The sequence below is a fragment of the Billgrantia endophytica genome (assembly GCF_002879615.1).
Lineage (GTDB): Bacteria > Pseudomonadota > Gammaproteobacteria > Pseudomonadales > Halomonadaceae > Halomonas > Halomonas endophytica.
Map to the genome: position 1 here is coordinate 271,175 of NZ_PNRF01000028.1, position 43,854 is coordinate 315,028.

Here is a 43,854-nt window from a genome sequence, read left to right on the forward strand (position 1 = left end):
CGAGGACGATATCGAGCGCAACGGCGATGCGACAATGAGCGAAGAGCAAACCAACCAGGACACAGACGACACCCAGGCGGCTGACGACGATGGCGATCAGGAAGACCTGGACATCGATGACGATGATCTGGACGCCGAAGGCGATGATGCCGACGATTATGAGGAGATGGACCCCGAAGACATGGACGTCGAGGAGACGGACACGGAGCAGACCGGCGAGGCGCCTCAAACCGACGCCGATGACGCTTTCGACGAGATGGGTGCCGCCGAGGCCACCCTGGACGAGTCACTGGGCGCCATGCAGGTCAGCGAACTCGAAGGCATGACCGTCATCAATATGGAAGACGAGGAGATTGGCGACATCCAGAGTGTCGTCAAGCATAACGATACCGGCGATCTCCATGCGGTCGTTACCGTTGGGGGGTTCTGGGGCATGGGTGGAACGGACATCACCCTGCCGCTGGCGGAGATGCAACTGGAGGACGAGCAGCTCGTGTTCCAGCAGACTTACGGTGAAGATGAGCTCGAAAGCTCGAACGAGTATGACGAGGACCGCTACAGCGACGTGGATGACGACATGACCCTCTCGGACGCCTGGGGGCTGTAAGGCAACGTCCAGATCCGAAAAACCGTCGAAAGAAGGCAAGGCCATGCGCCTTGCCTTTCTTTTACTAGGCCTTCGATGTGTCATGTGGGTCTGGCCTGCTCCAGTAACCGTCCAACAGGGTGGAAAAAACAGGTTGCGGGAGGTAGTGTCGACCTGCCCCAGAGCCGGGTGCCATGGGGCGAGACGGTTTTCACAAAGGCATCTATAAGGGAGCAAGCAATGGCGACAAGGAGCGGTAAGCGTACTTTCATGGCGGCCCTGGTCGCACTGTTCGGACTGGTCAGCCAGCCGCTATGGGCGCACGCCCATGTGACCGATACGCACCCCGACGATGGCGCGGTGCTGGAGCAGGCCCCAGCGCGGCTGGAGCTCCAGTTCGATGCACCGATTCGTATCACCCGGTTCGACGTCAGCGGCCCGCAGGGGGCGGTCGAGACGAGCGAAGACCCGGTCGGCCCGCCGTCGGAACGGCATGCCGCCGTGCCCGCCGATACCCTGGAAGCGGGCGAATACCAGGTCGTCTGGCGCGGTATCGCCGAGGATGGCCATACCATGTCGGGTGACTACCGCTTCACGATCCAAGAGTAAGCCATGAACGGGATCGCCCTGGCTGGCCTGGACCCGTGGACGGCCGGTCGTGTTCTCTCCCTGGCAGGGTTCTACGGGGCCGCGCTGCTGGCGGTGGGTGGCGTGCTGTTTCGCTTTGCCTTTCCTTCGTTGCCGCAGCGCGAGACGACCGTGCTCAAGCGCAGTATCCTGCTCGCGGTCTGGGCAGGCATCGGGATGCTACTGCTGCTTTGGCTGCTGCAGGCCGCCTATCTGGGGGGTGGCAACTGGGCAGCGGCCCGCAACCCGCTGTTACTGGGGATCGCGGGAGACGGCGCCCAGGGAGATCGGTTGCGCTTGGCGGTGGTCGGGCTGCTGCTGCTGCAAGCCAACCTGATGGAAGGCCGGTTCAGGCCGTTGCGTCACGGGCTGAGCATGATGGGTATCGGGCTGGTACTGCTGGCCTTCGCCCAGGTCGGCCATACCCGTGGTGATCCTCGCCTGGGTGGCCTGCTGGTCGTTCACCTGACCATGGCCGCGTTCTGGGCGGCGGCGCTGATGCCGCTATACCGGCTGGCTGGCCGACGCCCGGGCGATGACTCGTCGTCCCGGCTACTGGCCCAGTTCGGGCGCTTCGGCTTGGCCCTGGTGCCTTTACTGCTCATCGCCGGGGGCTGCCTGGCCGCGTGGTTACTGGGTGGCCGGCTGTCCGCGCTGCTGTACACGCCCTACGGGCAGCTTCTGTCAATAAAGTTGACCCTGGTCGCGCTGCTGCTGCTCCTGGGTGCCACCAACCGATGGTGGCTGGTGCCCGCTGCGGTACGGGGCGCACCGAACGCCAGCCGCCGGCTGCGCGGCAGCATTGCCGCCGAGGGACTATTGATGGCGCTCATCATACTGGTCGCGGCAGGACTACTGACCACCACCTCCCCGGTCGGATAGCGGAGATCACCGTTCACTTCGATCCAGTCGGGTCCGTACGATGCCAGCCGGCCAACCGCGCCTGGTAAGTTCCAAGGGTGGTGCGCCAGGCCCAGCGCGGCTTGCCCATTGCCGCGGTGCCTCTACCCATCATTGGCACAACGGGGCGTTGCGTCGCTGTGATCATGGTCACAACAAACGGAGACGTCATTGCGCGCAGCAGCGCCGAGTAATTGAGCCCGAAGCGGATCTCCGTGCCGGGCGCCAGGCGGTGCTGCGTTTCCAGCACCAGGTGATCGCTGCTGGCGGCGAGCACGCTGATGTCGCCCGGGGGCGTCAGGCCATCCGGGTCCACATCTTGCCGACCGATCGCGGCGATCGTCTGAATGATGGTGCCACGTTCGAGCATCTGCATCGGCACGCCGAATGCTGCCTCGCCTGTTGCGCCTCGTGGCGCTGTCGGTTTGGCCAGCGACTCGATGACGGGCACCACCAGTGTGAAGGCGTCGGTGTGCAGGCCGTTCAGGGGCTTTCGCGTGAGGGGGTCGCATCCCAGCAGGATCGACTCGCCGAGCCGCAGGTCATTGACTCGGCCGGCTGGCGCTTCGATGGCCCAGGCGAGATTTGCCGAATTGCCGCCGGAAACGATCGGCAGGTGTAGGCCCAGCTCACCTTCGAGCAGGGTCGCAAGCGAAGATAGCTCATCCATATTGCCAGCGCTTGGCACGACGCCGGCACGGCATGCCAGGTTGGTGCCGAGGCCGACGAGCGTGACGTGAGGAGTGCGCGATATGCGCCGGGCAAGGTCGAGCACCTCGCCTGGCAGCACGCCTTCGCGTAGATCCCCCAGCTCCACCATCAGCACCAGGCCGTGAATGACGCCGCGTTTGCCCGCCGCCGCTGACAATGCATTCACCACCTCGGGCTCACTCACCTGGCTGATGCTTGCGCATGCCACTGTCCGGCCGGCCTGATCGGGCGTGGGAGAACGCAGCAGCGTCAGCGGCGTGCGGATGCCTGCGTCGCGAAGTGCCTCGAGATTTTCGATCCGTGAATCGCCAAGACGCGCCACACCCCCCGCGATCATGGCGTTCGCCACTTCGGGCAAGCCCAGGGTCGCCTTGGTGACCCCGGTGACGTCGATACCGCGACCGGCCAACAGGGCGACAAGTTCTCGAGCGTTGTCCTCGATCTTGGCCAGATCGATTTCGATGCGGGGGCAGATCACGCCATTTCCAGTTGCCGATGCGCCTGCAGTGCGGGAAAGGCGGCGGTGACCATCGCCACCAGTGCCGAGGGGTCGTGCCACAGCGCATCGGTGGCGGGGATGCCGAGTTCGACATCGTAGCGGGCGATGGCCGCCGTGACCTCTGCCTCGGTCATGTCCTCGTGATTGATGGCCAGCCCGATGACCTTGGTCTTGCCGAACAGCTCGATGAGCTTGATCTCCGAGAGGGGAGACGGCATCCGCACCTCCGGATAGTCACTGAGCATTGTGCGGGCCGGGGCATGCTGCATGATCACGGCTTGTGGTCGGCTGGCGCGCAATACGACCGTCGAGCTCAAGTACGCGGGGTGGCTGAGGGCGCCCTGACCCTCGATCACGATAACGTCGGGGCGCTCGCCTTCATAAGCGGCAAGCACCGCCCCCTCCAGCTCGCCGACGCCGAACTGGGCGGGAATCGCATCCAGTGCGACGCCGTAGGCCGCACCCTGCATGAGACCGGTCTGCCCCGTTCCCACCATGACGGTGCGAATTCCGGCATCGTTGAGTGCCTGGGTGAGAAGCGTCGAGGTGGTGCGCTTGCCGATCGCGCCATCCGTGCCCAGCACCGCGATGCGCACGCAGTCGACGCTGTTGATCGCCCCATCGAACATGCGCAGATGCTTGGTTGGGCGTGGTCGGCGTATATCGTGAAGCGTCACTCCGGTGGCGAGTGCCGCCGCCGAGAACTCCGGGTCGTCCGCGAGGAACTCGTGCAGGCCGGATACCACGTCGATTCCCGCCGCCACGGCGGCAAGCACCACCGCGCGATCTGACTCGGACATCAATCCCGACAGCGGCGCAAGGCCGAAGATGAGCACGTCGGGAAGATCGTCAGCCGCTGCGAGCGCCGCCGTCAGGTCCGCCACGATGGGAATGCCCGCTGCCGCATCGCCCAGGGCGATACCCGCATCTTCGCCGGTCATGGTGCTGTCGATGACGGAGAGGATGCGATACCTCTCGCTGCTGCGCACCAGGCCGTTGGCCGTCTTGCCATCGATGCGCGTGAAATTGCCCTCGCAATACACGACGGCCGATTGACGGGCGTCACCGCGGTGAGTGGCTGAGTTGAGAATGGCATGAAGGGAAGTAGGAAGCATGAATCGCAAACCTCAGGTCTGGACTCAGAGGAGGCGACGGGATGGCCCGGCCGATACGGCCGACAGTCAACGAGAGGACCCCACCAAGACAAGTGGATGTACGTCAGCATACACAGATTGGGGGCAGCCGTATGCTTCTGTCTCCACACAGGCATCAGGTTGAACGGCCATGTGAACAGCATCCATCTCCGATGTTACAGGTCCTTGACCAGCCGCAGGGCATCGTAGATAGCCGCATGGGTGTTCCGGGACTCGACGGCATCACCGATCCGGAACAGCTGGAACCCATCGCCCGAATTGCGAATGACGGCCTGGGGTCTGCCGACGATCAGGTCCTCGTAGTTCACTTCGCCACCATTGCTGGAATGCGGCTTCAGCTCGAAATAGATGTCGGCCATCGGCGTGATGCCGTAATTGACCACCACCTGGTCGATGCGCCGCTCGTGGTCCAGGTCAAGGTAGTCGCTGGTGATCCTGGCGAGCAGTTCGCTGCCATCCCGCTGCACGGACTTCAGCCGGTAGGTGGGTGTGAAGGTGACGTTGGGGCGCTGCAGGGAGCGCATGTAGGGCACCAGGTTCATGGCCATGATTTCCGCCGAGAAGGTGCGGTCCGGGGTCATGATCTCGAGCTCGGCCTCCGTGGCGGCAATGACCTCCGCCGCCTGCATGGCGGCATGATCGCCGGCATCATCGAACAGCAATACCCTTTTACCCGGTGGCACGTGCCCGGAAAGGATGTCCCAGGTGTTGACCACCAGGTCGCTGCCGACCGTGGGCTGGTCCTCCATGGGGTAGCCGCCAGTGGCCACGATTACCACATCCGGGTTTTCCTGCAGCACATCCTCGACTTCCGCCCAGACGTTGTAGCGGATCTCGACGCCGAGGGCCTCGCAGCGTTCCAGGCGCCAGTCGATGATGCCCATCATCTCGCGGCGGCGCTCGCTCTGCGCCGTGAGACGCACCTGGCCGCCCGCATCGCTGGCGGCTTCCAGTACCACCACTTCGTGGCCTCGCTCACCGGCAACCCGGGCGGCTTCCAGCCCCGCTGGGCCGGCACCGATGACCACTATCCGGCGCTTCTGGGCTGCCTTGGAGATGGTGTGGGGCATGGTGGTTTCGCGCCCGGTGGCGGCGTTGTGGATGCAGTAGGCGGCGCCACCCTGATAGATGCGGTCGAGGCAGTAGTTGGCCCCGACGCAGGGGCGGATCTCCTCTTCGCGCCCTTCGACGATCTTGCGCACGATATGCGGATCGGCCATGTGGGCACGGGTCATGCCGATCATGTCGACCTTGCCCGAGGCGATGGCGTGGCGAGCGGTGGCGACATCCTGGATCTTGGCCCCATGGAAGGTGGGAAAATCCACCTGACGACGGATCTCTCCGGCGAAGTCCAGGTGCGGGGCACTGGGCATGCCCTGAATGGGGATCACGTCGGTGAGCCCCGGGTCGGTGTCGATATGACCGCGCACCACGTTGAGGAAATCGACCAGGCCGCTGTCCTTCAGGCGCTGCGAGATCGCCATCCCGTCGCTGGCCGTCAGCCCGCCCGGCAGCATTTCGTCGCCGGTATAGCGCACGCCGACGATGAATTCCTCACCGACCCGCTGGCGAATGGCACGCAGCACGTCGAAGGTGAAACGCAGCCGGTTGTCGAGATCGCCTCCGTAAGGTTCCTCGAGGGTATTGGTCAGCGGCGACCAGAACTGGTCCATCAGGTGGCCATAGGCCTGCAGCTCGATACCATCGAGGCCGGCGGCATGCATGCGTTCGGCGGCATCGGCGTAGTCGCGGATCAAACGCTCGATGTCCCAATCCTCGACCTGCTTGGGAAAGGCGCGGTGGGAGGCTTCGCGACGGTGCGACGCCGACACCGCCGGCAGCCAGTCGCCCTTGTCCCAGCGGGTGCGTCGGCCCAGGTGGGTCAACTGGATCATCACGGCGGTGCCGTGCTCGTGGCAGGCATCGGTCAGCTCGCTTATCCAGGGCACCACCTCGTCCTTGTAGGCCAGGATGTTGTTGAATACCGGCGGGCTATCCTTGGCCACCGCCGCGGAGCCGGCGGTCATGGTCAGGCCAAGGCCGGCCCTGGCCCGTTCGACGTGGTAGGCGCGATAGAGCGCCTTGGGCAACCCGTCCTCGGGGTAGGCGGGCTCGTGGGACGTCAGCATGAGCCGGTTCTTCAGGGTCAGGTGCTTGAGTCGGTAGGGGTGCAGCAGGGGGTCGTTAGCCATTTCCGGTGTCCTTGTCAGGGGCCTTGTTATTGTGTATTCGACAAAGCTAGCGAGAAATGTACATATGTGTCAATTTAAATGATAGTGGTGTACATGGACGGGCGAAGGGCTCCATCGGGGCAGGTCATGAGAGCCGCGGAAACGAGGTAATGAATGAACACCAAAGTCGGGAAAGGGCGGGCGGAAGACTGGCTGGATGCCGCCTATGAGCAACTGATCTCATCGGGCGTGGAGTCGGTCAGGATTCTGCCCTTGGCAAAAGCATTGAAGACCTCCCGAACGAGTTTCTACTGGTTTTTCAAGGATCGCGACGCTCTGCTGGATGGTCTGATCGAACGCTGGAAAGCGAAAAACACGCATGGCCTGATCAGCCAGACCGAGCGCTACGCCGAGTCGGTCGTCGAGGCCATGCTGAATGTCTTCGACTGCTGGCTGGATGAGACGCTGTTCGATGCCGAGTTCGAGTTCGCCGTGCGCTACTGGGCCATGCAGGCTCCCGAGGTCGCACGTGAGGTCGCCTCCGCTGATCGCAAGCGCATCGATGCCCTGACGCGGATGCTGATTCGCTTCGGCGATGAACCGCATTCCGCCAATGTCCGGGCGCGCACGACCTACCTGACCCAGATCGGCTATATCTCGATGCGTACCCAGGAAACCAAGGACGAGCGCATCGGTCGGGTGGCCGAATACGTTCAGATATTCACGGGACAGCCATGTCAGCGGCAGGACCTGGAGCGCTTCGCCTCGCGGCACACCTCACCGCTTGCCGACTGGATGAAGGCATACGACAAGGGGAGGGAGAGCAAATGTCTTCAGGCGCCGTAGGGCCCGTCAATCCGACTGGAATGGTTGGCATCGTCGGCGGTCATGGGTGGATGGGGCGCTCGCTGGGAAGGGCTCTGCTGGAAAAGGGTATCGTGCCCGCCGATCAACTGGTGGTCTCATCGCGTTCCGGGGCTGGCGAAACGTACCGTGGCTGGCCGGAGGTCCGCTGTGTTACCGATAACCGGGAGCTGGCCGACATGGTGGATGTCATCGTGCTCTCCGTGCGACCCGAGCATCTTTCCAGTATTGAGATCGAGGCACACGGCAAGTTGGTCATTTCTCTGCTGGCCATGGTTTCGCTGGAAGACGTTGCCAGCCGGGTGGGAAGCCGGCGGGTGGTGCGTGCCATGCCGAATGCGGCGGCGGAAATCCGACAAGCCTACTTTCCATGGTATGCCGCCGAGCAGGTCGGCGAGGCCGATAAGCGACTCGTCCAGGAATTGTTGCAGAGCTGTGGCAAGGCACGTGAGCTATCCGAAGAGCGCGAGCTCGACTACATGACGGCCCTGACCGGCGCGGGGCCGGCCTTTCCCGCCTTGATGGCGCACTCGATGCTGGAGCACGCCAGAGACATGGGGATACCCGACGATATTGCCCGGGAAGCCGTCATGCAGACGCTGGTTGGCGGATGCCTGGTGCTGGACAGCCTGGACGCCGCCCCCGGCGATATGGTCGAGCGGCTGGTCGCTTATGACGGCACCACGGCAAAGGGGCTGCAAGCATTGATCGATGGGGGCTTTCAACAGTTGCTGCACCGGGGCCTTGACGAGGCTCATCGGGCGGCAAGAGAGCCATGTGGGGTGAGGAAGGCGTAGCTCTACCAGCGCTCCGCCCGGCGGCACTGCTTGTGAATATGCTGGCGTTGCTGCTGCAAACGCACCCAGCCATTATCCTTGAGACCGGCGTGCTGCAGGGCCTGCTGCAAGGAGGGGGCATCGGCAAGGTCGGCGAGCGTGGCAGCCATGTCCTGGATCTGGCGTTTGACGAAGGGGGTAGCTGAAACGGCATTCCCGGGCGAAGGCTTGCCAGTCTCGCGGCAACAGCTGCATCGAGTTGAACCGCTCGCCCACCGAGAAGGCCAGCTCGGGGTTGTGGCCGAGCACGATGTTACCGACCAGATCGTACGCCGGAGCGATCTGCCATCGGCCAACGACAGGCGAGGGCGCCTGGCCGGGTCATCGGCATAGCGCTCGCGGAAGGCAGCCCATTGGCCAAGACGGTCGAGTTCGAGGGCTCGATAGTCGCCTTGGCCCTGCGATGACTGCTCCCGTGACGGTGGGGTCTGCCCACGGGGCAGGATCGTCAGGGCGCCGGCGCAGCCGCCGCCAATGGCGGCCAGCAGCGAGAAATCGTCATCGGGAATGCCCAGCCGTTTGATCAGGGCCGCGCGTGCCTGTTCTTCCGGCGGCAGGTTGCCAAACCAGCGATGGGCGCATTGCTCTTCCGGCCGCCAGATCCTCTGGCTCAATGGCAGGCTATGCGAAATGGCATGCCCCGTCGTTTGCCAGGCGTCGTCGTACTCGAACCCCATCAGCCGCCCATCGTCACCGCGCCACAGGGTGCCCACGTGCTGCTCATTGCGCCACACATGCAGCACGTCTTGTTGGCGTGTCACGGCACTGTCTCCTCGGGCGGGCAGGCGACCAGGTCGATACCGAGTGTATCCAGCACCATCATGATGCGCCCGAAGCCGCAGGAGTCGCGGCCATTCTCCAGTTCGCTCAGGAAGCGGATGCTCAACCCACACAGGCCAGCCAGGGTTGCCAGGTTCAGCCCCTGCTGCTTGCGTGTGCGACGAATCAATTGCCCGAGAGTCTGGGCGTCGTGGACCGTCACGGTGTTGGACTGTGGCATGGGATATGTCCCCGACCGGCTTGATGGCGTAAGAGCGTACGGAGAATGACTTTTCCCGATAGGGATAATTATATAAAAGGAAGCCGTTAATGCATGTGAAATTTCCCAATAGGGAAAATCTGGCAAAATTCATTCGAGTAAGCAATGCTTTTTCCCTATCGGGAAATAAAGGGGGCTGGGAGAAGCTTCAAACCGCAGTCAGGGCAAACCATGAACCGCTGCCCCTTCAAGGGCGATGCCTTGCTATTATGCCACTGAGCTTGAGAGCGAGACGCTCCCTGACGCCGCCTGGAGCTACATTCGGGCTCGACCGGGTAGGAGAAACTGATGATGGCGGGATGTTCGATATCCTCTCTCTCGTGGCAGGGGCGTTTGCTGGCGCTGGTGTGCCTGGCCGTGCTCGCTGGCTGTGTCGGAGTTCCTGCCACTGATGCCGTAGTCAACGCGTCGACGCCCCTCGAGATCACCGAGCAGGAGATCCATGCTGCCGACGGTCGCCGCCTGCTGCATATCGATGAGGTGCCGGGCGGCATCCGCGTGGACGCCGAGCACGAATTCGGCGCTTCGGGACGCTTCACCGATGCCGCATTATCGCCCGATGGCGGATGGCTGGCGGTGACCACGGATGGAGCCGCCCACGGTGGCGGCTGGTTGCTGGTGCTGGCGTCGCGCGAGCTCATTCCCGCCGCCTTCCAATATGGTGGCATCGTGACTCTCGGCCCATGGCGTGACGATGGACGATACGTCGTCTTCGTCCAGGAGGGACCGGTGCCGAATCGCATTCTGGTGGTCGTCGACCGTGAAGGGCACGGTGATACAGTGAGTGACAACTCCCGCTGGGTGCGTCTCCCTGTACATGACGAGGGGGTGCCCCCGGAGACCGAGTATCATGCCCTCGAATGGCATGCTGAGACCCTGCTGTTCGAGGTCGACGGGGCGCGCTATCGTTACGACCCCGGCAGCGCCGAGATCACTACCGCCGACTGATGGAGGCGACCGACAGAGACGGCTGAACCCAGGGAGACCCATGCCCACTCACCCCCAAGACGCCAATCTTGCCACCCAGGTACGTCAGATCCTCGAGAGCCTGCCTCGGGAACGTCTGCCGATCACCTACCAGCAACTCGCCGACGCCCTGGGGCTTCAGCCGCCGCGCACCATCCAGCGCGTCGCCCTGGCCCTGGAGGCCTCTATGCGTGAGGACATCGAGATGGATCGCCCCTTCATCGCTGCCCTGGTGGTCAGTCGTCGGGCCGATCTGCCTGCTCAGGGCTTCTTCGAGCTCGCCGTGGCACTCGGCCGCTTTCCCGCCGACCCCGCATGCCACGCCGAAGCCTATCGGGAAGAGTTTCGACGAGCGCTCGAGGGGTGAGAGGGAAGACCATTTCGTATCCGCATGACGACGTTCGGTGGAGTCTGCGAGATAGCTCCTGAGGCCTGGAGGGGATGACCCTTGCATGGCTTGCGTTACGCCTCGTAAGATAGAAATGATTATCATTGGTCTTTTCTCGGGCGACGCATGAAGAACGCCGTGTTGACAGATACTCCTGCGCAGCAGGTTCAGGCCCTGTACGTCGACCACCACGGTTGGCTGTGCGGCTGGTTGCACCGCAAGCTCGGTAACACGTGTGACGCGGCGGACATCGCACAGGACACCTTCATGCGCGTGCTCACCCGCCGGCAACCCCTGCGTCTGAACGAGCCGCGTGCCTATCTCTCCACCATTGCCAACGGCCTGGTCGTGGACTTCTGGCGCCGGCGTGCACTGGAGCGCGCCTGGCTCTGGCCTGCGCCGGCTCATCATCCTGCGGCGGGGCGGGCAGCGCACTCGTGTCAGCGTGCAGGAAGGGGCGGTGGAGCTGTACCCGGCGGAGGGTGGCGAGTCCGCCGTCGTGCATGTTGGAGAGAGTCGCTGGCTGACGGAAACGGGCAGCGTGCCGGCTGAAGCGCAAGGCTTCGAGGCTGGCGGCTGGGCCGAAGGCGTCATTGTCGGGCAGAACATTCGCCTGCAGGATCTGCTGTCCGAACTGTCGCGCTATCGACCAGGGCGCATCGTCTGCGACCCGAGCGTGGCTGAGCTGCGCGTGTCCGGCCACTTCCTGGTGGGGGATACCGACCGCACGCTGCAATTCCTTGCCCAGACCCAGCCGATCAGCGTCACCTACCGCACGCGATATTGGGTCGCGGTGGGGGCGTCGGATTGATTCGCTCATTTTTCCTCAAGACAGGTCGCGCAGCGCTTCGGGATGCTGTGTGGCGCGCGCAGCAGAGTGCGGGCCGCGCCAGTGGGCACTCGGCGGCCCTGCTCCCATTCCTGGAGCGTGCGCACACTGACGCCGATCAACTTGGCGAACTCGGACTGCGAGACGTCGACACGGTGGCGGGCCTGTTCAGGCCAGCACCAACGGGTGCGTGACGTCTGGTTCGAGCGGCTCGTGCCTGGAGCCGATATATAGCGGAGTACCCTCAAGCGGATAACTAGCGGTCACCATCTTAAGCCGCTATTCTGCACCTTATTAGTTGCTTTTAATCGTGAATCGCAACGAATAAGGTGCATTATGACACTTGGTGAGCAATTCAAGCAGCGGCGCGAAGCTTTACAGTTTACCCAGCAGGATCTAGCCAAGAGGACCGGCATGGTGCGTCAGCAGTACCAGCGCCTGGAGGCGGGCGGGAATCCCCGGCTATCGACTCTGGCTCTGGCAGCGGATGGACTCAACGCCAAGCTGATGCTGATCCCACTCGAAAAGTGGCATGCCGTGCAGGCGCTGTTGAAGGGCGAGACTGGCGAAGCACGGGGCCTCGATGCCGATCCCTGGCAGGGCCTGCTAGGTGATGAGGACGAACGCAATGGTGGATGAAGCGGTCGAGATGCTGAGTCTCGAGTTGCATGGCCAGCGCGTGGGCTATTTGGCCGGCTACCAGAGTGGGCGTAACGTACTGGTATTCGCTGACGCTTGGCGGCTCGATACTGCGCGTCCCACGCTTTCACTGTCCTTGCATCCCGATTTCCCCCGTGCTGGCGAACTGATGCAAATGCCCTGGATCCGTCAGCAGCGCCTCCATCCCTGGTTCTCGAACCTGTTGCCGGAAGGGGCGCTTCGCGAATGGCTGGCTCAGCGGCTCAAGGTGCATCCCGACAATGAATTTCCGTTGTTGGTGAGCCTGGGGAACGACCTTCCCGGTGCATTGAGGGTATCGCCAGTGAGCCCCGACGCGATGCCTGACTGGGTTCTCGACCACCGGCGTCGTGTCACCCCGGTGCGTCGTACCGCCGAGGTGGGAAGCGGCTTCTCGCTGGCCGGCGTGCAGATGAAGTTCTCCATGCGTGAGCGCAACGGACGCTTTCACTTTGGCCATGCCGATGAATTCGGCGACTGGATCGTCAAGACACCCTCGACTCGTCATCGTCAGTTACCCGAGAATGAGGCCACCGCGATGTGGCTGGCCCAGAGCGCAGGTGTCGACATTCCCGAGATTCGACTGATTCCGCTGAGTGCCCTGAAGGGCCTGCCCGCGATCAACCTTCCGGATGAGCAAGTCGCCTATGCCATCCGCCGTTTCGATCGCGAGGGTGAACGACGGATTCACGCCGAGGACATGGCGCAGGTGCTGTTTCGCTACCCCCACGAAAAGTATGACGGCCCCAACTACGAGCGAATAGGACGTCTAATGCGTGAATTCACGGTGGATGGCCTGGCCAGCGTGCAGGCCTTCGCGCGCCGTCTACTGGTCGACATTCTGCTGGCCAACGGCGACGCGCACCTCAAGAACTGGAGTCTTATCTACCCAGATCAGCGCACTCCTGGCCTGGCCCCTGCCTACGATATCGTCACTACGCTGGCCTATCTCGAGGGTGATCACCACTTGGCGCTCAACCTGAACGGGAAAAAGGATTGGTACCGGCTAGGCGAGGACGATTTTCGGCGCTGGGCTTCGAGCGTCGGTATCTCTTGGCCCGCCATTCGCACGGTGCTTAACGATACCGTGACACGTGCTCGCGATCGATGGCCCAACCAGCTAGAGGAAATGCCAATGGCTGAGGCCCACAAGACCATCCTCAAGCAACACTGGCGTAGCCTGGCGCCGGAATGGAGGATAGACGCGCCCCAGGCGTGACGCCGTCGCAATTCCACTCCGAGGGTTTTCGCGTTCACAACCTTTCCTTAATCCTGCCTTACTCTCTGCGACAAATGACGATGTGATGTGGGGCATCGATGCGACGGGCGCAATCGATGCAGGAGGGCTGGGGGATGTCGGGTGTGGAGTCGAGAAGAGGGCGGCGCGGCTGGCGGCGGTTCGCTTGGGGCGTGCTGCCGCTGGTGACGCTGATGCTGTGGTGGGGGTGGCAGCAGCGGGCGCCGCAGGCCGCCGTGCTGGCGACCGTGGAGGCCAGCCGGGGCGATATCGAGCAACTGGTCACGGCACTGGGCAAGCTGCAGCCCCGTGACTACGTGGACGTGGGAGCCCAGGTGTCCGGACAGCTGGTCAGGCTGCACGTGGCGGTGGGCGATCGCGTGGCCGAGGGCGATCTTCTGGCGGAGATAGAGGCCGACGTGCAGCAGAACCGAGTCGAGGCCGGGCGCGCCCAGCTGGTGGCCCAGGAGGCGCAGCTGGCCGAGCGCCAGGCCCAACTGGAGCTGGCGCGGCAGCAGTTCCAGCGCCAGCAGCGGCTGATGAACAACGACGCCACCAGCGAGGATTCCTACCAGGTGGCCAGGGCCACGGTGCTGACCACCGAAGCGCAGATCCGGGCCCTGGAAGCACAGATCGAGCAGAGCCGCTCCTCGCTGCGTGCCGAGGAAGCCGCTTTGGGCCATACCCGTATCTATGCACCCATGCACGGCACCGTGGTCTCCATGGAGGCGCGCCAGGGGCAGATGCTCAACGCCAACCAGGTGGTGCCGATCCTGATGCGTATCGCCGATCTCTCCAGCATGACGGTGTGGACCGAGGTCTCCGAGGCCGACGTGAGCCGGCTGAGGGTTGGCATGCCTGCCTACTTCTTCCCCCTGGGGCTGCCCGAGGCGCGTTGGGAGGGCGAACTGCGTCAGGTACTCCCGACCCCGGAAACGCTCAATAACGTGGTGCTCTACACGGCGCTGTTCGACGTGGACAACGCCGACGGCCGGCTGATGACCGAGATGACCGCCCAGGTGTTCTTCGTGCTGGCGGAGGCGCGCGACGTAGTTAGGGTGCCGGTCGCGGCCCTGGAGCGTCGCGGTGCGCCCCGCGACCGGGTCACGGTGGTCGGCGCCAATGGCGAACGAGAGCACCGCGAGGTGGAGGTGGGGGTCAGCGACCGCGTCCTGGCGGAGATCGCCGGCGGCCTGGAAGAGGGCGAAATACTGGAACTGCCTCCGCCGGAAAGCCGGGAGACCAGCACCGGAGGCGGGCCGCGCATGCCCAGAGGGCTGCTATGAACGCACCGCTGATCGAGCTGCGCGGGGTGCGCAAGCGCTACGTCAACGGTGAGATGGCGGTGGAGGTGCTGCGTGGCATCACCCTGGATATCCAGGCCGGCGAGTTCGTGGCCATCATGGGGGCCTCGGGCTCCGGCAAGTCGACCCTGATGCACATCCTCGGCTGCCTCGACCGGCCGAGCGATGGCGAATACCGCTTCAATGGCCGGGACGTGGCCGAGCTCGACGAGGAGTCGCTGGCCTGGCTGCGTCGCGAGGCCTTCGGCTTCGTCTTCCAGGGTTACCACTTGCTGGCTTCCGGCAGCGCCACCGAAAACGTGGAAGTGCCGGCGGTCTATGCCGGCCTGGCGCGGGGTGAGCGCCGTGAGCGGGCGCGGGAACTGCTGACCCGACTGGGGCTCGGCGAGCGTCTCGACCATCGCCCCAACCAGCTCTCCGGTGGCCAGCAGCAGCGCGTCTCCATTGCCCGGGCACTGATGAACGGCGGTCACGTGATCCTCGCCGACGAACCCACCGGCGCCCTGGACAGCCGCAGCGGCGCCGAGGTGATGGCGTTGCTTGGCGAGCTGGCCCGGGAGGGCCACACGGTGATCCTGATCACCCACGACCGTGAGGTGGCGGCCCATGCCGATCGGGTGATCGAGATTGCCGATGGCGAGGTGGTGAGCGACGACGGCGCGCAGGGGTGCGAAGCCGCCGCCGTCGAGCCGCCCTCCCTGGAGAATGCCTACTGCTCGCGGCGCAAGGCGGTGCCACTGGCCGAGGCGTTCGAGGCGTGCCGCATGGCGCTGAAGGCGCTGCACGCCAACCTGTTCCGCACCCTGCTGACGCTGCTCGGCGTAGTGATCGGCGTGGGCTCGGTGGTGGCCATGCTGGCCATTGGCGAGGGAGCCCGGGCCCAGGTGATGGAGCGCATCAGCGCCATGGGCACCAACCTGCTGGTGGTGCGCCCCGGCTACGAAGGCTTCGGCTGGCGTGGTCCCGAGGGCAACCCGACGACCCTGGTACCCCAGGACGCCGTGGCGGTGGCAGCGCTGCCCAACGTGCTGGCGGCGGTGCCGGAGAACGCCTCCAGCGCCACGGCCCGTGCCGCCGGGCGGGATACCACCACCCAGGTCACCGCCACCACGGCGGACTACCCGCTGTTGCGCAACTGGCATCCGCAGCGGGGCGTCTTCCTGAGCGACGAGGACCAGCGCCGCTACGCGGCGGTGGCGGTGATCGGCCAGACCGTGGCGCGCACCCTGTTCGGCCAGGCCGACCCGCTGGGGGAGTTCCTGCTGCTCGACAACGTACCCTTCCAGGTCATCGGGGTGATGGGCGAGCAGGGCGCCACCGCCTGGGGCGACGACGCCGACGACGTGGTGTTCGTGCCGCTCTCCACCGGTAGCCTGCGGCTCTCCGGCCAGCGCCACCTGCGCAGCGTCACCGTGGCGGTAGAGGACATGGCGCGCATGGACGAGACCGAAGCGGCGGTGGCGGCGCTGCTGCGCGAGCGCCACGGGGTAGAGGATTTCCGTATCCGCAACACGGCGGCACTCGTCGAGACCGCCACGGCGACCCAGAACACCCTGACCCTGCTGCTCGGCTCCATCGCCGCCATCTCGCTGCTGGTGGGCGGCATCGGGGTGATGAACATCATGCTGGTGAGCGTCACCGAGCGTACCCGGGAGATCGGCATTCGCATGGCGACCGGAGCCCGTACCCGCAACATCCTGCAGCAGTTCCTGGTGGAGGCGGTGGTGGTCTCGGCCATGGGAGGCGTGGTGGGCGTGCTGGCCGGGATCGGCGCGGGACTGCTGATCGGCGCGCTGGCCATGCCGGTGCAGTTCTCGATACCCATCATGGCGCTGGCGTTCGCCTGCGCCGCCGGCACCGGCTTGATCTTCGGCTTCGCCCCCGCCCTCAAGGCGGCGCGGCTGGATCCGGTGGCAGCCCTGAATGCGGAGTGAACGATGACGTCGCTGAGAATTCCCCTGCTGTCCCTGGGCCTGTCCCTGATGCTTGCCGCCTGCTCCGGCCTGCCCGCCGTTCCCGAGCCGCCCGTCGGCGCCACGGCGCCCGAGACCTGGGAACATGCCGGTGAACAGGCGAGCGCCGCCTGGCCCGAACCCGGCTGGTGGCGCGCCTTCGGTAGCGGTGAGCTCGAGGCGTTGATCCGGCGTGCCGAGGATAACAGCCCCGACCTGGCCGCGGCGGCGGCCCGGCTGCGGCAGGCCGAGGCCCAGGCGCGTATCGCCGGGGTGGCGCTGCTGCCTGGCGTCGACGCCGGCCTGGAGGCCGGGCGCAGCGGCGTGGTGGGCCAGGGCGGCGGCTCGGAGAACTACGGACTGAGCCTGGGAGCCAGCTACGAGACGGACTTCTGGGGTGGCAACCGCGCCCGGCGCGATGCCGCCGAGGCAAGCCTGCTGGCCAGCGCCTACGACCGCGAGACCGTGGCCCTGACCCTGACCGCCGGGGTGGCCAACGCCTACCTGCAACTGCTGTCGCTGCGCGAGCGGCTGGAGATAGCGGAGCTCAACCTGGCACTGGCCGAGGAGGTGCTGCGGGTGGTGGAGGCGAGAGTGGACAGCGGCGCTGCCGCACCGCTGGATCTGGCTCGCCAGCGCGGGCAGGTGGCGCGCCAGCGCGGCGCCATGCAGCCACTGCGCCAGCAGGAGCGCGAAGCCGTTGCCGCCCTGGCGCTGCTGCTGGGTGAACCGGCGCAGCAGGTGCGGGTGTCGACCCAACTGGTGGATCTCGAGGTGCCGGCGGTGATCGCCGGGTTGCCCTCGGAACTGCTGGTGCGGCGTCCCGACATCCGGCGGGAAGAGGCGCGGCTGGCGGCGGCGGTGGCCGACATCGCCGCCGCCCGGGCCGACTTCTTCCCCAGCCTGCGTCTGACGGGCTCGCTGGGCACCCGCAGCGAGCAGTTCGTCGAGCTGCTCAGCGGCGATACGCTCTATGGCCTGGCGGCATCGCTGACCCGCCCGGTATTCGATGGCGGCCGCCTGCGTGCCCAGGGCGAACTGAGCGAGGCGCGCTATGAGGAGCTGCTGGCTCAATATCGCGGCACCACCCTGCAGGCCTTCTCCGAGGTGGACCTGGCGCTCGCCGGGATCGAGAGCCTGGCTCTCCAGGCCGAGCAGCAGGAGCGGGAGCTGGACGAGACCCTGCGTGCCTTCGTCATGGCGGAAACGCGCTACCGGGAGGGTGCCGACGACCTGCTGTCGCTGCTGGAGGCCCAGCAGTCCCTCTACCAGGCCCAGGAGAATACCGGGCTGCTGCGCCTGGCGCGGCTGCAGGCGCTGGTCGGCCTCTACCGAGCCCTGGGGGGCGGCTGGAACGAGACGGCGTGACGGGCAGGTTCACGAAAATCATGGGCGGTTTGCAGGGCCGAGCCGAATAGGTGGCTTATTTTTGCATGGCCAGCGCGTGGGCTATCTGGAGGTTTGCTCCCGCCACCCTGGGCGGACATGCAATGTTTCGCCGAATGAAAGACAATAAGCCGGTTAACAATCGACAGGCATTCCGCGAGGCGACATGAATCCCACCATCGAACTGCTGAAATCCCACCGCTCGATTCGCAAATTCACCGACCGGAAGATCGCTCCCGAGCTGCTGCGGGAATTGATTCGCGCCGGCCAGGCTGCCGCGACGTCCAGTCACGTCCAGGCCTACACCGTCATTCATGTGAAGGACCCGGCCAATCGGGAGATGATCGCCGAGCTGGCGGGCGGCCAGGCCTACGTCGCGACCGCCTCCGATTTCCTGGTGTTCTGCGCCGATATGAAGCGTCCCACCGAAGCCTCCGAACGTACCGGCGCCAACGTCGTGCGCGGCATGACCGAGCAACTGCTGGTGGCCAGCGTGGATACCGCCCTGATGGCCCAGAACGTTGCCATCGCCGCCGAATCCGAGGGGCTCGGCATCTGCTATATCGGCGGCATTCGCAACAACCCCCAGGCCATCAGCGACCTGCTGCGGCTGCCGGAGCACGTCTACCCGGTGTTCGGCATGTGCCTCGGCTACCCGGCCCACGAGCCCGACGTCAAACCGCGCCTGCCGGTGGAAGCGATCCTCAAGGAGGACCACTACATCGACGACAGCGAACAGGTAGCCGCCTTCGACGAGGCCATGCAGGCCTACTACGGTGAGCGCAAGGGCGGCAACAAGGACTCCAACTGGTCCAGGAACCTGACCCCGCTGTTCGACAGCAAGCTACGCGCCCATATGCGTGACTTCCTGACCAAGCGTGGCTTCGAGATGAAATAGCGGTTGGCGCCGACGCCCGGCTGGGGATCGTCGCTACCCCACATCGGCCGAGAAGGCCACGTCGCGCTGTGCCTCGAGGGCGTACAGCCGCTCTTCAAGGGCTTGTTTGATGCCCGTATACGCCGAGCTGCCGAGTGCCAGCCGCAAGGACGGCGTCGCCTCGTCGGCGGCGGCGATCATGGCATCTACCGTTCTGGCGGCATCGCCCTTTATCTCGAAACTGCCGTCTGCCAAGGCACGTTTGATATCGCCTGCCGGCGTTGCGTCATAGACATCCATCGGTGTGCCTTGCACGAGCCCGGAGGCGAAATCGGTCGCGGTGGGGCCCGGTTCGACGAGGATGAAGTCGATCCCGAACGGGGCCACTTCCTGTGCCGTCGACTCGACGAAGCCCTCGATGCCCCACTTGGTCGCGTGGTAGAGCGAAAAGTTGGGATAGGCCTTCTGCCCGCCTTCCGAGGAGACCTGCACAATACGCCCGCCGCCCTGGGCGCGCAGGTGGGGTAGCACCGCGCGGATCAACTGGATCGAACCGGTGAGATTGGTGGCGATCTGGTGGTCGATCTGTGCGTCGCCGAGCTCTTCGGCGGCGCCGAAGAGGCCATACCCGGCGTTGGATACCACCACGTCGATTCTTCCCATCTGGGCGAAGGCCTGGCGGGTGACCTCGCGGATCCCCGGCACGTCGGTAAGGTCGAGTGTCAGCACCAGGAGGCGTTCGCCATGTACCTCTCGCAGTTCATCGAGCACGCCCTCACGCCGTAGCGTGGCGACCACGCGGTCGCCGCGCGCCAGCAGGCGCTCCGTCATCAGCCGGCCGAGGCCCGTGGAAGCTCCGGTAATCAACCATGTCTTGCTCATCGTTCTGTTCCTTCCTTCGGGTGAATTGACGAATCCATGGTGGCGCTTCCGATTGGAAAGAAGAAGTCGTCTAATATGGCATGAATAAGTGAGAGGAATTCACCAATGATCAAGCCGACTCTGGCCGACCTGGACGCCTTCGCGGTAGTGGCCGCCGAGCGCAGCTTCCGGCGCGCGGCCGATCTGATTGGCGTCTCGCGCTCGGCACTGAGCCACCGAATGCGGAACCTGGAAGAACAGCTCGGCGTACGGCTGTTGCACCGCACCACCCGCAGCGTTTCCCTCACCGATGCCGGTAACCGATTCCTGGTGCGGATAACGCCTACCCTGAGGGAGTTGAACGCCTCGCTGGACACCCTGGCCGACGACCGCGGCGAACCCAGCGGTGTGCTGCGTATCAATGCCAGCAAGGGGGCGGCCCGGCTGCTGCTTGCACATGTCGTCCCCGCTTACCTGCGCCAATATCCGGCGGTGGAACTCGATCTCGTCTGCGAAGGGCGGCTCGTCGATATCGTCGAGCAAGGGTTCGATGCCGGGGTGCGGCTGGGCGAGGCGGTGCCCCAGGACATGATCGCGGTGAAACTGGGTGGCGCCATGCGCTTCCTGGCGGTGGCCTCGCCGGACTACCTGCGCCGCTTTGGTACGCCCGGCGTTCCCGACGATCTTCACAAGCACCACTGCGTCCGCCAGCGGCTGCCCAGCGGAAAACGCTACCGCTGGGAATTCGAACGGCGAGGGCAGGAGATCGTCATCGACGTGCCCGGTACGCTGACGCTCGACGACAACGACCTCATGGCCGAGGCGGCGGCCGACGGCCTCGGTATCGCCTTCGTGCCCGACGTCGTGGCGCGTGACCGGCTCGCATCGGGCCAGCTCGTTGCCGTGCTGGAAGACTGGAGCCCGCCGTACCCCGGCCTGATGCTCTACTATCCCGGACACCGCCACGTGCCCACGGCGCTGCGTGCCTTCATCGAGCTGCTGAAGGTGCCAGATGTTCAGGCTGGTATGTGCATGGCTCAGGCCGCCGATAGCCGATAGCCGTTAGCCATTTCCGCAATAATGTCCAAGCTACCGCCTTGGGCTGGGCCTAAGCTATGCCATAGTGGCGCTCAGGGAGGTGTGGCATGGCCAAGCAATCCAGCCGGTTCGACTACTACAAGAGCCGGCAGATACCCAAACTCACGGTGCTCCAGGCGTCGCTGAGCGACTTCAGCTACGACCGCCACGCCCACGAGGAGTACGCTTTCGGCGTGACCCTCGCCGGGCGTCAGGACTTCTTCAGCGGCGGTGAGTTTCACCGCAGCCCGCCAGGCAACGTCATCCAGTTCAACCCCGAGCAGGTGCACGACGGCCACCCGGGCGACGACACCACGCTGGGCTACGTGATGATCTATGTGCCCTCCGCCCAGCTCGAGGCCTCGTTCGCCGATGCGGTGGGGTGCGAGCGTGCCGCTCGGTTCCACGGCAGCGAAACCCTGCTGGCCGACCCCGAGCTGCGCCACGCCATCCTCGATCTGGCGCAATGGATGATCCACCGGCAGGGCACGCGCATCGACCAGGAGCACGCACTGCATCGCATGGCGACCCGCCTGGTGCAACGCGCCGGCAAGTTCCAGCCCAGCGGCAGGGTGAGCCGCCCCGATAGGCTGCTGCTGCGTGCCAAGGAGTACATCCTCGCGCACCTGGAGGCGGATCTCTCGCTGGCCGAGATCAGCCAGGCCGCTCACCTCTCCAAGTACCACTTCCTGCGCTTGTTCCGGCAGCAGTTCGGTATCACGCCGCACCAGTACGTGCTGAGCTGCCGGGTCAATGCCGCGCGCGGCGCCCTGGAGGCCGGTGTGGCGCCCATCGAAGTAGCCTTCCGCTACGGCTTTACCGATCTCAGCCACTTCAATCGCCGCTTCAAGCGCATCTACGGCAAGACGCCCTACCAATACCAGCGCAGCGTGACGTAGCGACCCGAAATCCCGGCCGTTCGGCTACCCACAACGCACCATCTATCGGAGAGACTCCCATGGAGATCGTCGCCTATGCCCTGGGCGTCATGTACACGCCTGGGCCCGTGAACCTGCTCGGCCTGAACGCCGGCCTCAACGGCCAGGCAAAGACAGCGCTTGGCTTCTTCATCGGTGTGGGGCTGGCCATGCTCACGCTATTCCTGCTGTTCGGCTGGGCTGGGGCGGCCTGGGTGCGCGGCGACATGCTCGCCGTGGTGGGGGCGGTGGGGTGCGGGTACATCCTCTACCTGGCGATCAAGGTCGCCCGCTCCACCATCGACCTCGGTGCGGTTCGGCACACGCCGCGCGTGCTGAGCTTCCGCGATGGCCTGATCATGCAGCTCTGCAACCCCAAGGCCATGATCGCGACCCTGCCGATCGCCACCATCCAATTCCCCGCCGCCGGCATCCACGGCATAAGCCTGCTGCTCTGGTCGCTCGGGCTGGCCGCGCTGGCCTTCGGTGCCCCCGGCAGTTACGCGCTGATGGGCGCCCTGGTTGGCCAGCGCCTCGCGAATCCCTGGCTGCTGAAGGGCTTCAGCCTCGCCATGGCGGCGCTGCTGGTGTGGGTCGCGATCACCATCGGCTACGAGCACGTGTGGCTGCCGCTGGCATCAACCGCAACTACACCTGCCACAAGCTGCGGGCTGTGCGTGTAATGGATAGCTAGGCTTCGCCGAGAAAATCCTGTCTTTATACTGAAGGTTTGGATCAGGAGAGCTTCACCTCCCATAGCCTTACCTACGACGCTACGCTGCGTAATCTTGAGCTCATCGGTGAAGCGGCAACTCGCATTCCCGATGAGGTTCGTCAGCAGTATCCGGAAATACCCTGGCGGTTGATCGTTGCCACCAGGAATCGCCTGATACATGCCTATCTGGGGATTGATGACGATACCGTTTGGAGCATCATTCAGGATAATATTCCCGAGTTGTTGGAACAGTTACTTGTGATCAAAACCCAAAAGTTGGGCGAGCAATAAACACATCACCCCGTGCTATGGGGCCATTGCTTCATGGTAAGTCGCGCTAGAAGTCATCATCCAGAGGGCTCTTCCTGCTTACGGCTGGCACGCTTGGGCAGCAATGTCAGCCACTCCAACTGATGCCAACCTACGAAAGCTTTGCCCAGGCTGCCGCCGAGCTGGAGCCGCACATCTGCTTCGCCAAGCTCGACATCGAGGCGGAGCCGTACCTGGCGGTCTAGGCCTTTTCTGATACCGCAGCGGTCAGCGCGTCAACTGGCCCTTGGTAATCGCCGCGCCGAGACGATATTGGCGCCGGTCGAAAGCGTTGCCTCACCAATGCCGGGAATGCGCAGTGGCAGAGGAACTGTCGCCGGCAGGTCGAGGGCGGCAAGGACAGCCGTGAGTTCGACGGCCGCCTCGACGGGGCCAACGCCGGTCATGAAAGGGTCGAAACGCTGCTTGCCTTGCCATGGGATACGTCGTTTCAGTGTACTGACTTAATGGGGTGTCCACTGCTTCTGGGCAAGGCCGATTCGGGTTTTTCCGCGAAAGGGTAGAGGATGACCGTAGCGGGCGATAACCTGCTGGTTGCACACGGCGTTGCCACCAAAAGCGGCAGCGCCTCGCAATACCGGAGGTCATCAAGATTAGAGGAGGCGCAGCATGGACCGATTCACGGGCGGTTGCCTTTGCGGTGACGTCCGGATTGTGGCGACGGGGCGCCCCTACCGGGTTGGCCTTTGTCACTGTCTCGACTGCCGCAAGCATCATGGGGCTCTTTTTTACGCTTCCGCGGTATTCCCCCTGGAGGCGGTGACGATCGATGGCGAAACACGCGACTACGCCGGGCGGTTTTTCTGTCCCCGCTGCGGTTCGTCCGTTTTCGCACTCACCGCAGGCGAAATCGAAGTGCATCTGGGAGCCTTGGATGCCCCTGACCAACTGGTGCCAACCTATGAAAGCTGGATCGTCCGTCGCGAGTCCTGGTTACCGCCGTTTCCGTTCACGAGACGATACGAGCGTGATCGTGACGCTACGGGTCGCGTTGAGGAAAAATGCCCGCACCGGCGCGCACCTCCCGCTCATTGAAGCCCTGTCGGGAGGTGCTATCAGTGACAAAGTTACATAGCGGGAGATACCTTGGCCGAGGTTTCTCCCTCAAGCTCCTGGAGCAGGTCCCAGTCGTCAGGTGCCGCAACACGCTCGTATAAGTCGATAGGTGGGAAACGCGAAGGAACGGTCCGGTTGTCGGCGGCAGACGATACTGCCGCAAAATCGACGTTAATTTTTAACGTTCTGTCTGAATCAGGTTGACAGGTTCCGATACTGACAAGGGTGCGGTGGCCAGCATTCGCAAGTGGTTGGAAGAGAACGGAGAGACATCGTGATCTTTCTATGTAAATAAAAGGGATGATTTCTTTCTTTTGGGGTGGCCATCGACAGACTAGTCGACACGATCTATAGTAGTTATAGGTAATACCTTTTGCTACGGAGGTCAGCATGGCAAAACCAACATCCATCAAACTCGACGACGATCTGAAAGGGCGGGTGCAGCATCTGGCCGACGCCCGTCAGCGCTCGGCACACTGGCTCATGCGTGAGGCCATTGAGCAGTATGTGGAGCGAGAGGAAAGACGAGAGGCGTTCAGGCAGGACACGCTCAACGCTTGGGAGGATTACCAAGCGACTGGCTTGCATGCGACCGCTGACGAAGTGGAGCAGTGGCTGGTCAGTTGGGGGAAGGATAATGAGGTGTCGGCCCCAACATGCCACAAGTGATCTTTTCCCCGGCAGCAGTCCGGGATCTGGAGCGACTGCGTGAGTTCCTACGGACGAAGAATCCAGCAGCAGCCGAGAGAGCCGCTAAGGCGATCATTCAGGGCATCCAAGAGCTTGGAAAATTCCCACATATCGGCCGCCCGATTGATGACCTACCCGAGGAATACCGGGATTGGCTGATTGATTTTGGTGATAGCGGTTACATCGCACGGTACCGTCTCGATGGGGACGCTGTGGTGGTACTGGCCATCCGTCACCAGAGAGAAGCCGGCTTCTGACGGGCAAGCAATCGATAGCGTGCCTACTCACCGCCACAGTCTCGCGTGGCTCCCAAACGGTCTTCAGGAAGCGCCTCAGCGAGGTCCACCTCGATACCCGCCGTCAGGCGCTCGGCCTCGGCAAAGGTCTTGGTCGGGGGCGTGAAGAGACATGTCTCTATCCTTTGCTTGCCATACCTATGTGGCAGGGTATCCAGTCTTGGCATGGCTGCCAACATGAGATCATCATGTAAAGAAAACCAAGGTTTTCTGTCGTTGGCACCATCCGCAAGCCAAGCTTTGATCAAGGATTGATAGGGCATGTCGCGCTTGTTGGCCTCGATCTTGATCCGGTCGAGTAGCGCTTCAGGCAGATGGGCCTCGCTTGACCCATGAGCCGAATCGGCTGACAGTTCGGCTCATAAGGTGCAAGCGCCAGGACTACTACCGGGTGCTCGAAACCAGCCAGCGTGGCACGACGGATCTCAGCGACTGGCTGGCCTGGTTTCTCGATATCCCGCTGCAGACTTTGGAGGATGCTCTCGCCGACATCGAACGTACCCTGGCCAAGGGCTGCCTGGAGAAACCACCGGGGGGCGTGCGCTGTACCGCGCTCATCCTTCGACCCCCTCCCGTCCCATGGCCTCAGGCATTGCTCGCGTTGCCGACCGTCTGGATGACCTCGAACCCTTCGAAGTTCGGCGGGCCGAGGTAGAGCCCCTCGCGCTTGCTCTGGCCGGCATTGGCGTGCGCCTTGCGGAATGCTTCGGAGTGCGTCCAGGCCTCGAAGTCCTCGCGCGAACGCCAGATGGTGTGGGAAGCGTAGAGCACGTGGTCTTCCTTCTCGGGGCCGCGCAGCATGTGGAACTCGACGAAACCGGGCAGGTCCTGCAGATGGGTCTCCCGCTCCAGCCAGATCTGTTCGAACTCGTCCGTTCTCTCGGGGTTGACCCGAAAACGGTTCATGGCGATGAACACGGTGCTTGCTCCTTGTGGTCAGGCGGATAAATGGTATCCAGATGACGATGACACCTTCACTGGCGGTGGGCAAGGCGGGGTGTGTCGGGACGCTCGCTGCTCGTATAGGCGCGTTGGCTAGAAGTCATCGTCGATGGGCCCTTGCTGCTGACGGCGGGCGCGCTTGGGCAGCAACGTCAGCCGTTCCAACTGGGTGGAATGCTCGCGCCGCAGGGTGTCGATGCTGTCGGTGAAAAGTGAGACGCCGACCAGCGCCGCCGCTTCGAAGTAGGTGCCGATGGCCACTTTGGGTGAGCCCTTGGCAACCTGGCGGATCGTGACCACGCCGACGCCAACCCGCTCGGCGAGCTCGTCTCGGGTCCAACCCTTGCGTAGCCGTCCCTCCTCGATCAACCCGGCGAACAGGCGCAGCGAGAGGGAGGCTTGGGGACTGAGGGTGACGTGTCTGGTTTTCATTCCGACAGTATAGTATCGGTTTGTGGCGTTATCGATACTATAATGCGGCTTCACTCGCCCGGCATCAGGTGTGCCGTTTTCGCCATGCAGCCCCGCCAATTCCACCAGCAGTCAGCGCTCCAACAGGCCTTCGGCGAGCGCCTCGCCGAGGCGGTCGACGGCGGAGGCCAGCTTCTCATCGATGACATGGAGAGTCTCCGTCCAGTCATCGATGTGGTGCAGTTCCGCCTTGCCGTCCGAAATGCCGCGCAGCACGATCAGCGGTACCTCGAAGCGCAGGCAGGCGCGCAGGCAGGCATAGCTTTCCATGTCCACCATGTCGGCGGCGATGGCGTCGTAGGCCGAGCCCGAGACGATATTGGCGCCGGTCGACAGCGTGGCCTCACCAATGCCGGGAATGCGCAGCGGCAGAGGAACTGTCGCCGGCAGGTCGAGAAAAGGTGTGGCACCCTTTTCGAAACCCAGCGGGGTGGCGTCCATGTCGCGGTAGGAAACGGAGGTCGCCTGATAGATTTCGGTCTGTTCGAGAACCCGGCTGCCGGCCGACCCCAGCGAAACCACCAGATCAGGCAGGCGTTCGCGCTGGGCGAGGGCGGCAAGGGCAGCCGTGAGTTCGACGGCCGCCTCGACGGGGCCAACGCCGGTCATGAAAGGGTCGAAACGCTGCTTGAGATGCGGGCCGTATTCGGCGTCGGCCGCCATCACGAAGAGGATGTCGCGGCCGCCCAGCCCCGTCAGCTTGGCTTCGCCGAATGCATCGGCCCGGGAGTGAGGAGTAGTGGAGTGATTCATCGACGCTGCTTGCCTTGCCATGGGGTGCTTCGTCCCAGTGTACTGCCTTAATGGTGTCTGCCTATCAGTCGATTGGCTCGACGAGTTCGTCCCGAGTCCAGCCCCCCAGCCCGATTGACACCGTGGCGCTTTCCAGAGAGGCTAAGGATTGCGCCGCACAGGCGTCCCCGTCCGCGGAAAGGGCTGCGCCCATCGCTTCACCCCGACTGATACCATACGACTTCCCGGCCTGCCCGGCGGACACAGGCGCATGGAGGGAATCGTATGACCACGCTCTCCCGGCGTGACGCCATGACACACGGCCGCTTCAACCTCGAACAGCAGCGCAAGCGTGCCAAGGAACTGCTCAAGGCCGCGCGCGCCGACACACCGGACGCCCTGGCACGTATGCTTTGCCACATACCACCCCGCGAGGCGCCCCTGCGACTCGCCGATGCCCAGTTCGTGATTGCCCGCGAATGCGGCTTCTCCAGCTGGACCAGGCTCAAGGCGCACATCGAATCGCTCGACGCCTCGCGACGCCTGGTGATCGATCATGGCGACCGCGACATGGTCACACTGCACATTCGCTGTGGCTCGGATATCGAGCACACCCTGCGTACCGCCGGTTTCCAGGGTGACTTCCTGGAGTTCTCCGACCCCTACTGCGTCGGACCGTTGTGCGACCTCCCGTCCGAAGAACTGATGCGGCTGCGGGCGCGTTTCCTGGCGGACGTCTCAGGCATGGCCGAACGAGATGCCCTGGCGCGGCTGCGCAAAGGCTACGCGGCATTGAACGACCTGGAGCGCTACGAGCGGGTGGTGCTGTGGTTCGAGCATGACAGCTACGACCAACTGATCCTTGCCTATCTGCTGCATCGTCTGCGGGCGAACCCGCCTCGGGCCAGGATAGAGCTGGTGGCGGTGGAGTCGATTCCTGGCGTGGAGCGCTTCATCGGCATCGGCCAACTCTCCCCGGACCTGTTGGCCTGGCTATGGCGGCAGCGCCGCCCAGTGGAAACACCGCTGCTTGAACTTGGCACACGCGCTTGGGAGGCCCTAACGGCAGACCATTCCCCGCCACTGGAAACCCTGATCGCCACCGGCACCCCGGCCCTGCCCATGATGGGGCGGGCGCTAGCCCGTCACTTGCAGGAACTGCCCGCGCCGGACACCGGCCTGGGGCTGACGGAAAGGCTCACCCTCGACATCGTACGCGACCATGGCCCGCTGCCGGTGGGTAAGGCGTTTTCCTATCTGATGCGCGAGTACGAGCCGCTGCCTTACCTGGGCGACCTGATGTTCTGGTGGCTGCTTCAGCCGCTGATCAGCGCACCGCAACCGGCTCTCGAAATCAGTGACACCCAGCGGGAATGGCCTCATCGCCGACTCGCCATTACGGAGTTGGGTCGGGCCATCCTGAAAGGGCAGCGCTCATGGCTAGATATCACCACCAATGAGCGTTGGGTTGGCGGTATTCGGGTTTTTCCGCGAAAGGGTAGAGGATAGCCGCAGCGGGCGATAACCTGCTCGTTGCACAAGGCGCTGCCGCCATAAGCGGCAGCGCCTCGTAATACCGGAGGTCTCCAAGTTTAGAGAAGATGCAGCATGCGGCACAGCTCGGTACGACCAGCAGCCACCAGCTGCTTAGATTCTGGCCGCTATGGGTGACTGGCTTTCCACTGCCGCGGCGATTGCCCGGATTGCGCCTTGAACGCACGAGAGAGCGCGGCTTCACTGCCGTAGCCCACTTCGGTTGCGATCGCTTTCAGAGGTCGTCCGCGCCGCAAGGCCTTCTGTGCCAGCCGCACGCGCCAACCTTGTAAATACTGCCCTGGGGTAACACCTACCGTCTCGCGGAACGTCGTGGCGAATACGCTGCGCGACATGCCGGCAACATTCGCTAGTTCGTCTAGTGTCCACTCCTGCGCTGGCATCTCGTGCATAGCCACCAGTGCGTTGCGTAGACGCGGATGTGATAACCCGGACAACAGCCCTCCCTGCACTTCACCGCTTTCCATCAATTGGCGCAACACCTGGATCATCACCACCTCGAACAGGCGCTCAATCAGTGCGATGCGTCCGCATCGCTGCTCGAAAGCCTCCTCGAACAGGAGCGACAGCACCGGCTCGGCGCCGACAATATCTGCCAGCGGCAAGCAGACAACGTCAGGTAGCGCCGATGCGATCGGATTGCCTGCACCGCCCTCGAACGACAGGTTCGCGCAGACCATGTCGGCACCACGTTCAGGGTCGGTGATGAAGCGACGCGTCAGCGGCCGTGGAAACAGCAGCAGGCTCGGTCGTTCGACGCGCAACAACGTTCTGTCGTACTGCACCTCGACGGCACCTGTGCGCACCAAGTGCAACTGTCCGTTCGTGCCATCACTTTCCAGTGTGTTGAAACCGCACAGCGCACCAGCATTGAACACCTGCGCGTTCACTGGGAAATGCACCATCAGTGCCGCGAGCCGGTCGGCCATATCCGTACTCCAGATCAAGTTTTTAGGACTTTACATCACCAATAGTATCTAGCGTGCGCGCAAACTACATCTCACCGGGCAATACCCACCCGGCCACCCGACGTAAGAGGAACTACCGCCATGAACACCACTATCCGCACCCTCACTGCCAGCATGCTCGCGATCACCCTGCAGGCCGGCGTTGCCGCCCATGCCGCCCATGCCGCGCAACCAGTCACGCCCGCGCAAATCGCAGCCGGCGCCACCGTAGAAGGCAACACCATCGTTACTGCCGACGGCGTGCGCCTATACTACAAAGACTGGGGCCCGAAAGACGGCCCAGTCGTCACCTTCAGTCACGGCTGGCCGCTTAGCGCGGACAGCTGGGAATCACAGATGCTATTCCTGGCCGACAAGGGCTACAGGGTGATCGCCCACGACCGCCGCGGGCATGGCCGCTCCAGCCAGCCCTGGGATGGCAACGACATGGACCACTACGCCGATGACCTGGCCGCTGTGATCAATGCCCTCGACCTGGAGGAGATCACTGCAGTCGGATTCTCCACAGGCGGCGGCGAAGTGGCACGCTACATCGGTCGCCACGGTACCGAGAGGGTCAAGAAGGCCGTACTGGTCAGTGCCGTGCCGCCGATGATGTTGCAGACTGCCGACAATCCGGACGGTCTGCCGATCGAAGTCTTCGACGGTATCCGCAAGGCTTCGCTGGAGAACCGCTCGCAGCTGTACCTCGACCTCGCATCCGGTCCGTTCTACGGCTTCAACCGTCCGGATGCCAAGGTCTCGCAAGGGCTGATTGACAGCTGGTGGGCACAAGGCATGCAGGCTGGCCACAAGAACACCTACGACTCCATCGCGGCGTTCTCGGCCACCGATTTCCGAGAGGACCTGAAAAAAATCGACGTGCCCACGTTGGTAATCCACGGCGACGACGACCAGATCGTGCCGCTCGATATCTCTGGAAAGGCGTCCGCCGCGCAGATTGAAGGGGCGAAGCTGATCGTCTATCCCGGCGCCCCGCATGGCCTGACCGATACACACAAAGAACGCTTTAATCAGGACCTGCTGGACTTCCTCAAAGATTGAATGGACTGATTCATCGCGCCGACCGTGGGCTGCCCCACGGTCGGCTTTTGCCGTTTCCTCGTGCTGCTCAGATCGCTGTTCTCTATCGAGATGCAACGCTCCATGGCGCGCGGCAGGAGGCGATGAGGCTGCCGGCAAGCAGTATGTCTGGCATTAGGTTTGTGAAGGGCGCTGACCGGTTCAAGGATGAGGAGCCGTGAAACATGAGAAAACTCAAGATTCGAGTGGGCAAAACTGAGCAATCTTTAGTAGGCTGAGTGTTACTGGATGTATCCATTCGGATGTAGGCGTCGCCACCGGGCGACTCTAGCAGCCCATCGCCAAGCAGGCGGCGCCACGTGGTACTGCTAGGCGGTAGCGTGCTCGCCGATTGGAAAATCTATACCGGACGGGGTTCCTGCCAGTAGGACATCTGGTGGAAGGGGCTTGCGACCGGCAGATATCGACCCATAGCGGACATGCCGACAAATTCAGCATGCGCGTTAATCCTTGTTAAGCCGCTCAAAGAGGACCCCTCCATGCCAGCCCAGAATCGAGAAGAGCAACTTGTAGCATCTGGCCGGGGAAAGTGGTCGAAGGCTGGTGTGCCCCATAAAGGTTGGCAGTGCGTCGATATCGAGGATCTCGGCGAACCACAGGTAGAGTGTGGGATGTGCGAATGTCAGACGATTCGGTACGTCCACCATATGGAGCATCCCAACTACCCAGAAGTTTTAGAAGTTGGTTGCATCTGTGCCGGTCACATGGAGGGTGACGTTGCTGCGGCTAGGACAAGGGAATCGTCCATGAAAAGCCGTGCAGGTAAAAGGAAGCGGTGGCTTTCGAGAAAATGGAGGAAATCAGCAAAAGGTAACCCGTGGATAAAAACCGATGGATTCCGAGTTACCGTTTATCGCCGTGGTACAGGTTGGGCAACTACAGTCAGTTCGGAAGATAATTCGCTTGTTCAGCACAGCAGAAGGAACTACAAAACGGAGGATCAAGCTAAGTTGGCTGCATTTGATCATATCACGCGCCTCTTGGCACGAGGGACTTAACAAGGTGGACAACGGGATGCCAACTACGCTGCGCTCCGTAAGCGCCTATTACCACTGTCATTATACGGTATGAAGGATTACCTTCAAAACATGAATAACCACTTCCGTCCGACTGGCAGAGAAACATTCTCTGACCAAGGTGTCGCTCATGACCTAAAAGGGGTAAATCTGCGAAACAAGCAGTTTGAGCGCTTGGTTGCCAAAAAGAAACGCTTCACTGACTGTGACTTTAGTTACTCTCAGTTTGAATCAGCTTACTTGCATAATTGTGTTTTCGATTCGTGCAAATTTGTCGGATGCAAATTTACGCACTCAAATCTTCGGGGTAGTAAATTCGAAGGCTGCGAATTTGATTACGCAGAATTCTCCCAAACGCAGGTTGAGCCAGAAATTCTCGATACGGGGTGCCCCGGACGAGAGAACCTTCAGCAGAAATTTGCTAGAACGCTTCGGGTTAATTTTCATCAAGTTGGGGACACAGTTTCGGCAAACAAGGCAATTAAAATTGAGTTAGAGGCAAGCCGCATTCATTTGTACAAGGCATGGCGATCTCGCGAGTCCTACTACCGTAAGAAGTATCCAAGTGTAAAGCGAGCCGAAGCATTCTTTGAGTGGTTCGAGTTTGTACTGCTTGATTTTCTCTGGGGGAACGGCGAAAGCTCTGTCAAGCTACTTCGAACATTACTTTTAGTGCTTTTCGCCATCGCAATGGGTGAGGTTTATTTTCTTAAGGACATGAAGCTTCTATATGGTTATCTTGAGGCAGCAAAACATGCTCCACAAGTATTCCTTGGTATTGTACAGCCAGACGGGTTTTCAGGTTTGGTTTTAGCGGGTATCGCAGCCATAAGGTATGTAATGCTCGCTTGTTTGGTCTCAATTCTAGTTAAACGTTTCAGTCGACGATAATGCATATATACGCTTTTGGCTCCATTTGTCGCGGTGACATTTCTGTTGACTCAGATGTCGACCTTCTCGCGGTTGTGCGAGGGCGTGATTCTCGACTCAATCCAGATAAATTTTCGATCTATTCGTACACTCGAATTCAGGAGCTTTGGGAATCCGGCAATGCTTTCGCTTGGCACCTGTCTCTCGAAAGTCGCCTGATTTACAGTGCCGATGGAAGTGATTTTCTTAAGAGCCTGGGGGCACCGGCCAGATACTCTGGAGGACTAGATGACTGCGCAAGATTTCGAGATATCTTTAAGTCATCATTCCAATCTATCAGGGCGGGATCACCCAGCCTAGTGTTTGAGCTTTCAACAATTTTTCTAGCTCTGCGGAATATCGCTACATGTTATTCGCTTGCGAGGACGAGCAGTCCAACCTTCGGAAGGGATTCTGCAAGGAGACTTGGGTCAAGAAGTTTGGATATTGCGGATGAGGTTTACTATTTGCTGATGCAGGCCCGCATGCTGTCTACGCGGGGAACCGGAGAGAACATCGATGATATTGATCTGTCGGTTGTAATACCTGAGCTGGAGCAATGCCGCTCTTGGATAGATGAAGTATGTTATGAGGTGGAGCTTTATGGATGAGTTCGTAAGTCGCATGGCGACTCAACGACAGGTTCTGGGTATAGTCAACTCAAGGCTCGGGCTTCATGAGAAGTTGTTCGGGCTGTCTTCAAACGCTATTGATCGTTGGGCTGTAACCAATCAACTTGGCCCTTCTTCGGAAGTGGTCAAGTTGGTAAAGAATATTTCATCAGAGCTCTTTTTTATGGCTACTAGTAGCCAAGAGCCTGTAAGTTGTGAATATGAGATAAGAAAAGAAAAAATAATTGAGGCGATTGCTGAATTAGAGAACTCCGTTTAAAAAATGGCTGTTGTCAGACGCACCTACGCTACGTTCCGATACGCAGCAAACCGGGCACTAGCAGTTTAGGAGGTTTTTATGTCAAAAGTGAGAGATCACAAGCTTACCGTTTTAAGAGACAAAAAAACTGTTATTACTCGTGCTGCATTTTGGAAAGTACCTCACCACTCTCGTCCAGACGAGGTCCACCTCAAAGTTGGTCGGTATAAAAAGCCAGAAGGAATATTTGATCTAGAAGCTGTGGAGAGCTTAGAGCCAAAAAGCGAATTAACGCTTGACGGTGAAGAGTTTCAAAGTCTTGTGGTTTTCATTCAGGAAAATTATGAGCCTTTTAAGCATGGCGCTAAAGCATTTATACCCTTGGACAATCCATACGACATATCTATTGCTCAGCAACTTAAGCAGCTCTTGGGTGAAAGTGAAAAGTCTGAAATGCTCAATTTCTTACTTGAGAACAATGTGGTGCCGGAAGAGCTGGAGGTCGGTCTATCCCATGCTCGCCGTTTGAGAGCGATAGGCGAATTTAACGCTCTTCTTGAGTCTGACCATACCGAAAATAAGTGGCAGGAATGGTTCGAAAACAACAGCTGGGTGTTGGGAAGTAACTTCGTGAAAGTGTTAGATGAGAGAAATATTGACACAAGAAATATCTCAGATTTTTTGATGCAGAGTTATGATGGCTTTCTCGACATAGTAGAGATAAAACGACCAAAGGGAGGGCTTCAATTTTGGCATAGCTCGCTCGACCATGGTAATTATATTCCGCATTCTGACCTTATAAAGGCTATCACTCAAGCAGCAAAATACATACATGAGGTCGAAAGAGAGGCCGATAGCATTAAATTCTTTGAGCGCGTGGGCGGTATTAAGACGATAAAGCCACGATGTACATTGATTTATGGCAGATAAAACTGCTGGGATGAAGATCAACAAGAGGCGTTTAGGATTTTGAATTCAAGTTATCACAACCTGACTATTATGACGTTCGATCATGTTCTTGCGCGCGCCAAGCGAATACTCGATAAAAGGTTCTAACCTATTGGTGTTGATGGAAATCTTTCTAATGGTCCGCTGCTCCAAAAGTTGCCGCAAAGCTACGCTTTATTCAGGCCTTGCTAAAAGGCCGCTCTTGGCCGGATCGAGAACTTTTGGCTATGCTGTTGTGGTGGTTGATGAAATTGCCGACCCAGTGCCGACCTTGCTGAGAATACTCTTGGCGAATCTATCTATGTTAAGTGCCTATGAAACTCTATAAATTTCGTTCTCTTGCTAACATTGAATACACGCTCGACATACTGTTGAATGAGCGATTGCATTGTGCATCATATAAAAAACTCAATGATCCCTTTGAGGGGGTTTTTCTATCAGTTATGCATGTTGGCGGCTTACTTAATAGTGGGCCTCTGAATTTTGCACCACTCGGAGGCCACCGTACCGTTAAGAAGCCACAATCAATATCTGAGCTTCCTATTCCTGGTGGAACACGAGTGTGCAGTCTTTCTGCAGAAAAGTCTGACGTGCGTATGTGGTCCCATTACGCGGGTGGTCATACCGGAATAGCAATTGAAATAGAATTGGAAGTGGATGCGAAATTTTTGTATAAGGTTGATTATGTTGATCAGCTAAGAGAGTTTTCTTGCTCTCTTTTGACTGCACCTGAATCATACGAGATACTGAAGATAAAAAGCAAGCATTGGGAGTATGAAAAAGAATATCGGATAATATCGGATGAGGGTTTTTTCTGCATTTCCGGAAGGATTTCTGGAATCCACTTGGGCCTCAGAACATCTGAAAATATGCGGGAAATGTTGTTGCGTGTTATAGGTAAATCCTTCCCTATATATTCCACTAAGCTCAATGAGCGAGAAATAGCAGTTGAGCTTAACAAGCAGATTAATTAAGTTGCTTTGCGCTAGGCGATCGGGATGATTGGGGAGGTGCTAAATTTTCTCACGCGTGCTGTTGGCGTTATACGGGGACTCTCTGGTCGTCTTCTTCTGGCCGAATGTGACTGCTTGACCCTGAGCAGTTACTCAGCTACCAACAGCTCATTCCTAGCTAGCGATATATGTCGCTAGAGTCGAAGTGTCTCCGTGCCCATGCTTGCCACATGATATAAAACAGAAATTTAATAATCTTCCGCAGCATCCGGACTGATTCCCTAGGAAGAAAGTTTCTGTTGGTTCAGTAGCGCCGGTGCTTCCTTTTCATTAATGACGATTTCACCATTTATTATGTAAACTTCGATCTCATCTTTATTGGCAAGCTGTGATAGGAAGTCAAAGCTTTCCAGCTTGGCATCAAGCAGGCCATTGAGTTGCACCTCGATGTCGGCAATTGTCTCGATCTGCCGAGAATGCACTTTCTCCAAATCCTCAATAGTCCAGTTGCCCATGCCGTAGCCGTTTTGGTGTTGGAGGATGAGCCTTTCGTATTCCTTAACCCCTTCCTTGTGCGCCTTAATTCTGCCTTCAAAGACTCTGTAGATTGTGTCTTTCACTCGGATGACCGACTGCTTGCTGCGCTCGATATTGCTTGGTGAGTAATTTCCGCTCAGAACTATTTGGCAAATTTTTCCGGCAACAAACCGCTCATAAGCGGCAAAGACGTTGTGCCTCATTATCTGGCGCAAGAACTCAATCGGGTCATAGCTAGATTTACCCCAGTTCGGACCCTGAACTTCAACATACACGCCATTGAAAGTACTGTGCGGCACGGGTTTGGTTTGGCTCTCTCTAGCCAGCTCCTCCCGCATGATGATCAAAAGCTCAAGGCACTCATCAGTGTTATTCACCATTCGGGACAGATTCAAACGAATCATGTCTTGATCCATTTCAGGGATGCTCTCAAAGCAGTCCAGGATCACCTCGGATATTCGCTCAAGCTTCGCGTGATCGCCAACGATCTGGCGATTTCTAATGTCTGCACATACGTTGGAAATCTATTCAAGGCGATTCTGAATTGCGCCGTACATTCCCATCGTCAACAGCATGGGCAGAAAATTAGACGCAACCGGAACATCAATGCGCTCAAGTCCCGCTGCGGCTACGATTTGGCCCTTCTCAACGACGCTGGTTGTGTTCAGGCCGGACAGCTCGCCCGAGCCAATAGTCATCAGGCTTTTTGGCGAGCCTTGCTTAAAAACTACGCGATAGAAGTCCTCGCCGGTTGAACCTCCGATGCTTTTGAGAAAATAGCGATTTAACTCTCCACCCCAAGGCGCATTCATATAGTAAACTGGATTACTAATGATTTTCTTTAGTTGAGGTGCGCGTTCAAATAGTATTTCGATGCCCTTTTCTCACTCTTTCAGCTTTCTCTCTTCCACGGGTAGTGCCTCCAAAAAAGTTAGTGTACTTGATGAAGATAAAAAGATTGTTGGTAACCAGCACTTCTGCACCCGATGTCGGGAATTGCCGGATGCAGAACTCCAGGCTACACTCATAGAGCTGGTTTAGCAACTGACGACAAAACATGCTAGCCCGGCTAGTAAACGCTAAAGCTGTTTTTATCTCTTGGCTTTGGTTGGTTCTTCGAGTAAGTCTTCAATACCGATCCGGGAGCGCACTTTGCACTTGCACTTCTGTCGTTGCCCTTCTATTTGTTTTTCATGATCAATACGACGATGAACAGCCTACTCTACGGGCGGGAGAAAACGGGATACCTTGCACTCCAATCTCTCATCACTAACGTGACCGTCTATGGCACTGCATATGCACTGTTTGTCGTAGGTTGGCTTGATCCTAGCTTGGAGGGAATTGCAATTCTATTCAGCATAGGCATCCTCATGGACACCTTGGTTACATGGTGGCTGCATAACCGATACTTCAGAGAGTCACATTATGCAATCTAACAAGTTATTCGTACCGACTCTTTATTTTGTTCAGAGCAGGTCAGTTTGACTGCTATATAACAGAGAAGTATCAACGGCCGCTTCTGGCTGGATGAGTAATGTTAGTTTATGCTGATAGACAGCGTTGTCGCGACAGTCGGTACCATACTGCCGATCTGAACATAATATTATTATATTACAGCAGCTTAGGGACAACAGAATGTAGTATAACATTGATGAACAGGCTGGTGCATTCATCTGGTATCAGGGGTGTGCTGTCTATTCGCTGTTAAGAATACCGAGGAACCGTCATGCTTCGATTTTACCAGTGGTGCGTACGCGCTTGGCCGTTTTGGGCAACATTAGTAGTCATCGGTGCTCACCTAGTGGCGTTGGCGGCTTTTTCTCAACAATCAGAAAATATTAATAAAATCTTTTCGATTAGTCTTCAGGTGATCGGTGGCATGCTAGTTCTTCACTCAATAGATAGTACGCTTGGTATGTTGCGTGGTGAAAGCATCCCACGACTGATTGCTCAGTGGTTCCGCTCATGTCCATTGTGGAGAAAGCCTAAGACAATTAAGGGTTTGGGGATCGCGGCGGCAAGGGCTACTACATCTGGCCATGTTCGAGTCAAACGCCAAGTAACCTCTCTTTCTAGTCGAGTTTCGGAGCTAGAACGACAGATGGACGAGGTGTATCGAGATATGGGGCTCAGGGAGCAAGCTCTCAAAAAGCTTGTTTCTGAAGTTAAGGATGAGTTGTCGGCAAGAGCTAGTAAAAGTGAGGCTGCTATCTGCGAAGTGGAGGGAAAAATAGATGCCACTGCGCTTGGCAGTATTAAGCAACAGGTTTTTGGCGTAGTGATTGCCGTGTACGGCGCAGGCCTAGCTTATTTTTCTTAACATGCGAAGGAACTGGGACAAAATTTCCGCTGCGCTGTAATTTTTCTCAAGTTGCGTGCATTACATTAGAATTTTCTATTTGACCGCTTCTGGCCGCTTAGCGACAGCCTGGTTTCGACCGCCGATATGTATGTTAAATCTCGGTCTGCTCCGCTATCTCCAGGTGTCATCGACCTCAATCCTCAGGTATCGCCAGATCGAAGAGACCCAGATAGTCTACTCGCGCATCACACAAGTGGCGGATATCGCCTGATAATTGCGAAACGTAGTCGTGAGCGGATACATGGTATAGTATTTAGCCATTCGATACTGCGCAGCGTTCGGCTATGCAGCTGCTTTTGCCAGAGTCAAACTAATGTCGACCACATCCGTTTCTGTCTTCGGAGACCCCTCTAGGATTTGGAACGTTCCGCCAGAAGACGTGAGCCGGCAGGCAACTGCGTCGCTTCGTGGCTATGTCTACCAACTCCACGCCTCTGCCGCCGCGTGGCTGGCGCTAAGGGCAGACGATGAACTCTACCTGGAGGTCGCCGAGGACTACACCGAGCTTCTCCGCGAGCAGGGCGCGGTCGATGACGTGTTGAAGGCCACGCAGGTAAAGGACACGCGCGAGTCCGGGGCTGTAACGCTGAACTCGCCAGATGTGCTGAACGCAATTGAGTCTCTGCACAGGCTCCGTGCCTGCAACCTGGGCCGGGAAGTAAGGTTCGTATTTCTGACAACATCTCGCATCGGACAGGAGTGGAAGGATGCGTTGCCTTCCGGAGTGGCTGGCCTGACCGCCTGGGAAGCGGCTGCTTCCGGAAGAGACGTTGAAGAACTCCGCGCAGCTCTTCTTCAGCGTACGCTTTCTGAGGAGCTTCGGACTTTTGTCACCAATAGCCTTCCCGAGCAGCTAAGGGCTGAGCTTCTGAGTCCGCTGGTCTTTGCATGCGGCGCACAGGATTGGCGCTCTCTTGAGGAGAGCAACCGGCGAACTATCATGGATCTCCGGAAAGAGCTCCAGTCGACCGCAGACATGGCTCGTCGCGCCTACGATGCCGTGTTCCGCGATGCCGTTGCGTGTGCGCTTGGGCCGGCTCCGCGTTGCTTAAGTGGAACTCAACTTCAGGCTTGTCTAGAGCGCGCAACGTCAATCGCTGTTCCGTCAAGCGTCGCCGTAGACTGGCTGGGTGAACGCGCCGCGCTGCCTAGTACCACTCTGTCCATTGACGAGTTACGCGACTTGGCGGAGTCTTTAATTGAGACTGGTACGCCGCCGTCGGTCGGCCTGCTATTCCCGGCAGCCCGGGCTGCAGCCCGGGACGCCCTTCTTGGGGCTTTCTCAGTGGAACCTCTTCTTACCGAGATCATATCTGACAGTGCTCCCGCGAGCGCGTCGTTACCGGATCTCGTTGAGCTCTCGGAAAAAAAACACCTCATCGTCGGTCAGCCCGGATCTGGCAAGACGCATGCCCTCTGGCGCGCAGCAAACGAGTTGCTCACAGCCGGTACGATCATTCCGCTGTATCTCCCGGCAGGGCAGGCGACATGCTGGAACGACCTAGAAGATATGATCACGGGGGCGGCGCCGGGGATCGAATTATCTACCCTGTTTCAAGACCCAAGAATCTGCGTTTTCATCGATAGCTGGTCCGAGTTTGCGGGCGCTGCACAGGCCGGTGAGAAGAGACGTGCGCTGCGCGCTCTGCGAAGCGCACGCTTGGTTGCGACGGCCAAGCTCGCTGACATCGACGACGGTGCTCTTAAGCACTGGACTCTCAACCTGCTTCCGCCCGACCGAGTGGCTCGTGCAGTCGCGGCCGCAACGCCAGGCGAAACGCTACCGCCTAGTTCGGTGATTGACCTCCTGCGACTGCCACTGCTTCTGGCCATCCACGTTCTCTCGGACGCGCGGTCTGCGACGACCGGCGACCTTTTGCGTCAGTTTCACGAGCACCTTATGCGCGGACTACCCGAGCGCTTCACAGAAGTGCTCGCTGAAGCCGTGGCGGAACTATCTCTGTCGGAAGGGCGGTCTTATGGTCGTCTCGTGCATGAACTCCAAACTCGAGCGGCGAAGGCGGACCTTACCGACCCAGTCAGGCTGCTCAGGAGCCTCGGCACGATTCTCGAACGCGGCGGTCAGGCAGTACCCGTCCATGATCTTTACTGGAGCTGGCTCGCAGGACGCGGCTTACTGGGAAACGCAGTCGCCGAGCGCGCAGTAGGTTCGCTCAGGACACGTGAGAGCTATGCCCTAGCCATCCAAGCGGGTGGATGCGCTACAGAGAGCGACGTCAATGCAACGGTCAGGGATGATATTGTGCTGGCCGCCGTTCTCGATGCAAGCCGTAGTGCGGAGCGCCCCATGCCGGCCCTTTCAGAAGCGTTCTCCCACGCGCTGGCAGATCCTCGTTTAGCTGTGCGGAATCGTGCTGCTCTTGCAGCGCTGGAGGGGGGGCGCACGGAACTCCTTCGCCCCGCTCTGGAGGTGCTCGCCGAACTAGGCCGGTCCAGCATGTACCCATCTGAGTGGAAGCAGGCTCTCCACCCAAATGCCCTGTTCGCTCAACGGGCTACACTTGCCGATTGGATAGGGTCACCGAATAGCGGCCTCGTCCTCGATGCAATCGCCGAAGATGGAGGGCCAGAATGGCGCCCCTGGCTAGAGCAAGTTGCGGCAGATGGTCGGATAAGTTGGGTAGAGGCGTCTGCAACCGCGCTTGGCTGTTGTGGCGATGTGCCGCAATGGGTTCGACCGCATCTCGACACTGTTATCGCTTCGCGCGCTTGGATGCTTCGGGCCGCCGCAGCAAGACGCGGCAACAGAACCCTAGCTCGATTCATCGCCGTCGAATACGAACGCTTGGTTGAATCCGTCGCAGAGCAGAATTTCGGCACCTGCGTCGAGCTCAACCGAGTGCTCGTTGGCTGCGGTGATGACGAAGTGTTCGGTCTACTGCTTTCCCAGTTCCCTTCCATGAGGTCTCGTGCGCAGGAGCTGCTCGGCTTTGCTGTAGTCGAACGCGGCTCACCCTGGGTAGCCCGCTATCAGCGGGTAGCTTTAGCAACCGGCGCCCCCCATCATCATAAGCTTGCCAAGGAGCTCTCGCTTGAGATTGATGACGAAACTGCACGGGCCTGGATCGCCGCAGGTCATGACGAGGCTGGCTGGCGGGTATTAATCGCACGTCATGGCGAGGCCCTACTGCCGGAAATGATCGGACAATTGCCTCCGTCTTTTGCGGGTATCCACCATATTCCCGCACTTGCCCACATGCACTGGCTTTCGAACGCACCTGACACGCTCATCGACGAAGTCTGGCGGCGGCTGGGCAGCCCCATGCAGCCGAAGGCGATGCAGGATGTACTCAACGCTATTGCGCGGGTCTACCCTAAGGGGATTCCTCACATTGTAAGATTCATCGCAGAGCAGCCCAATGCTCTTCCTTCGTACCACCTCCGCCAAGCCCTTTTACTCTACGAGGACTGGCAAAAAAGATCTGGTATCGTGCTCGGTGTAAAGACGGCCGATGGCACCGAACGTGCTTTTCCTGATTGGATCGCGCTTCATAGTGCGAGGAGCCAATGGGAGGATCACTTCACTCCAGAGCTGTTGGCCCTTTCGCCAGAATTAGCCATCGACTATGTTGTGCATCATCTTGACGACGAGCGTGCGGCAGCTGTATTGAATGCGTTGAGAGGTACAACTGCCTACAGCGCGCCGCTGCTGGATCGCATGCTTGCGGTGCCTGCCCTCGCCGCGCTCGTTCCACAAGTATTCGCCGATGGCTTCGACCTATTTCCTGTCGAGGCACTCCAACGCTGCATTGGATCGAACGACATCGATCAAGATAGCTTGCTCTATCGATTGGCCGCTACGGCGAACCCCATGCATCGCGCAGTGCATGAGGAGCTTATTGCACGCGTCCTCGAGGGGACGCTTAAATTGCACCATCTGCGTTACGTCGCGGATATGCTGAGAGCTTATTCGCGGGAGGAGGTTCTCTGTATTATTGATGCTGCACCTCACGCCCGTGAGGATTGCTGGTTTTGGTTTGTCCGTTCGGTGGAGGCGGCTAGGGGCGAACGCTTGATCAACGAGGACGGGGCTGTCCGGCATATCAGCCTCTAAAGTCACCATAGTGAATATTGTCTGAGCGTGCCCTTAATGTCCGCTCTTGGCCGATAGCTGCCACCGCCACCGCTGCTTCTTGCAGCGGCTCTTCCTATAATTTCCTCAATCCACTTGGCAGCATCACTGCCTTGGTCACGGCTTCACCCGGTCCGGCGTCTGTCGTTGACATCATCCGCAAGCCAAGCCTTGATTAGGTTTTGTACGAAAAGTCGATTCTGCTAATTTTACCTATGCTGCAGCAGCATAGGTGAGGTATGACAGGACGCTACGAACTCTCCGAGCACAGCTGGTCGCTGATCAAGGACATCGTCTCTCCGCTCCAGGAGATGGGCCGGCCAAGGCGGGATGACCGGCAGGTATTGAACGGGATCTTCTGGGTCCTTTGCTCGGGGGCCAAATGGCGCGACTTGCCAGAACGGTATGGCCCTTGGAACACCGCGTACGCACGCTTTCGTCAGTGGCGCGATGACGGCACCTTCGATGCGGTGCTGGCACGTCTTCAGCTCAAGCTTCGTGAGGATGGTCTGATGGACCTGGACACCTGGATGATCGATTCCACGGCCGTTCGTGCGACTCGAGCCGCCTCGGGAGGCGGTAAAAAGGGGGATCGGACGAACCGGTAGACCATGCGCTGGGCCGCAGCCGGGGCGGCTTGACCACCAAGATTCATCTGGTCTGCGACCGGCATGGATGGCCACTGGCCTTCACCTTGCCACCAGGTCAGGATGCCGACTCTCGTCATTTCATTCCCACGATGGAAACGATTCGTCTACCGGGAAACGTGGGCCGGCCCCGAAAGCGCTGCCGCTATGTCGTGGCAGACAAGGGCTACGACAGCGATGAATTGCGCCGCTACTGCGACCGACGCCGGATGATGCCGGTCATTGCGCAGCGCAAGATGCGTCGAAAACCTCGTCCCGGATTACCCCGGGGGTTCGGCAAGCCCAAGTATCGGGAGCGCAATGTCATCGAACGCGGCTTTGGCTGGCTCAAGGCACTACGCCGAATCGGTACGCGCTATGACAAGCTGGCCCGTAGTTTTCATGCCATGGTATGCCTCGCTTGCATAGACTGTTGCCTACGTGCCGACTTTTCGTACAAAACCTTGTGTCTCTCCGGGCTTGTTGATTAGCTACCAGCAGGCCCTGGCATCAGGGTGAGCATCCACAAAGCCTGAGGCGTCACAGCCTGGAACCTAGATTATGCCCCCTGATGCCCTCTATCTCGATAGCTTGAATGGTATCCAAGCCCCTCCCGAACCGGAGTGAGGCTGCACGAACAAGGGAAGGCGACGAGATCATGGCAGTAATTGGTATCGACGTCAGCAAGAAGAAGCTCGATTGTGCCTGGCTGCGCGATGTATCAACCGGCAAGGTTAAGACACGGGTATTTACTAACCACAGGCAGGGTTTTCCCCGCTTGCTGGAATGGCTTGAGCACCAGACCGGCGAACCGCGTGAACGGCTTCACATCCTGATGGAAGCT

General features: G+C 60.1%; 46 protein-coding genes and 3 pseudogenes (1 of these 49 running past the window's edge). 33 read left to right on the forward strand and 16 right to left on the reverse strand.

Annotation, left to right across the window (positions count from 1 at the left end; genetic code table 11):
• From C1H69_RS14500 to C1H69_RS14510, 3 genes are all read left to right on the forward strand, one after another.
• Positions 1-607, forward strand: the 3' portion of a protein-coding gene (locus C1H69_RS14500; RefSeq protein WP_102654089.1) for a PRC-barrel domain-containing protein. The gene continues 77 nt to the left of window position 1, outside the view; the window shows 607 of its 684 coding nt (coding positions 78-684); its start codon lies off the left edge, out of view; it ends in the stop codon at positions 605-607.
• Between the two features lie 219 nt (positions 608-826).
• Positions 827-1,195, forward strand: coding sequence for a copper resistance CopC family protein (locus C1H69_RS14505; protein WP_165789489.1), 369 nt, complete (start codon positions 827-829; stop codon positions 1,193-1,195).
• Positions 1,196-1,198: 3 nt separating this feature from the next.
• Positions 1,199-2,095 (forward strand): copper resistance D family protein, encoded by an 897-nt coding sequence (locus C1H69_RS14510; RefSeq protein ID WP_102654091.1) that lies wholly within the window; start codon positions 1,199-1,201, stop codon positions 2,093-2,095.
• 13 nt (positions 2,096-2,108) lie between these two features.
• Here the strand turns inward: C1H69_RS14510 and C1H69_RS14515 are convergent, their stop codons facing one another.
• The 3 genes from C1H69_RS14515 to C1H69_RS14525 all read right to left on the reverse strand — a co-directional run bounded on the left by C1H69_RS14515 (position 2,109) and on the right by C1H69_RS14525 (position 6,669).
• Positions 2,109-3,302 (reverse strand): alanine/ornithine racemase family PLP-dependent enzyme, encoded by a 1,194-nt coding sequence (locus C1H69_RS14515; RefSeq protein WP_102654092.1) that lies wholly within the window; start codon positions 3,300-3,302, stop codon positions 2,109-2,111.
• Complete coding sequence (locus C1H69_RS14520; protein WP_102654093.1) at positions 3,299-4,438, reverse strand: N-acetyltransferase DgcN family protein; 1,140 nt, start codon at positions 4,436-4,438, stop codon at positions 3,299-3,301. The genes C1H69_RS14515 and C1H69_RS14520 overlap by 4 nt, the downstream gene beginning before the upstream one ends.
• 194 nt (positions 4,439-4,632) lie before the next feature.
• Entirely contained in the window at positions 4,633-6,669 is a 2,037-nt protein-coding gene (locus C1H69_RS14525) for an oxidoreductase (RefSeq protein WP_102654094.1), read from the reverse strand.
• 153 nt (positions 6,670-6,822) lie between these two features.
• On the opposite strand from C1H69_RS14525, the gene C1H69_RS14530 reads away from it, so the two are divergent.
• Entirely contained in the window at positions 6,823-7,494 is a 672-nt protein-coding gene (locus C1H69_RS14530) for a TetR/AcrR family transcriptional regulator (protein WP_102654095.1), read from the forward strand.
• A complete protein-coding gene (locus tag C1H69_RS14535; RefSeq protein WP_165789490.1) occupies positions 7,476-8,309 on the forward strand; it encodes a pyrroline-5-carboxylate reductase family protein in 834 nt (277 codons plus the stop codon). Before C1H69_RS14530 ends, C1H69_RS14535 begins: the two co-directional genes overlap by 19 nt.
• 2 nt (positions 8,310-8,311) lie before the next feature.
• Here the strand turns inward: C1H69_RS14535 and C1H69_RS14540 are convergent, their stop codons facing one another.
• Positions 8,312-9,109: a HipA N-terminal domain-containing protein gene (locus tag C1H69_RS14540; protein ID WP_165789491.1), complete on the reverse strand. Its 798-nt coding sequence runs from the start codon at positions 9,107-9,109 to the stop codon at positions 8,312-8,314.
• Positions 9,106-9,348: a helix-turn-helix domain-containing protein gene (locus C1H69_RS14545; protein ID WP_102654098.1), complete on the reverse strand. Its 243-nt coding sequence runs from the start codon at positions 9,346-9,348 to the stop codon at positions 9,106-9,108. The genes C1H69_RS14540 and C1H69_RS14545 overlap by 4 nt, the downstream gene beginning before the upstream one ends.
• Before the next feature lie 327 nt (positions 9,349-9,675).
• Here C1H69_RS14545 and C1H69_RS14550 point away from each other — a divergent pair, with 327 nt between their 5' ends.
• The 4 genes and pseudogenes from C1H69_RS14550 to C1H69_RS24170 all read left to right on the forward strand — a co-directional run bounded on the left by C1H69_RS14550 (position 9,676) and on the right by C1H69_RS24170 (position 11,552).
• A complete protein-coding gene (locus tag C1H69_RS14550; protein WP_102654099.1) occupies positions 9,676-10,335 on the forward strand; it encodes a hypothetical protein in 660 nt (219 codons plus the stop codon).
• Positions 10,336-10,375: 40 nt separating this feature from the next.
• Positions 10,376-10,720 (forward strand): hypothetical protein, encoded by a 345-nt coding sequence (locus tag C1H69_RS14555; protein ID WP_102654100.1) that lies wholly within the window; start codon positions 10,376-10,378, stop codon positions 10,718-10,720.
• A gap of 147 nt (positions 10,721-10,867) precedes the next feature.
• Positions 10,868-11,053 (forward strand): annotated as a pseudogene (locus tag C1H69_RS24165) (sigma factor); the annotation flags it as partial.
• Position 11,054: 1 nt separating this feature from the next.
• Positions 11,055-11,552: a FecR family protein gene (locus tag C1H69_RS24170; protein ID WP_165789480.1), complete on the forward strand. Its 498-nt coding sequence runs from the start codon at positions 11,055-11,057 to the stop codon at positions 11,550-11,552.
• Positions 11,553-11,557: 5 nt separating this feature from the next.
• Here the strand turns inward: C1H69_RS24170 and C1H69_RS24610 are convergent, their stop codons facing one another.
• Positions 11,558-11,818: a helix-turn-helix domain-containing protein gene (locus C1H69_RS24610; RefSeq protein WP_422666903.1), complete on the reverse strand. Its 261-nt coding sequence runs from the start codon at positions 11,816-11,818 to the stop codon at positions 11,558-11,560.
• 88 nt (positions 11,819-11,906) lie between these two features.
• Between C1H69_RS24610 and C1H69_RS14575 the strand changes: the two genes are divergently transcribed.
• From C1H69_RS14575 to nfsA, 6 genes are all read left to right on the forward strand, one after another.
• The gene (locus C1H69_RS14575; protein WP_102654102.1) at positions 11,907-12,209 is read left to right on the forward strand and encodes a helix-turn-helix domain-containing protein; all 303 of its coding nucleotides are present in this window, start codon (positions 11,907-11,909) and stop codon (positions 12,207-12,209) included.
• Positions 12,199-13,467: a type II toxin-antitoxin system HipA family toxin gene (locus C1H69_RS14580; RefSeq protein ID WP_240609959.1), complete on the forward strand. Its 1,269-nt coding sequence runs from the start codon at positions 12,199-12,201 to the stop codon at positions 13,465-13,467. The genes C1H69_RS14575 and C1H69_RS14580 overlap by 11 nt, the downstream gene beginning before the upstream one ends.
• A gap of 98 nt (positions 13,468-13,565) precedes the next feature.
• The gene (locus C1H69_RS14585) at positions 13,566-14,771 is read left to right on the forward strand and encodes an efflux RND transporter periplasmic adaptor subunit (protein WP_205738492.1); all 1,206 of its coding nucleotides are present in this window, start codon (positions 13,566-13,568) and stop codon (positions 14,769-14,771) included.
• Entirely contained in the window at positions 14,768-16,723 is a 1,956-nt protein-coding gene (locus C1H69_RS14590; protein ID WP_102654105.1) for a MacB family efflux pump subunit, read from the forward strand. Before C1H69_RS14585 ends, C1H69_RS14590 begins: the two co-directional genes overlap by 4 nt.
• 3 nt (positions 16,724-16,726) lie before the next feature.
• Positions 16,727-18,109 carry an efflux transporter outer membrane subunit gene (locus C1H69_RS14595; protein ID WP_205738493.1) on the forward strand — a complete coding sequence of 461 codons (1,383 nt, stop codon included), beginning with the start codon at positions 16,727-16,729 and terminating at the stop codon, positions 18,107-18,109.
• 184 nt (positions 18,110-18,293) lie between these two features.
• Entirely contained in the window at positions 18,294-19,025 is a 732-nt protein-coding gene (gene nfsA, locus C1H69_RS14600) for an oxygen-insensitive NADPH nitroreductase (protein WP_102654106.1), read from the forward strand.
• Positions 19,026-19,058: 33 nt separating this feature from the next.
• On the opposite strand, the gene C1H69_RS14605 is transcribed toward nfsA, so the two are convergent.
• Complete coding sequence (locus tag C1H69_RS14605; protein WP_102654107.1) at positions 19,059-19,886, reverse strand: SDR family oxidoreductase; 828 nt, start codon at positions 19,884-19,886, stop codon at positions 19,059-19,061.
• 105 nt (positions 19,887-19,991) lie between these two features.
• On the opposite strand from C1H69_RS14605, the gene C1H69_RS14610 reads away from it, so the two are divergent.
• From C1H69_RS14610 to C1H69_RS14625, 4 genes are all read left to right on the forward strand, one after another.
• Entirely contained in the window at positions 19,992-20,924 is a 933-nt protein-coding gene (locus tag C1H69_RS14610) for a LysR family transcriptional regulator (protein ID WP_102654108.1), read from the forward strand.
• Positions 20,925-21,010: 86 nt separating this feature from the next.
• Positions 21,011-21,841, forward strand: a complete 831-nt coding sequence (locus C1H69_RS14615) for an AraC family transcriptional regulator (RefSeq protein ID WP_102654109.1) — start codon at positions 21,011-21,013, stop codon at positions 21,839-21,841.
• A 59-nt stretch (positions 21,842-21,900) separates the two neighbouring features.
• Positions 21,901-22,542 carry a LysE family translocator gene (locus C1H69_RS14620; RefSeq protein ID WP_240609960.1) on the forward strand — a complete coding sequence of 214 codons (642 nt, stop codon included), beginning with the start codon at positions 21,901-21,903 and terminating at the stop codon, positions 22,540-22,542.
• Between the two features lie 47 nt (positions 22,543-22,589).
• Positions 22,590-22,865 (forward strand): HepT-like ribonuclease domain-containing protein, encoded by a 276-nt coding sequence (locus C1H69_RS14625; RefSeq protein ID WP_102654110.1) that lies wholly within the window; start codon positions 22,590-22,592, stop codon positions 22,863-22,865.
• A 254-nt stretch (positions 22,866-23,119) separates the two neighbouring features.
• Here the strand turns inward: C1H69_RS14625 and C1H69_RS14635 are convergent, their stop codons facing one another.
• Positions 23,120-23,290: a nucleoside phosphorylase-I family protein gene (locus tag C1H69_RS14635; RefSeq protein WP_205738494.1), complete on the reverse strand. Its 171-nt coding sequence runs from the start codon at positions 23,288-23,290 to the stop codon at positions 23,120-23,122.
• 223 nt (positions 23,291-23,513) lie between these two features.
• On the opposite strand from C1H69_RS14635, the gene C1H69_RS14640 reads away from it, so the two are divergent.
• The 3 genes from C1H69_RS14640 to C1H69_RS14655 all read left to right on the forward strand — a co-directional run bounded on the left by C1H69_RS14640 (position 23,514) and on the right by C1H69_RS14655 (position 24,907).
• Positions 23,514-23,939, forward strand: a complete 426-nt coding sequence (locus C1H69_RS14640; RefSeq protein ID WP_102654111.1) for a GFA family protein — start codon at positions 23,514-23,516, stop codon at positions 23,937-23,939.
• Between the two features lie 411 nt (positions 23,940-24,350).
• Positions 24,351-24,629, forward strand: coding sequence for a CopG family ribbon-helix-helix protein (locus tag C1H69_RS14650; protein ID WP_102654113.1), 279 nt, complete (start codon positions 24,351-24,353; stop codon positions 24,627-24,629).
• A complete protein-coding gene (locus C1H69_RS14655; protein ID WP_102654114.1) occupies positions 24,617-24,907 on the forward strand; it encodes a type II toxin-antitoxin system RelE/ParE family toxin in 291 nt (96 codons plus the stop codon). Before C1H69_RS14650 ends, C1H69_RS14655 begins: the two co-directional genes overlap by 13 nt.
• Before the next feature lie 23 nt (positions 24,908-24,930).
• On the opposite strand, the gene C1H69_RS24180 is transcribed toward C1H69_RS14655, so the two are convergent.
• The 5 genes and pseudogenes from C1H69_RS24180 to C1H69_RS14680 form a co-directional block, all read right to left on the reverse strand.
• Positions 24,931-25,209 (reverse strand): hypothetical protein, encoded by a 279-nt coding sequence (locus C1H69_RS24180; RefSeq protein WP_240609961.1) that lies wholly within the window; start codon positions 25,207-25,209, stop codon positions 24,931-24,933.
• A 6-nt stretch (positions 25,210-25,215) separates the two neighbouring features.
• Positions 25,216-25,299, reverse strand: a pseudogene (locus tag C1H69_RS24615) (hypothetical protein); the annotation flags it as partial.
• Between the two features lie 232 nt (positions 25,300-25,531).
• Entirely contained in the window at positions 25,532-25,864 is a 333-nt protein-coding gene (hmuQ, locus tag C1H69_RS14670) for a heme-degrading protein HmuQ (protein ID WP_102654115.1), read from the reverse strand.
• Between the two features lie 117 nt (positions 25,865-25,981).
• Positions 25,982-26,320, reverse strand: coding sequence for a helix-turn-helix domain-containing protein (locus C1H69_RS14675; RefSeq protein WP_102654116.1), 339 nt, complete (start codon positions 26,318-26,320; stop codon positions 25,982-25,984).
• A gap of 111 nt (positions 26,321-26,431) precedes the next feature.
• Positions 26,432-27,112 (reverse strand): 5'-methylthioadenosine/S-adenosylhomocysteine nucleosidase, encoded by a 681-nt coding sequence (locus C1H69_RS14680; protein ID WP_102654117.1) that lies wholly within the window; start codon positions 27,110-27,112, stop codon positions 26,432-26,434.
• 264 nt (positions 27,113-27,376) lie between these two features.
• Here C1H69_RS14680 and C1H69_RS14690 point away from each other — a divergent pair, with 264 nt between their 5' ends.
• Positions 27,377-28,600: a DUF1835 domain-containing protein gene (locus C1H69_RS14690; protein ID WP_102654119.1), complete on the forward strand. Its 1,224-nt coding sequence runs from the start codon at positions 27,377-27,379 to the stop codon at positions 28,598-28,600.
• Between the two features lie 152 nt (positions 28,601-28,752).
• Here the strand turns inward: C1H69_RS14690 and C1H69_RS14695 are convergent, their stop codons facing one another.
• Positions 28,753-29,574 carry an AraC family transcriptional regulator gene (locus C1H69_RS14695; RefSeq protein WP_102654120.1) on the reverse strand — a complete coding sequence of 274 codons (822 nt, stop codon included), beginning with the start codon at positions 29,572-29,574 and terminating at the stop codon, positions 28,753-28,755.
• Positions 29,575-29,694: 120 nt separating this feature from the next.
• Between C1H69_RS14695 and C1H69_RS14700 the strand changes: the two genes are divergently transcribed.
• The 6 genes from C1H69_RS14700 (at position 29,695) to C1H69_RS14730 (ending at position 35,413) form a co-directional block, all read left to right on the forward strand.
• Complete coding sequence (locus C1H69_RS14700; protein WP_102654121.1) at positions 29,695-30,657, forward strand: alpha/beta fold hydrolase; 963 nt, start codon at positions 29,695-29,697, stop codon at positions 30,655-30,657.
• A gap of 1,127 nt (positions 30,658-31,784) precedes the next feature.
• Positions 31,785-32,603, forward strand: coding sequence for a pentapeptide repeat-containing protein (locus C1H69_RS14710; RefSeq protein WP_165789492.1), 819 nt, complete (start codon positions 31,785-31,787; stop codon positions 32,601-32,603).
• Positions 32,603-33,232, forward strand: a complete 630-nt coding sequence (locus C1H69_RS24620) for a nucleotidyltransferase domain-containing protein (RefSeq protein ID WP_102654124.1) — start codon at positions 32,603-32,605, stop codon at positions 33,230-33,232. Before C1H69_RS14710 ends, C1H69_RS24620 begins: the two co-directional genes overlap by 1 nt.
• Positions 33,225-33,512 (forward strand): hypothetical protein, encoded by a 288-nt coding sequence (locus C1H69_RS14720; protein WP_102654125.1) that lies wholly within the window; start codon positions 33,225-33,227, stop codon positions 33,510-33,512. Before C1H69_RS24620 ends, C1H69_RS14720 begins: the two co-directional genes overlap by 8 nt.
• Before the next feature lie 78 nt (positions 33,513-33,590).
• Positions 33,591-34,421, forward strand: a complete 831-nt coding sequence (locus tag C1H69_RS14725; RefSeq protein ID WP_205738495.1) for a Shedu anti-phage system protein SduA domain-containing protein — start codon at positions 33,591-33,593, stop codon at positions 34,419-34,421.
• A gap of 332 nt (positions 34,422-34,753) precedes the next feature.
• Positions 34,754-35,413, forward strand: coding sequence for a DUF2971 domain-containing protein (locus C1H69_RS14730; protein ID WP_102654126.1), 660 nt, complete (start codon positions 34,754-34,756; stop codon positions 35,411-35,413).
• Positions 35,414-35,673: 260 nt separating this feature from the next.
• Here the strand turns inward: C1H69_RS14730 and C1H69_RS14735 are convergent, their stop codons facing one another.
• Positions 35,674-36,333, reverse strand: coding sequence for a hypothetical protein (locus C1H69_RS14735; protein WP_133154979.1), 660 nt, complete (start codon positions 36,331-36,333; stop codon positions 35,674-35,676).
• 120 nt (positions 36,334-36,453) lie between these two features.
• A complete protein-coding gene (locus C1H69_RS14740) occupies positions 36,454-36,741 on the reverse strand; it encodes a hypothetical protein (RefSeq protein ID WP_102654128.1) in 288 nt (95 codons plus the stop codon).
• Between the two features lie 914 nt (positions 36,742-37,655).
• Here C1H69_RS14740 and C1H69_RS23290 point away from each other — a divergent pair.
• The 4 genes and pseudogenes from C1H69_RS23290 to C1H69_RS14765 form a co-directional block, all read left to right on the forward strand.
• Complete coding sequence (locus tag C1H69_RS23290; RefSeq protein WP_133154980.1) at positions 37,656-38,249, forward strand: hypothetical protein; 594 nt, start codon at positions 37,656-37,658, stop codon at positions 38,247-38,249.
• Positions 38,250-38,604: 355 nt separating this feature from the next.
• Entirely contained in the window at positions 38,605-42,366 is a 3,762-nt protein-coding gene (locus C1H69_RS14755; RefSeq protein ID WP_102654131.1) for a hypothetical protein, read from the forward strand.
• A gap of 257 nt (positions 42,367-42,623) precedes the next feature.
• Positions 42,624-43,501, forward strand: a protein-coding gene (locus C1H69_RS14760; RefSeq protein WP_102654132.1) for an IS5 family transposase whose coding sequence is annotated in 2 segments (ribosomal slippage) — positions 42,624-42,966 and positions 42,966-43,501 — 879 coding nt in all. Because the reading frame shifts where the segments join, the coding sequence is not laid out codon by codon here.
• 167 nt (positions 43,502-43,668) lie between these two features.
• Positions 43,669-43,854, forward strand: a pseudogene (locus tag C1H69_RS14765) (IS110 family RNA-guided transposase); the annotation flags it as partial.

Excerpts from the sequence above, each read along its gene's own strand:
- C1H69_RS14550 (WP_102654099.1), top strand. The coding sequence starts at position 9,676 with ATGATGGCGGGATGTTCGATATCCTCTCTCTCGTGGCAGGGGCGTTTG.
- C1H69_RS14545 (WP_102654098.1), bottom strand. The coding sequence starts at position 9,348 with ATGCCACAGTCCAACACCGTGACGGTCCACGACGCCCAGACTCTCGGG.
- C1H69_RS14640 (WP_102654111.1), top strand. The coding sequence starts at position 23,514 with ATGGACCGATTCACGGGCGGTTGCCTTTGCGGTGACGTCCGGATTGTG.
- C1H69_RS14595 (WP_205738493.1), top strand. The coding sequence starts at position 16,727 with ATGACGTCGCTGAGAATTCCCCTGCTGTCCCTGGGCCTGTCCCTGATG.
- C1H69_RS14575 (WP_102654102.1), top strand. The coding sequence starts at position 11,907 with ATGACACTTGGTGAGCAATTCAAGCAGCGGCGCGAAGCTTTACAGTTT.
- C1H69_RS14610 (WP_102654108.1), top strand. The coding sequence starts at position 19,992 with ATGATCAAGCCGACTCTGGCCGACCTGGACGCCTTCGCGGTAGTGGCC.
- C1H69_RS14590 (WP_102654105.1), top strand. The coding sequence starts at position 14,768 with ATGAACGCACCGCTGATCGAGCTGCGCGGGGTGCGCAAGCGCTACGTC.
- C1H69_RS14680 (WP_102654117.1), bottom strand. The coding sequence starts at position 27,112 with ATGAATCACTCCACTACTCCTCACTCCCGGGCCGATGCATTCGGCGAA.
- nfsA (WP_102654106.1), top strand. The coding sequence starts at position 18,294 with ATGAATCCCACCATCGAACTGCTGAAATCCCACCGCTCGATTCGCAAA.
- C1H69_RS14555 (WP_102654100.1), top strand. The coding sequence starts at position 10,376 with ATGCCCACTCACCCCCAAGACGCCAATCTTGCCACCCAGGTACGTCAG.
- C1H69_RS14525 (WP_102654094.1), bottom strand. The coding sequence starts at position 6,669 with ATGGCTAACGACCCCCTGCTGCACCCCTACCGACTCAAGCACCTGACC.
- C1H69_RS14755 (WP_102654131.1), top strand. The coding sequence starts at position 38,605 with ATGTCGACCACATCCGTTTCTGTCTTCGGAGACCCCTCTAGGATTTGG.
- C1H69_RS14615 (WP_102654109.1), top strand. The coding sequence starts at position 21,011 with ATGGCCAAGCAATCCAGCCGGTTCGACTACTACAAGAGCCGGCAGATA.
- C1H69_RS14620 (WP_240609960.1), top strand. The coding sequence starts at position 21,901 with ATGGAGATCGTCGCCTATGCCCTGGGCGTCATGTACACGCCTGGGCCC.
- C1H69_RS14730 (WP_102654126.1), top strand. The coding sequence starts at position 34,754 with ATGAAACTCTATAAATTTCGTTCTCTTGCTAACATTGAATACACGCTC.
- C1H69_RS14735 (WP_133154979.1), bottom strand. The coding sequence starts at position 36,333 with ATGATTCGTTTGAATCTGTCCCGAATGGTGAATAACACTGATGAGTGC.
- C1H69_RS14535 (WP_165789490.1), top strand. The coding sequence starts at position 7,476 with ATGTCTTCAGGCGCCGTAGGGCCCGTCAATCCGACTGGAATGGTTGGC.
- C1H69_RS14510 (WP_102654091.1), top strand. The coding sequence starts at position 1,199 with ATGAACGGGATCGCCCTGGCTGGCCTGGACCCGTGGACGGCCGGTCGT.
- C1H69_RS14580 (WP_240609959.1), top strand. The coding sequence starts at position 12,199 with ATGGTGGATGAAGCGGTCGAGATGCTGAGTCTCGAGTTGCATGGCCAG.
- C1H69_RS14700 (WP_102654121.1), top strand. The coding sequence starts at position 29,695 with ATGAACACCACTATCCGCACCCTCACTGCCAGCATGCTCGCGATCACC.
- C1H69_RS14505 (WP_165789489.1), top strand. The coding sequence starts at position 827 with ATGGCGACAAGGAGCGGTAAGCGTACTTTCATGGCGGCCCTGGTCGCA.
- C1H69_RS14695 (WP_102654120.1), bottom strand. The coding sequence starts at position 29,574 with ATGGCCGACCGGCTCGCGGCACTGATGGTGCATTTCCCAGTGAACGCG.
- C1H69_RS14585 (WP_205738492.1), top strand. The coding sequence starts at position 13,566 with ATGCGACGGGCGCAATCGATGCAGGAGGGCTGGGGGATGTCGGGTGTG.
- C1H69_RS14635 (WP_205738494.1), bottom strand. The coding sequence starts at position 23,290 with ATGACCGGCGTTGGCCCCGTCGAGGCGGCCGTCGAACTCACGGCTGTC.
- C1H69_RS14520 (WP_102654093.1), bottom strand. The coding sequence starts at position 4,438 with ATGCTTCCTACTTCCCTTCATGCCATTCTCAACTCAGCCACTCACCGC.
- C1H69_RS14710 (WP_165789492.1), top strand. The coding sequence starts at position 31,785 with ATGAATAACCACTTCCGTCCGACTGGCAGAGAAACATTCTCTGACCAA.
- C1H69_RS14605 (WP_102654107.1), bottom strand. The coding sequence starts at position 19,886 with ATGAGCAAGACATGGTTGATTACCGGAGCTTCCACGGGCCTCGGCCGG.
- C1H69_RS23290 (WP_133154980.1), top strand. The coding sequence starts at position 37,656 with ATGCTTCGATTTTACCAGTGGTGCGTACGCGCTTGGCCGTTTTGGGCA.
- C1H69_RS24620 (WP_102654124.1), top strand. The coding sequence starts at position 32,603 with ATGCATATATACGCTTTTGGCTCCATTTGTCGCGGTGACATTTCTGTT.
- C1H69_RS14650 (WP_102654113.1), top strand. The coding sequence starts at position 24,351 with ATGGCAAAACCAACATCCATCAAACTCGACGACGATCTGAAAGGGCGG.
- C1H69_RS14720 (WP_102654125.1), top strand. The coding sequence starts at position 33,225 with ATGGATGAGTTCGTAAGTCGCATGGCGACTCAACGACAGGTTCTGGGT.
- C1H69_RS14690 (WP_102654119.1), top strand. The coding sequence starts at position 27,377 with ATGACCACGCTCTCCCGGCGTGACGCCATGACACACGGCCGCTTCAAC.
- C1H69_RS14725 (WP_205738495.1), top strand. The coding sequence starts at position 33,591 with ATGTCAAAAGTGAGAGATCACAAGCTTACCGTTTTAAGAGACAAAAAA.
- C1H69_RS14655 (WP_102654114.1), top strand. The coding sequence starts at position 24,617 with ATGCCACAAGTGATCTTTTCCCCGGCAGCAGTCCGGGATCTGGAGCGA.
- C1H69_RS14740 (WP_102654128.1), bottom strand. The coding sequence starts at position 36,741 with ATGAATGCGCCTTGGGGTGGAGAGTTAAATCGCTATTTTCTCAAAAGC.
- C1H69_RS14675 (WP_102654116.1), bottom strand. The coding sequence starts at position 26,320 with ATGAAAACCAGACACGTCACCCTCAGTCCCCAAGCCTCCCTCTCGCTG.
- C1H69_RS14530 (WP_102654095.1), top strand. The coding sequence starts at position 6,823 with ATGAACACCAAAGTCGGGAAAGGGCGGGCGGAAGACTGGCTGGATGCC.
- C1H69_RS24180 (WP_240609961.1), bottom strand. The coding sequence starts at position 25,209 with ATGCCCTATCAATCCTTGATCAAAGCTTGGCTTGCGGATGGTGCCAAC.